This is a genomic window from Mycobacterium sp. SM3041 (genome assembly GCF_039668335.1).
Lineage (GTDB): Bacteria > Actinomycetota > Actinomycetes > Mycobacteriales > Mycobacteriaceae > Mycobacterium.
Genome location: NZ_JAYXBQ010000021.1, coordinates 56,758 through 113,918, shown reverse-complemented (window position 1 = coordinate 113,918; position 57,161 = coordinate 56,758). Strand labels below are relative to the sequence as shown.

At 66.7% G+C, this 57,161-nt stretch carries 58 protein-coding genes (2 of these 58 only partly in view); 25 read left to right on the top strand and 33 right to left on the bottom strand.

Annotated elements, in window-relative coordinates:
• Positions 1-957, bottom strand: the 5' portion of a protein-coding gene (locus VXD91_RS06390) for a bifunctional riboflavin kinase/FAD synthetase (protein ID WP_346414974.1). Its footprint begins 18 nt before the window's first position; the window shows 957 of its 975 coding nt (coding positions 1-957); the start codon lies at positions 955-957; the stop codon falls past the left edge of the window.
• Positions 958-1,037: 80 nt separating this feature from the next.
• Here VXD91_RS06390 and mntR point away from each other — a divergent pair, with 80 nt between their 5' ends.
• A complete protein-coding gene (gene mntR, locus VXD91_RS06385) occupies positions 1,038-1,748 on the top strand; it encodes a metal-dependent transcriptional regulator (protein WP_212811769.1) in 711 nt (236 codons plus the stop codon).
• Between the two features lie 34 nt (positions 1,749-1,782).
• Here mntR and VXD91_RS06380 read toward each other — a convergent pair whose 3' ends face one another.
• The 11 genes from VXD91_RS06380 to VXD91_RS06330 form a co-directional block, all read right to left on the bottom strand.
• On the bottom strand, positions 1,783-3,288 hold the full coding sequence (locus VXD91_RS06380; protein ID WP_346414973.1) for an aldehyde dehydrogenase family protein: 1,506 nt from the start codon (positions 3,286-3,288) through the stop codon (positions 1,783-1,785).
• 16 nt (positions 3,289-3,304) lie between these two features.
• Positions 3,305-4,153, bottom strand: a complete 849-nt coding sequence (locus VXD91_RS06375; RefSeq protein WP_346414972.1) for an SDR family oxidoreductase — start codon at positions 4,151-4,153, stop codon at positions 3,305-3,307.
• Complete coding sequence (locus VXD91_RS06370) at positions 4,150-5,751, bottom strand: acyl-CoA synthetase (RefSeq protein WP_346414971.1); 1,602 nt, start codon at positions 5,749-5,751, stop codon at positions 4,150-4,152. Before VXD91_RS06370 ends, VXD91_RS06375 begins: the two co-directional genes overlap by 4 nt.
• A gap of 8 nt (positions 5,752-5,759) precedes the next feature.
• Positions 5,760-6,656, bottom strand: coding sequence for an alpha/beta hydrolase (locus VXD91_RS06365; RefSeq protein ID WP_346414970.1), 897 nt, complete (start codon positions 6,654-6,656; stop codon positions 5,760-5,762).
• Between the two features lie 65 nt (positions 6,657-6,721).
• Entirely contained in the window at positions 6,722-7,984 is a 1,263-nt protein-coding gene (locus VXD91_RS06360; protein WP_346414968.1) for an acyl-CoA dehydrogenase family protein, read from the bottom strand.
• Positions 7,981-8,847: an SDR family oxidoreductase gene (locus tag VXD91_RS06355; RefSeq protein WP_346414967.1), complete on the bottom strand. Its 867-nt coding sequence runs from the start codon at positions 8,845-8,847 to the stop codon at positions 7,981-7,983. The genes VXD91_RS06360 and VXD91_RS06355 overlap by 4 nt, the downstream gene beginning before the upstream one ends.
• A 22-nt stretch (positions 8,848-8,869) precedes the next feature.
• Entirely contained in the window at positions 8,870-9,772 is a 903-nt protein-coding gene (locus tag VXD91_RS06350; protein WP_346414966.1) for a MaoC/PaaZ C-terminal domain-containing protein, read from the bottom strand.
• Positions 9,747-10,187: an SRPBCC family protein gene (locus tag VXD91_RS06345; RefSeq protein WP_346414965.1), complete on the bottom strand. Its 441-nt coding sequence runs from the start codon at positions 10,185-10,187 to the stop codon at positions 9,747-9,749. Before VXD91_RS06345 ends, VXD91_RS06350 begins: the two co-directional genes overlap by 26 nt.
• 55 nt (positions 10,188-10,242) lie before the next feature.
• A complete protein-coding gene (locus VXD91_RS06340; RefSeq protein WP_346414964.1) occupies positions 10,243-11,448 on the bottom strand; it encodes a lipid-transfer protein in 1,206 nt (401 codons plus the stop codon).
• 123 nt (positions 11,449-11,571) lie between these two features.
• Complete coding sequence (locus VXD91_RS06335; RefSeq protein WP_346414963.1) at positions 11,572-12,237, bottom strand: TetR/AcrR family transcriptional regulator; 666 nt, start codon at positions 12,235-12,237, stop codon at positions 11,572-11,574.
• Positions 12,238-12,331: 94 nt separating this feature from the next.
• Positions 12,332-12,991, bottom strand: coding sequence for a TetR/AcrR family transcriptional regulator (locus VXD91_RS06330; RefSeq protein ID WP_346414962.1), 660 nt, complete (start codon positions 12,989-12,991; stop codon positions 12,332-12,334).
• Positions 12,992-13,186: 195 nt separating this feature from the next.
• Between VXD91_RS06330 and VXD91_RS06325 the strand changes: the two genes are divergently transcribed.
• The 11 genes from VXD91_RS06325 to VXD91_RS06275 all read left to right on the top strand — a co-directional run bounded on the left by VXD91_RS06325 (position 13,187) and on the right by VXD91_RS06275 (position 24,288).
• Positions 13,187-13,726, top strand: a complete 540-nt coding sequence (locus VXD91_RS06325; RefSeq protein WP_346414961.1) for an Mce protein — start codon at positions 13,187-13,189, stop codon at positions 13,724-13,726.
• A 148-nt stretch (positions 13,727-13,874) separates the two neighbouring features.
• Entirely contained in the window at positions 13,875-14,744 is an 870-nt protein-coding gene (locus VXD91_RS06320; protein ID WP_346414960.1) for an ABC transporter permease, read from the top strand.
• A 1-nt stretch (position 14,745) separates the two neighbouring features.
• Entirely contained in the window at positions 14,746-15,603 is an 858-nt protein-coding gene (locus tag VXD91_RS06315) for an ABC transporter permease (RefSeq protein ID WP_346414959.1), read from the top strand.
• Positions 15,604-17,160, top strand: a complete 1,557-nt coding sequence (locus VXD91_RS06310; protein ID WP_346414957.1) for an MCE family protein — start codon at positions 15,604-15,606, stop codon at positions 17,158-17,160.
• Positions 17,157-18,236, top strand: coding sequence for an MlaD family protein (locus tag VXD91_RS06305; RefSeq protein WP_346414956.1), 1,080 nt, complete (start codon positions 17,157-17,159; stop codon positions 18,234-18,236). Before VXD91_RS06310 ends, VXD91_RS06305 begins: the two co-directional genes overlap by 4 nt.
• A complete protein-coding gene (locus VXD91_RS06300; RefSeq protein WP_346414955.1) occupies positions 18,229-19,287 on the top strand; it encodes an MCE family protein in 1,059 nt (352 codons plus the stop codon). Before VXD91_RS06305 ends, VXD91_RS06300 begins: the two co-directional genes overlap by 8 nt.
• Entirely contained in the window at positions 19,284-20,402 is a 1,119-nt protein-coding gene (locus VXD91_RS06295; protein WP_346414954.1) for an MCE family protein, read from the top strand. Before VXD91_RS06300 ends, VXD91_RS06295 begins: the two co-directional genes overlap by 4 nt.
• A gap of 47 nt (positions 20,403-20,449) precedes the next feature.
• Positions 20,450-21,628, top strand: a complete 1,179-nt coding sequence (locus VXD91_RS06290) for an MlaD family protein (RefSeq protein ID WP_346414984.1) — start codon at positions 20,450-20,452, stop codon at positions 21,626-21,628.
• Entirely contained in the window at positions 21,625-22,875 is a 1,251-nt protein-coding gene (locus VXD91_RS06285) for an MlaD family protein (protein WP_346414953.1), read from the top strand. The genes VXD91_RS06290 and VXD91_RS06285 overlap by 4 nt, the downstream gene beginning before the upstream one ends.
• A 16-nt stretch (positions 22,876-22,891) precedes the next feature.
• A complete protein-coding gene (locus VXD91_RS06280) occupies positions 22,892-23,494 on the top strand; it encodes an Mce protein (protein WP_346414952.1) in 603 nt (200 codons plus the stop codon).
• An 11-nt stretch (positions 23,495-23,505) separates the two neighbouring features.
• Entirely contained in the window at positions 23,506-24,288 is a 783-nt protein-coding gene (locus VXD91_RS06275) for a mannan-binding family protein (protein WP_346414951.1), read from the top strand.
• A 9-nt stretch (positions 24,289-24,297) separates the two neighbouring features.
• On the opposite strand, the gene VXD91_RS06270 is transcribed toward VXD91_RS06275, so the two are convergent.
• The 4 genes from VXD91_RS06270 to VXD91_RS06255 all read right to left on the bottom strand — a co-directional run bounded on the left by VXD91_RS06270 (position 24,298) and on the right by VXD91_RS06255 (position 29,188).
• Positions 24,298-25,782 (bottom strand): aldehyde dehydrogenase family protein, encoded by a 1,485-nt coding sequence (locus VXD91_RS06270; protein ID WP_346414950.1) that lies wholly within the window; start codon positions 25,780-25,782, stop codon positions 24,298-24,300.
• Positions 25,769-26,890 carry a CaiB/BaiF CoA-transferase family protein gene (locus tag VXD91_RS06265; RefSeq protein WP_346414949.1) on the bottom strand — a complete coding sequence of 374 codons (1,122 nt, stop codon included), beginning with the start codon at positions 26,888-26,890 and terminating at the stop codon, positions 25,769-25,771. Before VXD91_RS06265 ends, VXD91_RS06270 begins: the two co-directional genes overlap by 14 nt.
• Positions 26,887-28,038, bottom strand: coding sequence for an acyl-CoA dehydrogenase family protein (locus tag VXD91_RS06260; protein WP_346414948.1), 1,152 nt, complete (start codon positions 28,036-28,038; stop codon positions 26,887-26,889). Before VXD91_RS06260 ends, VXD91_RS06265 begins: the two co-directional genes overlap by 4 nt.
• A 73-nt stretch (positions 28,039-28,111) precedes the next feature.
• A complete protein-coding gene (locus tag VXD91_RS06255) occupies positions 28,112-29,188 on the bottom strand; it encodes an AraC family transcriptional regulator (protein WP_346414947.1) in 1,077 nt (358 codons plus the stop codon).
• A gap of 35 nt (positions 29,189-29,223) precedes the next feature.
• Here VXD91_RS06255 and VXD91_RS06250 point away from each other — a divergent pair, with 35 nt between their 5' ends.
• The 7 genes from VXD91_RS06250 to VXD91_RS06220 all read left to right on the top strand — a co-directional run bounded on the left by VXD91_RS06250 (position 29,224) and on the right by VXD91_RS06220 (position 35,962).
• Positions 29,224-30,075 (top strand): MaoC/PaaZ C-terminal domain-containing protein, encoded by an 852-nt coding sequence (locus VXD91_RS06250; protein ID WP_346414946.1) that lies wholly within the window; start codon positions 29,224-29,226, stop codon positions 30,073-30,075.
• On the top strand, positions 30,072-31,274 hold the full coding sequence (locus tag VXD91_RS06245; RefSeq protein ID WP_346414945.1) for a lipid-transfer protein: 1,203 nt from the start codon (positions 30,072-30,074) through the stop codon (positions 31,272-31,274). The genes VXD91_RS06250 and VXD91_RS06245 overlap by 4 nt, the downstream gene beginning before the upstream one ends.
• Before the next feature lie 26 nt (positions 31,275-31,300).
• The gene (locus VXD91_RS06240; RefSeq protein WP_346414944.1) at positions 31,301-31,732 is read left to right on the top strand and encodes an SRPBCC family protein; all 432 of its coding nucleotides are present in this window, start codon (positions 31,301-31,303) and stop codon (positions 31,730-31,732) included.
• A gap of 1 nt (position 31,733) precedes the next feature.
• Positions 31,734-32,621, top strand: a complete 888-nt coding sequence (locus VXD91_RS06235) for an SDR family oxidoreductase (protein ID WP_346414943.1) — start codon at positions 31,734-31,736, stop codon at positions 32,619-32,621.
• 79 nt (positions 32,622-32,700) lie between these two features.
• Entirely contained in the window at positions 32,701-33,486 is a 786-nt protein-coding gene (locus tag VXD91_RS06230; RefSeq protein ID WP_346414942.1) for an alpha/beta hydrolase, read from the top strand.
• Between the two features lie 12 nt (positions 33,487-33,498).
• The gene (locus tag VXD91_RS06225; RefSeq protein WP_346414941.1) at positions 33,499-34,347 is read left to right on the top strand and encodes an SDR family NAD(P)-dependent oxidoreductase; all 849 of its coding nucleotides are present in this window, start codon (positions 33,499-33,501) and stop codon (positions 34,345-34,347) included.
• Positions 34,337-35,962 (top strand): acyl-CoA synthetase, encoded by a 1,626-nt coding sequence (locus VXD91_RS06220; protein WP_346414940.1) that lies wholly within the window; start codon positions 34,337-34,339, stop codon positions 35,960-35,962. The genes VXD91_RS06225 and VXD91_RS06220 overlap by 11 nt, the downstream gene beginning before the upstream one ends.
• Before the next feature lie 54 nt (positions 35,963-36,016).
• Here VXD91_RS06220 and VXD91_RS06215 read toward each other — a convergent pair whose 3' ends face one another.
• Positions 36,017-36,865 (bottom strand): SDR family oxidoreductase, encoded by an 849-nt coding sequence (locus tag VXD91_RS06215; RefSeq protein WP_346414939.1) that lies wholly within the window; start codon positions 36,863-36,865, stop codon positions 36,017-36,019.
• Here VXD91_RS06215 and VXD91_RS06210 point away from each other — a divergent pair.
• On the top strand, positions 36,824-37,864 hold the full coding sequence (locus VXD91_RS06210) for a helix-turn-helix transcriptional regulator (protein ID WP_346414938.1): 1,041 nt from the start codon (positions 36,824-36,826) through the stop codon (positions 37,862-37,864). The two genes, VXD91_RS06215 and VXD91_RS06210, sit on opposite strands and share 42 nt — an antisense overlap.
• 73 nt (positions 37,865-37,937) lie before the next feature.
• On the opposite strand, the gene truB is transcribed toward VXD91_RS06210, so the two are convergent.
• From truB to VXD91_RS06195, 3 genes are read right to left on the bottom strand one after another with little or no spacing between them, the layout of a single operon-like run.
• Positions 37,938-38,840, bottom strand: coding sequence for a tRNA pseudouridine(55) synthase TruB (gene truB / locus VXD91_RS06205; protein WP_346414937.1), 903 nt, complete (start codon positions 38,838-38,840; stop codon positions 37,938-37,940).
• Positions 38,837-39,502, bottom strand: coding sequence for a 4'-phosphopantetheinyl transferase (locus VXD91_RS06200; RefSeq protein ID WP_346414936.1), 666 nt, complete (start codon positions 39,500-39,502; stop codon positions 38,837-38,839). The genes truB and VXD91_RS06200 overlap by 4 nt, the downstream gene beginning before the upstream one ends.
• Positions 39,502-40,449, bottom strand: a complete 948-nt coding sequence (locus tag VXD91_RS06195; protein WP_346414983.1) for a metallophosphoesterase — start codon at positions 40,447-40,449, stop codon at positions 39,502-39,504. The genes VXD91_RS06200 and VXD91_RS06195 overlap by 1 nt, the downstream gene beginning before the upstream one ends.
• A 156-nt stretch (positions 40,450-40,605) precedes the next feature.
• Here VXD91_RS06195 and VXD91_RS06190 point away from each other — a divergent pair, with 156 nt between their 5' ends.
• Complete coding sequence (locus VXD91_RS06190; RefSeq protein ID WP_346414982.1) at positions 40,606-41,181, top strand: DUF3558 domain-containing protein; 576 nt, start codon at positions 40,606-40,608, stop codon at positions 41,179-41,181.
• 63 nt (positions 41,182-41,244) lie between these two features.
• Entirely contained in the window at positions 41,245-42,888 is a 1,644-nt protein-coding gene (locus tag VXD91_RS06185) for a CocE/NonD family hydrolase (RefSeq protein WP_346414935.1), read from the top strand.
• Here VXD91_RS06185 and VXD91_RS06180 read toward each other — a convergent pair.
• Together VXD91_RS06180 and VXD91_RS06175 are read right to left on the bottom strand one after the other, a co-directional pair.
• Entirely contained in the window at positions 42,877-43,425 is a 549-nt protein-coding gene (locus VXD91_RS06180) for a DUF1802 family protein (protein ID WP_346414934.1), read from the bottom strand. The genes VXD91_RS06185 and VXD91_RS06180 overlap by 12 nt on opposite strands.
• On the bottom strand, positions 43,422-43,688 hold the full coding sequence (locus VXD91_RS06175) for a DUF2277 family protein (RefSeq protein WP_346414933.1): 267 nt from the start codon (positions 43,686-43,688) through the stop codon (positions 43,422-43,424). Before VXD91_RS06175 ends, VXD91_RS06180 begins: the two co-directional genes overlap by 4 nt.
• A gap of 71 nt (positions 43,689-43,759) precedes the next feature.
• Here VXD91_RS06175 and VXD91_RS06170 point away from each other — a divergent pair, with 71 nt between their 5' ends.
• A complete protein-coding gene (locus VXD91_RS06170; RefSeq protein ID WP_346414932.1) occupies positions 43,760-44,506 on the top strand; it encodes an enoyl-CoA hydratase in 747 nt (248 codons plus the stop codon).
• A gap of 171 nt (positions 44,507-44,677) precedes the next feature.
• Here VXD91_RS06170 and VXD91_RS06165 read toward each other — a convergent pair whose 3' ends face one another.
• The 7 genes from VXD91_RS06165 to rimP form a co-directional block, all read right to left on the bottom strand.
• The gene (locus VXD91_RS06165; protein WP_346414931.1) at positions 44,678-45,976 is read right to left on the bottom strand and encodes an MATE family efflux transporter; all 1,299 of its coding nucleotides are present in this window, start codon (positions 45,974-45,976) and stop codon (positions 44,678-44,680) included.
• Positions 45,977-46,103: 127 nt separating this feature from the next.
• The gene (locus VXD91_RS06160; RefSeq protein ID WP_346414930.1) at positions 46,104-47,111 is read right to left on the bottom strand and encodes a bifunctional oligoribonuclease/PAP phosphatase NrnA; all 1,008 of its coding nucleotides are present in this window, start codon (positions 47,109-47,111) and stop codon (positions 46,104-46,106) included.
• On the bottom strand, positions 47,080-47,556 hold the full coding sequence (gene rbfA, locus VXD91_RS06155) for a 30S ribosome-binding factor RbfA (RefSeq protein ID WP_212811791.1): 477 nt from the start codon (positions 47,554-47,556) through the stop codon (positions 47,080-47,082). The genes VXD91_RS06160 and rbfA overlap by 32 nt, the downstream gene beginning before the upstream one ends.
• On the bottom strand, positions 47,557-50,397 hold the full coding sequence (gene infB / locus VXD91_RS06150; protein ID WP_213020313.1) for a translation initiation factor IF-2: 2,841 nt from the start codon (positions 50,395-50,397) through the stop codon (positions 47,557-47,559).
• Between the two features lie 133 nt (positions 50,398-50,530).
• Entirely contained in the window at positions 50,531-50,737 is a 207-nt protein-coding gene (locus VXD91_RS06145; RefSeq protein ID WP_346414929.1) for a DUF448 domain-containing protein, read from the bottom strand.
• A 167-nt stretch (positions 50,738-50,904) separates the two neighbouring features.
• Positions 50,905-51,948, bottom strand: a complete 1,044-nt coding sequence (nusA, locus tag VXD91_RS06140) for a transcription termination factor NusA (RefSeq protein WP_346414928.1) — start codon at positions 51,946-51,948, stop codon at positions 50,905-50,907.
• Complete coding sequence (rimP, locus tag VXD91_RS06135; RefSeq protein ID WP_212811794.1) at positions 51,945-52,499, bottom strand: ribosome maturation factor RimP; 555 nt, start codon at positions 52,497-52,499, stop codon at positions 51,945-51,947. Before rimP ends, nusA begins: the two co-directional genes overlap by 4 nt.
• Before the next feature lie 168 nt (positions 52,500-52,667).
• On the opposite strand from rimP, the gene VXD91_RS06130 reads away from it, so the two are divergent.
• Positions 52,668-53,198, top strand: coding sequence for a hypothetical protein (locus VXD91_RS06130; protein WP_346414927.1), 531 nt, complete (start codon positions 52,668-52,670; stop codon positions 53,196-53,198).
• Entirely contained in the window at positions 53,195-53,668 is a 474-nt protein-coding gene (locus VXD91_RS06125; protein ID WP_212811796.1) for a ferritin-like domain-containing protein, read from the top strand. Before VXD91_RS06130 ends, VXD91_RS06125 begins: the two co-directional genes overlap by 4 nt.
• Positions 53,669-53,725: 57 nt before the next feature.
• Here the strand turns inward: VXD91_RS06125 and VXD91_RS06120 are convergent, their stop codons facing one another.
• From VXD91_RS06120 to VXD91_RS06105, 4 genes are all read right to left on the bottom strand, one after another.
• Positions 53,726-55,471, bottom strand: coding sequence for a proline--tRNA ligase (locus VXD91_RS06120; protein WP_212811797.1), 1,746 nt, complete (start codon positions 55,469-55,471; stop codon positions 53,726-53,728).
• An 11-nt stretch (positions 55,472-55,482) separates the two neighbouring features.
• The gene (locus VXD91_RS06115; protein ID WP_212814845.1) at positions 55,483-56,139 is read right to left on the bottom strand and encodes a VOC family protein; all 657 of its coding nucleotides are present in this window, start codon (positions 56,137-56,139) and stop codon (positions 55,483-55,485) included.
• 80 nt (positions 56,140-56,219) lie between these two features.
• Entirely contained in the window at positions 56,220-56,636 is a 417-nt protein-coding gene (locus VXD91_RS06110; RefSeq protein ID WP_213020312.1) for a hypothetical protein, read from the bottom strand.
• 60 nt (positions 56,637-56,696) lie between these two features.
• Positions 56,697-57,161, bottom strand: partial view of an alpha/beta hydrolase-fold protein gene (locus VXD91_RS06105; protein ID WP_212811799.1) — the 3' end only. The gene runs 903 nt beyond the window's last position; 465 of the gene's 1,368 nt are visible here — the last part of the coding sequence; its start codon lies off the right edge, out of view; the stop codon is at positions 56,697-56,699.

Genomic DNA, 57,161 nt, shown 5'->3' with positions numbered 1-57,161 from the left:
CGCGCGAGCCCGCTGCGTATCGCGGTCCATGGCCACGACCAGGTCGTCCACCGACTCGAACTTCTCCTGGCCGCGGATCCGCGAGACGAAGTCGACCGCCACGTGCTGTCCGTACAGGTCCGCCTCGGTGTCGAGCACGAAGGCCTCGACGGTGCGGGTACGCCCGGAGAACGTCGGATTGGTACCCACCGACACCGCGGCCTGGTAGCGCTCCCCCGGCGCCACGGTGCCGACCGACGGGCCGTGCCCCAGGACGGTGAACCACGCGGCGTAGACGCCGTCCGCCGGGATCGCCGAGTGCATGGGCGGGGCGACGTTGGCGGTCGGGAAGCCCAGCCCACGACCGCGGCCGTCACCCCGGACGACGACGCCCTCGACGCGGTGCGGGCGGCCCAGGGCCTCGGTCGCGGCGGCCATGTCACCGGCGTCCACGCACGACCGGATGTAGGTCGACGAGAAGGTGACGGTCTCGGCCTGGTGGTGCTCGGCCACCAGCGAGATGCCCTCGACCGCGAAGCCGAAGCGCTCGCCGGCCTTGCGCAGCAGCGGCACGTTGCCACCGGCCTTCTTGCCGAAGGTGAAGTTTTCGCCGACCACGACCTCGAGGACGTGCAGGCGCTCGACGAGCAGCTCGTGCACGTACCGCTCGGGGGTCAGCTTCATGAAGTCGGTGGTGAACGGCATCACCAGGAACACGTCGACACCTAGTTCCTCGACCAGTTCGGCCCGTCGGGTCAGCGTCGTCAGCTGCGCGGGATGACTGCCCGGGAGGACCACTTCCATCGGATGCGGATCGAACGTCATCAGCACCGTGGGTACGCCGCGAGACCGGCCGGCCTTCACCGCATGGCTGATCAGTTCTGCATGTCCACGATGTACGCCATCGAACACTCCGATGGTGAGCACACATCGGCCCCAATCCGTGGGGATCTCGTCCTGCCCACGCCAGCGTTGCACGACCGCAAGCCTACGGCGCGCCGCCGCGGCAGGCACCGTGAGATCCCCGGATGAGGTGACGATTGCCTAAACTTTGTGCTGTGAGTCCTGCAGAAGACGGTGGCAACCCGCCGGATCTATCCCCGGTTGCCCAGGACTACCTCAAGGTCATCTGGACCGCGCAGGAGTGGTCGCGCGAGAAAGTCAGCACGAAGATGCTGGCAGAACGCATCGGGGTGTCGGCGTCGACGGCCTCCGAGTCGATTCGCAAGCTTGCCGATCAGGGCCTGGTGCACCACGAGAAGTACGGCGCGGTGACGCTGACCGACACCGGCCGCAGCGCGGCGCTGGCCATGGTGCGCCGGCACCGCTTGATGGAGACGTTCCTGGTGCGCGAGCTCGGCTACGGCTGGGACGAGGTGCACGACGAAGCCGAGGTGCTCGAGCACGCGGTGTCGGACCGGATGCTGGACCGCATCGACGCCAAGCTCGGCTTCCCGACCCGCGACCCGCACGGCGACCCGATCCCCGCGGCCGACGGCCAGGTGCCGACTCCCCCGGCCCGGCAGCTGTCCGCGTGCGCGGACGGCGACGCCGGCACGGTCGCCCGGATTTCCGATCACGACCCCGAGATGCTGCGGTACTTCGACAGCGTCGGGATCACGCTCGACTCGCATCTGCGCGTGGTGGCCCGGCGCGACTTCGCCGGGATGATCTCGGTGGCGGTCACGGCCGCCGACGCTGTGAACGACGACACGACGACCGTCGATCTGGGGAGCCCGGCGGCGGAAGCGATCTGGGTCGTCGCCTGATCCAGGTGGCCCTGTCGGCCTGCCGTTGTGGCGGTCAGCCGAGTCTGCGAAGCAGGTCGCGGGCACCGAGAAGGCGCCCCACGCGGTGCACGATCGCGCCACGAAGGGCGGTGTACGGGTACCAGATGAACTCGCTGTCCGGTTGCACACGAGCGGACACGATCGCCTGCGGCCGTGCGTATTTGAGCACGGCATCGGCGCCGTTACGGCGGCCCAGCCCGGACTGCTTCCAGCCGCCCTGCGGCAACGACAGCGTGAACAGATTGCCGAACACGTCGTTGATGTTCACCGCGCCGACATCGAGCCGGCGCGCGACTCGTTCCGCCCGAGTTCTGTTGCCGCAGAACACCGTCGCCGACAACCCGTAATCCGAGTGGTTGGCCAGCCGGACCGCTTCGTCTTCGTCCCGCACCTTCATGATCGGCAGCGTCGGACCGAACGTCTCCTGCTGCATACACAGCATGGTGTGGTCGACCTCGACCAGGACCGTGGGCTCGAAGAAGCCGGTGCTCTCGACCCGTGCGCCGCCGGTCAGCACCGTGGCGCCGCGGGCCACCGCATCGTCCACGTGCTGTTGCACGATCGCCAGCTGCGCCTCGGTGGCCAACGGCCCCACGTCATACCGGAATTGCTGATCGTCCTCCCCCACGCGCAAGGCTTTCAGCTTCTCGACAACGAGACCGACGAACTCGTCGTACACATCCGCCTGCACGTAGACCCGTTCGACCGAGGTACACATCTGCCCCGAATTGGCCATGCCGCCCCACACCGCCGCATTCGCGGCCCGCGCCACGTCCGCGTCGTCGAGCACGATCATCGCGTCCTTGCCGCCGAGTTCCAGACCGCATGGAATCAACCGCTCGGCAGCCGCATGCGCGATGGCCTTACCGGTTCGCGTCGACCCCGTGAACTGCACGTGGTCGACGTTGTCGACGACAGCCGCCCCGGTCTCCGCGGCACCGGTCACGCACTCCAGAACCCGCGGCGCACCAACGGCTTTCCAGCCGTCAACCGCCGCTGCCACCGTCAACGGGGTGAACTCCGAGGGCTTGACCACCACGGCGGCCCCGGCGAGCAACGCGGGCACGGCATCCAGCAGCGACAGCCCCAGCGGGAAGTTCCACGGGGTGATCACGCCCACGACCGGGTACGGCCGCTGCACCAGAAGTTGGCGTTTGGTCGCCGCGATCATGCCGTGGCGCGGCGGCGTGCGGTCTGCGAGCAATCCGGGTGCGGTCCGCGCGTAGTAGTTGATCGCATCCACGATGTACGGGATCTCGAGATTGGCCTCGGCCCATGGCTTGCCGGTCTCGCGCTGCAGCATCACCGCCAGCCGACATTCGTTGTCCAGCAACCAGTCCCGGTATTTCAGCAGATGCGCTGCCCGCACTCGCGGCGACAGGCCGGCCCACCCGGCCTGTTCGACACGGAGGTCCGCGATCACCGCGGCCACCGCCTCGACGCTCATCGCCGGTATCGAATCGATGACCCGGCCATCAGCCGGAGAACAGACCGTGATGGTGGCCGTGGCTGAAGTCAACGTTGGCGCCTTTCGGTCAATGCTGGAGTCTGCTGTGGTACGCCGCGCGCACCGCGGCGTCGGTGTGGGTGAACGCGGTGTCGAAGTGCGCGACGTGGGAAATCCAGTGCCGGGCACCGTCCGGCAGCGCGCCCAGGATCTTGATCATCGCGCCGAGTGCTTGCGGCACAGCCACTTTCGACCTACTTCGCGTGACGGCCTCGACGATGGCCGCCGCCACGTCGTCGGGTTCCACTTCGCTGATGGGCTGAATCCACCGCGGGGCGCTGTGGCCCGCCGAGAGCTCGGTGTGCACGACACCCGGGAGCACCGCGGTGACGGCGATGCCGGCGGCGGCGAGTTCGAGGTGCAGGGTCTCGGTGAATCCGACGACGGCATGCTTGGTGGCGCAGTAGGTGGCGAGACCGGGGAACGCGCTGACGCCGGCCAGTGAGGCGACGTTCACGATGTGGCCGCCGCGCCCACGCATCCGGATGGCGGCCTGTTTCGATCCGTTCAGCACGCCTCCGAGGTTGATGGCGACCATGCGGTCGGTCATCTCGTCGGTCTCGTCTGCGAACAGCCCCGTGGGCATGATGCCGGCGTTGTTGATCAGGACATCGACGCGGCCCAGCCGGCTCTCGACGTCGTCGAGGAAGTCCGCGAACGATGTCCGGCTCGTGACGTCGAGCTGTAGTCCGCAGACCTGCTCTCCGGTGGCGGCGAATTCGGCGGCGGCCTTCTCGACCAGCTCGACGTCGACGTCACCGAGGGCGACCCGCGCACCGGCGCGCAGGAACGCCAGGCCGGTCGCGCGTCCGATACCCCTGGCACCGCCGGTGATCGCCACCACGCGGCCGCGAATGTCGTTGTGCTTCTTGGTCATCGCTCCATCGCCTTCTGCAATTGCGCCTTGAGCACCTTGCCGGTCTCGTTGCGGGGCAGGACGTCGACGAACACGACATCGCGCGGCACTTTGTGCCGCGCGAGGCCGGCCCGGACGTAGCTCTTGACCTCGTCGGCGTCGAGTTCGGCGCCGGGGCGGCGTACCACGAACGCGCACAACCGCTTTCCGAACTCGGCGTCGTCCACGCCGACGACCGAGGTTTCCACCACCGCGGGATGGCCGGCGAGCAGATTCTCGACCTCCAACGGGAAGACGTTCTCACCGCCGGACACGATCATGTCGTCGTCCCTGCCGTCGACGAACCACAATCCGTTCTCGTCGAAGTGGCCGGTGTCACCCGATGACAGCAAGCCGTCGACGGACTCCTTGTTACCGCCGTCGGTGTAACCGGCGAAGCTGAGGCCGCTGGAGACGAAAAGTGTTCCGCTGCGGCCGGGTTCGGTGATCCGGCGGCGCTGCTCGTCGTACGCGGCGAGGGTGCAGCCGACGGGCGGCCGCCCCACAGTGCCCGGAGCGCTGCGCAATTCGCTCGGGGTGGCGACCGCCGCGACGGCGACCTCCGTCGACCCGTAGAGGTTGTAGAGCACGTCACCGAAAGCGTCCATGGTGCGGCGGCACAGATCCGGGGACAGCGCCGAACCCGCGGCGAACACGACCCGCAGCGACGACGTGTCATGACGCGCCAGGACCTCGGGGCCAAGGTCGAGAATCCGGGTCAGCATCGTGGGCACGACGATGAGCGCTCCCACCCGGTGGCGTTCGATCGCCGCGAGCGTCGCCTCAGGATCGAATCGGCGCGCGAGCACGACGCGGTTCCCGAGCGCCAAACCCAAAGAGCAGGTGGCCAATCCAGTGGCATGGAACATCGGGGCGGCGACGTAGTAGGCACCACCGGATGGCCACGGGATCCGGTCCAGTAGCTGCGCGGACTGCAGCGGGCTGACCTTGTTCCGCGGCGCACCTTTCGGGGTGCCGGTGGTGCCACTGGTGAGCAGCACCATGCCGCCGACCGAGGCCGGCGCGGGCACCGGTGCCGTCGACCGGCCCGCAGCGAGTGCCGCCAGGCCGCTCACGCCGGGCCAGCCGATGCGGTCGACCTCGAACGGCAGGACGTCGATCAGGTCGGTGAACTCGTCGTCGGCGATGACCGCGGTGACGTTCTCGCGCTTGCAGACGTCGGCGAGTTGCGGCCCCGCGAACCCGGTGTTGAGCAGAACGACTCTGGCGCCGATCTTTCCGGCCGCGAAGAGCGACAGGAGCAGCGCGCGATGGTTCCGCGCGATCAGGCCGATCACGGCGCCTGCCCCGATCCCGCGGCCGGCGAGGCCCCGCGCCAATCCGTTGGACGTCGCTTCCAGGTCGGCGAAGCTCAGCGTGCCGTCCTCATCGGTGAGAGCCGGGGCATCGCCGTAACGCGATGCGACGTGTCCCACCAACCCACCGAACGACCCGTAGCGCCGCAGGCCCCGGGACGCGGCTATCGCGTCCAGCGGTCGACAGATGTCCACCAATCCCCTGCGCTGCAACACGATGGCGGCCTCGACCACATCGCGCACCTGATCCAGTAGCTGTGTCATCACGTCCTTCAGTCCTGTGCCACGGGCCGGCCGGGCTGCGTCACGGCCGCCCGGAGAAACTCACCGCCTGCCGTCATGCTGTCCAGACTTCCGTCGCGGGTGCGCGGAAACATCCAATAGGCGTGCGCCAGTCCCGGCCAGACGCGTTGCTCGCAGTGGCCCCCGGCGGCCACGACCCGGGCAGCGAACGCCTCGGCATCGGCACGCATCACTTCCCTTGTGCCATAGTGCAATTGAATGGGCGGCAGGGTCGCGAGGTCAGCGTTCAGCAGGCACAGCCGTGGGTCCTCGATATCGGCGCCACCCACGTACAACGCCACGGCACGGGCGGCTCCCCGTGGGTCGAACGGCTGCCGGCGCACCCTCGGGTCAGCCATCGGCGCTCGGTAGGCCGGGTCGATCAACGGGCCCCACAACGCCAGGGCCGCGGGTGCCGGTAGCCCTTCCCGCTTGGCCCGCAGGGCCGTCGCCACCGCGAGGTGACCACCCGCCGAATCGCCGGCGATCACCACTTTGCGTGGGTCGTAACCCTGGACCAGTAGCCACCGATACGCGGCCATCGCCGCGTCCTCGGCCGCGGGAAAGGTGTTCTCCGGAGCCAGCGGATAACCGATGACCAAGGCCGGCAGCCCCGAATGCTGCGAGACGTACGACGCGAACCCGCGATGTGTGCGCGGTGAGCAGATCAGGTAGCCGCTGCCGTGGAGCACCAGCACGACGCCTGCGTCGTCGCGGGCGCCCGGAGCGCGGACCCACTCACCACGCAGTGGCGCGTCGACCGGCTCGACCCGGGTTCCGGCGACCACGGGGCTGAGGCCGACGATCGCGGTGTTCGCGGCCGGCCGCAGCCGGGTGATCAACCACGGGTTGGCGGTCAGCAGCCGCAGGGCGACACCGAAAGTCATGCGTGCAGCCGAGTTCGCTGCCAGCCGATCGACAATCGCCATCATGGTGAGTGGGGCCGCGGTTCTCATCCGGCGAGCAGCCCCTTCGCAATGTGGGTCACCTGGACCTCATTGCTGCCCGCATAGATCATCAGCGACTTGGCATCCCGGGCGAGTTGTTCCACGCGGTACTCGGCCATGTAACCGTTGCCACCGAACAGCTGCACGGCGTCCATGGCCACCTCGGTCGCGACCTCCGACGAGTACAGCTTGACCGCGGACGCCTCCGACAGCGATGGAATCTTGCCGGCCTGCACCTTCTCCAGTGTCTGGAACACCATGTTCTGCACGTTGATTCGGGCGATCTCCATCTTGGCCAGCTTGAGCTGGATCAGCTGGAACTGCCCGATGTTCTGGCCCCAGAGCGTGCGGGTCCTGGCGTAGTCGAGGCAACGCCGGTGGCATTCGTTGATGATGCCCAACGCCATCAGCGCGACGCCGAGCCGTTCGGCGACGAAATTCGCCCGGGCGCTTTCCCGCCCGTCGCCGCCGCCGTGGTCTTCGGTCTCGCCGAGCAGACGGTCCGGCGTGATGCGCACGTTGTCGAAGAACAGCTCGCCCGTCGGCGAGGACATCATGCCCATCTTCTTGAAAGCCTTGCCCTGCGTCAGCCCCGGCATCCCCGCCTCGAGGACGAATGTCAGCACCTTGCGGTTGCGGCGATCGGCATCGGGATGGCCTTCATCCAACTTGGCGTACACGATCAGCACGTCGGCATCGGGGCCGTTGGTGATGAACGTCTTCTGGCCGTTGAGGATGTAGTCGGCCCCATCACGCTTGACGTAGGTCTTCATGCCGCCGAACGCATCTGAGCCGGCATCCGGTTCGGTGATCGCCCAGCACGCGATCTTCTCCAGCGTCACCAGCTCGGGCAGCCAGCGTTCCTTCTGCGCCAAGGTGCCGCGGCTGGCGATGGTGGCCGCGCCCAATCCCAGACTGACGCCGACGGTGCTCAGCAGACCGATACTGACCCCGGCGATCTCGGACACCAGCACCGCGGCCATCGAAATCTGACCACCGAGATCGCCCATGGCGCCGGCCGAGCGCTTCTCCGGTGTGGTATCCCCCGCGGCAATCGCTTCCGCTTTGGTCCGTTCCTTGTCCAGCATGGTCTTGATCGCTTCCGCGGCCACCGCGTCAAGTCCGAACTCGCTGAACAGTTTCCGCACGACCGGATATGGCGATATCTCGCCGCGCTCCAATCCGTCCCGGTGCGGCTCGATCTCCTTGTCGATGAACTCGCGGACACTCTCGCGAATGAGTTCATCGGATTCAGACCACTCGATCATGACAACCTCGCCGCGATGTCGTCGATCTCCCACAGGCCGTCGGTCTCGATGGTCGACACGTCGTGCCAGCCGCCGAGTTCGGAAATCGCACCGCCCTGCACCGCGAAAACCTTTCCGGTGACGGGACATTTCTCGGTCGCCAGGTAGGCCACCAGCGGCGAGATGTTCGCCGGGCTGAACAGGTCGACCTCGCCCTCATCGGGTTCGGCCATCAGGGCACCCATGCCCGGGGTGGCGAGCGTGAGCCGGGTGCGCGCGATGGGGGCGATGGCGTTGGCCCGCACGCCATAGCGCTCGAGTTCTTCGGCCGCCACCAACGTCAACGCCGCGATACCCGCCTTGGCCGCGCCGTAGTTCGCCTGGCCCGCGTTGGGGATGGTCAGGCCCGACCCCGATGCCGTGTTGATGACCGAGGCGTTCGGCTGGTTACCGGCCTTGCTCTGCGCCTTCCAGTAGGCGGCGGCGTGCCGGAGCACCGAGAAGTGGCCCTTGAGGTGCACCGAAACCACAGCGTCCCACTGCGATTCCTCGAGCGTCGGGATGAAACCGTCACGCAGGATCCCGGCGTTGTTGACCACGATGTCGAGACCACCGAACTCGTTGACCGCCTGATCGATCAGGCCGGCCGCGCCATCCCAGGTGGCGATGTTGTCGGTGTTGGCGACGGCTTTTCCGCCGGCGGCGACGATCTCGTCGACGACGGCCTGTGCCGGTCCGGCATCGGCACCCTCACCGGAGTTGCTCCCACCGAGGTCGTTGACGACGACGCTGGCCCCCTCCCGCGCGAACAGCAGCGCGTGTTCGCGGCCGATGCCGCGCCCGGCGCCGGTGATGACGGCGATCCGTCCTGCCAAAGCTCCCATGTCTGAGGTCCTTTCAAGTCAATTAGTCGGCGAAGACGGCCAGGCCGTCGGTGATGGCGAATTCCTCGCCGGCTGCTCCATTGCGCGCGGTCTCGAACGCGTAGGTCGTCTCACCGGCGCTGCTTCCGGTCTGCCAGATCCGGGTCTCGAGATCGTCACCGGGCAGCACCATCTTCGAGAACCGCACCGCAAACCGCTTGAGCCGGTTCACATCCGATCCCCCGACCTCGGTGAGCAACGCCCATGAGGTGAACGCCATGGTGCACAGACCGTGCGCGATGATGCCCGGCAGACCGGCGTCCCTGGCCACCTCTTCCTCCAGGTGGATCGGCATCGGATCACCGGAAGCCGGCGCGTACCGGAAGGTCTGGTCGGCGTCGACGTGCTGCACGACCTTGGCCAACGGTGCTCCGTCGCGCAGCGCAGTGTCGAACTTGTGGTCGGGCACTTGTTCTCCGACCGCCGCGCCTGCGTTGACACCGCGGAAGAAACCGATCAGGTATTGCTCATTGACCAGCTCGCCGTCCTGTGCCCGGGACTCCAGGTGAATCGACACCCGCGCGCCCGAATCCACGGTGTCGTACCCGATCACCCGGGCCCGCGACGTCAGCTTGTCTCCCGGACGGATCGGACGATGGAAGTGAAAATCCTGTTCGCCGTGGACGATTCGACCGAAGATCTCGATCGGGACGACGTCGATCACGGGTCCCATCAGCGCGTCGAACGCAGGCACGATGGCGAACACCGGCGGCGCGATATCACCGCTGCGGTGCGCCTCGATGGGGTCGTTGGTCGCCGCGGCGTACTCGGCGATTCGTTCCCGGGTGACCTCGAAGGTCTCCGGGTCAGCCCAGACATTCAGTCCCGAGTTGTCGAACTCGGTTACCGGCTCCACCACGTCAGACCGCCGCCGTGGCGAGGGCATCGAGCTGCTCAAGTGTCTTGTCGAGCTGCTTGGCGCCGTCCTTCTCGACGGCCTTGGCCAGCGCGCCCTTCACCAGCGCACCCTCGAAATCGCCGGCCACCTTGAACTCCGAACCGTCACCAGACGGCGTCACCGTGAACTCGAAGAGCGCCTTCACACCCGCCATGCCGGTCCCGGACAACGCGAACGAAGTCGGGGCGTCCATCTTCTGGACCGTCCATTCGATCTTGTTGGCCATACCGAGCATGACGATCTTCGCGGTCAGCGTGGTGCCCGGGGCGACGGTCGCGGGCACGTCGCTCAGCCACTTCTCGTGGACGGTGAACCACTTGTCCCAGGTGGAGAGATCCGAAACGATCGACCACAGCGCCTCCGGGCTGGCCGACAGCTGCTTGGTGGCTTCGATGTGTCCCATGGTTGTACTCCTAGTTCTTGTTGATCGGTTGTGTTGTGTTCGTTGATGTTTCGGTTCAGCGCTCGGCGCGCTGGTAAGCGGTGACGACGGCGGCCCCACCCAGGCCGATGTTGTGCTGCAGCGCGGCCGTGACGTTCTCGACCTGACGCTTGTCGGCGGTGCCGCGCAGCTGCCAGGTGAGCTCGGCACATTGCGCCAGGCCCGTGGCGCCCAGCGGATGCCCCTTCGAGATGAGACCGCCGGAAGGGTTGACCACCCAACGTCCGCCGTAGGTGGTGTCACCGTTGTCGATCAGCTTCGCGGCTTCACCTTCGCCGCACAGCCCCAGCGCTTCGTACAGCAACAATTCGTTGGCACTGAAGCAGTCGTGCAGCTCGATCACCTGGAAGTCCTCGGCGCCCAGGCCGGCCTGTTCGTAAACCTGCTGTGCGGCAGCGACATTCATGTGGTAGCCGATCAGCGCCTTACAGGTGCCGTCGAAGCTGTTCTCGAAGTCGGTGGTCATCGCCTGTCCGACGATCTCCACCGCGCGGTCGGCCAACCCGTGCTTGTCGACGAATGCCTCACTCGCGAGGATCGCCGCACCGGAGCCGTCCGACGTCGGCGAGCACTGCAGCTTGGTCAGCGGGTCGTAGATCATCCGCGCGCCCAGGATGTCGTCCAGGGAGTACTCCTCCTGGAACTGCGCGTACGGGTTGTTGACCGAATGCTTGTGGTTCTTGTACCCGATCTTGGCGAAATGTTCAGCGGTGGAACCATATTGCTTCATGTGCTCGCGACCGGCCGCGCCGAACATCCACGGCGCCGGCGGGAACAGCACCTCGGAGATCTCCGCCAGTGCCAGGAAGTGCTTCGCCATGGGCTGCTCGCGGTCGTCGTAGGTCGAGCCGAGCGAGCCGGGCTGCATCTTCTCGAAGCCGAGAGCCAGCGCGCAGTCGGCCAGGCCGCTGCGCACCGCCCGTGCCGCGAGATACAGCGCGGTGGACCCGGTCGAGCAATTGTTGTTGACGTTGACGACCGGAATGCCGGTCATGCCGAGCTCGTAAACCGCCCGCTGACCTGACGTCGACTCCCCGTAGACATATCCCACGTACGCCTCTTGAACCTCACGGTAGTCAATTCCCGCGTCTGCCAATGCCTTTGAGCCGGACTCGCGAGCCATGTCCGGGTAGTCCCAGGGTGACCCGTCCGGATTGAGCCGAGCGCCGGGCTTCTCGAACTTCGTCATGCCGACGCCGATCACATACACCTTGTTGGGCATGAACCCTCTCTTTCTGTGCGGTGACAGAAACATACCAACCTGTTTGTATCTTTACAAGAGGGCAGCCGGAACCCATTGCGGCCAAGGTCGGTCAGATGCCCGAAACGCCCCGAAAAGGACTGGTCAGGAAGAGATTTCGCCGTTCAGCGTTTCAGCGACGAGAGCCTCGTCGAGCAGTCCGCGCAGCTGCGCACACACGCGGTCCCAGCGCTTCTTGGCCCGCTTCATATCGCGATCCACAAAGCTCGAGAGCAGAATCCCCCGCAGCGCATCCATGGCAGTGAAAGAGAGATCACGCAGTTCCTTCTGCGCGGCCCGGTCCGGAACCAATTGGGCCAGTGCACCGATCAGCGCCCCGATGACGATGGGCTCGACGCGCTCGATGTGTTCGGCCAGCACCCGGTCGGTGCGCGCCGCCACCCAAAGTTCAAGCGTGGCGACAAAGATGGGTCCTTGATGCGACTCCCACAGGTAGTCCAACATCATCGACACTGCATCTGGAGTGTTCGCGACCCGCCCGAGATCACGGATCGCAGCCTGGACGCGCTGCTCGGCCAGATGCTCGACAGCGGCCGCCACCAGGTCTTCCTTCGACCGGAAGTGGTGGACCTGCGCACCGCGCGTGACGCCCGCGATCTCGGCGACCCGCTGTGTCGTGGTGCCGGAGTAACCGTAGGTGACCAGGCATTCCACCGTGGCATCCAGCAGGCGAGTGCGCATGGCGGCGCTGCGCTCGGCCTGCGTACGTCGCCTGGCCGGCCCCTCCACACCTGCAGTCACGCGTTGCATCTTACGTGGACGCAGATCAAAGCCGGACCATAAACGATGCCGATCGGTATGTAAATGTGCCGATCGGCAATATGCGGAGCCTCCTGGGCGGCGGTTACCCGACCTCGAACACCGCCTCGACAGGCGGCGCGTCAGTCATGAGCGCCGGCAGCACGAACACCCGGACGTATCGCCGAATCTGCTCCGGGTCGTCACCGCCGGGCACCAGCCCCGACAGCAGCGCCAGCGTCGAGGTGATGACAAAGTGTGCGGCATCGATAGGGCGTAGACCCTTGCGCAGGAACGGCTTTCCGCCGCCGTGCTGAATGCCCATGAGGAGCGCCTCCACTGCGGCGACCAGAGATTCGCGAGCGGGAAGACTCGCGATGTTCTCGCGATCGCTTCGATCGGTGAGGATCATGTACACCGGGTCCTGCGCCATCCCGGTGACGAACTCGACGATGGCCTCGACGATCTTGGCGCCGGCACCCGCCGTCCTGGCTTGGCGCTTCACCAATCTCGCCACCAATTGCGCCGTCCGGCGCATCAGCACCGCATCCATCAACTCGTCGCGGGTGGCGAAGTGGCGATAGACCATCGTCCGGGTGTAGCCGGCCTCCGCTGCGATGACCTCCATCGTCGACGCGCGATACCCACGCTCCAGCAACGACCGCTCCGCCGCGTCCAAGAGCGCCTCGCACGACTGATCAGCAGAATTGCCACCGCCGGGCGGCCGACCACGAGTGCGCTTTGCCGGTGCCTCGGTCGTCTTCATTCACCTACTCCTGCATGCCTGAAAGCTCGAATCCATTGGATCACACCGCCGCAGCGGAGCGACTCGACTCGCCTCAGATCATTAAAGCAGCTAATTGACATTGGATCGCTGTTGTGTACTAATTCGTGGCACTGCGGCCCGACGCCGTTCGGTCCGGCCCCGTTGTTTCGCAGCAAGACGAAGGGCGAATTGCTCATGACGAAATCTCCAGACGACGCTTCTGAGAGCACAGACGCCGAGTCCGCGCGAGCGCAGATCCGCGGCTCCACCACACGGCGACGGCTTGCCGCCCTCGCGCTCGCGACCGCGCTGGGCGCCGCGGGTTACGAGGGCTGGCTACTGTTCCAGCAACATCAGGTCAACGCCGCCGCAGCCGCCGCACTGGACGCCGCCAAGGCGTTCACACTGAATCTGACCACGGTCGATCCGAACCGGATCGACCAGAGCTTCACCGCCGTCAACAACGGTGCCACCGGCGACTTCAAGCGGCTGTACACCGCAGCCGGCGGGCAACTGCGGCGCGCGCTGGTCGAGAACAAGGCGGCTGCGCAAGGCACCGTCATCGACGCCGCGGTCAAGACCGCGACCAAAGACACAGTTCAGGTCATCCTGTTCGTCGACCAGTCGGTACGCAACGCCACCACCCCCACACCGCAATTGGACCGCAGCCGCGTCACCGTGACCATGCAAGACGTGAACGGGCACTGGCTCGCCAGCAAGGTCGACCTGTCGTGACACGACGACCGACCAGGGCGACTCCCCCGCCGCTGACCACCGCCGTTCCCACCACAGCAGCAGAGGATGTGTCGATCATTATTGACATCAATCAATATTTGATGACTAAAAGACTGCTGATTGTCGCGCTCGACCAGCCGCCGCGTCGATGACGACGTACCACGCAGGGCTTCCCACCGACGCCAACAGGACCGAGGGCGCCGCCGCCATCGGTGAGTGGACCACCGGGTACGTGAAGCGGCACCCCCGAGCCTCACTCACCACGGTCGGCGACCAGTACGTCCTCGGTGTGCGCACCGTCCAGTACTTCTTCGCCGACTTGTTCACCGGCCGATTCCAATGGGGAGAGTTCCTTCGGCAGGGCGCCTTCATGGCCGGAACCGCCGTTCTGCCAACCATTTTGGTGGCGCTTCCGATCGGAGTGACACTCTCCATCCAATTCGCCCTGCTGGCCAATCAAGTCGGCGCCACCTCACTCGCCGGGGCCGCCAGCGGCCTGGCCATCATTCGGCAGGCTGCATCCCTGGTGGCCGCGGTGATGATGGCGTCGGCGGTCGGCTCGGCCATCACGGCCGATCTGGGATCCCGCACGATGCGTGAGGAGACCGACGCCATGGAGGTCATGGGCGTCTCGGTGATCCGGCGTCTCGTGGTCCCGCGTTTCGCCGCCGCGGTCACCATCGGTGTCGCGCTCACCGGAATCACCTGCTTTGTAGGGTTTTTGGCGAGCTACCTGTTCAATGTGTATTTCCAGCACGGCGCGCCCGGAAGCTTCGTCGCGACGTTCTCGTCGTTCGCCACCCCGGAAGACATGGTGCTGGCCCTGGTCAAGGCCATCGCGTACGGCGCCATCGTCGCTATCGTCGCCTGCCAGAAGGGACTGTCCACCAGGGGTGGGCCGACCGGCGTGGCCGATTCGGTGAATGCCGCTGTGGTGGAGGCGATCCTGGTGCTGATGATCGTCAACGTCGGCATCAGTCAGCTGTACAACATGCTCTTCCCACGAGCGGGGCTGTGACATGACCGTCGCCACCTACATGCCGGCCATCGCCCGGCCCGTCGTGCGTGCCTACCAGAGAACCAGCAAGCCGGTTATCCGCTTGGGGCACATGCTCGTCTTCTTCATCCGGGCCGTGGTGTCGGTTCCCGCGGTACTGCGCCAATACCGCAAGGAATTCCTGCGGCTGCTCTCGGACATCGCCTGGGGCAACGGCTCCATCGTCGTCGGCGGCGGTACCGCCGGTGTGGCAGTCGTGCTCGGTGTCACCGCGGGTGCACTCGTGGCGATCGAGGGCTACAACTTCCTCAACCTCTTGGGCCTCGGCCCGGCCACCGGCATCATCTCTTCGCTGGTCAACACCCGAGAGCTCGCGCCGATCATGGCCGCACTCGCGTTCGCCATGCAGGCCGGTTGCCGGTTCACCGCGCAACTGGGTGCGATGCGAATCGCCGAAGAGATCGACGCGCTGGATTCGATAGCGATCCGGCCCATCCCCTTCCTGGTCACCACCCGGCTGATGGCCGCGATCATCGCCGTCATCCCGCTGTACGTGGCATGCCTGGCGTTCACCTATGTGTCCTGTCAGGTCGTCGCGGGAATCGTCAGCGGCGGCTCCCTCGGCCCCTACACGCACTACTTCGCAATGATGTTGAGCGGCAAGGACATCGTCTACTCGGTGATCAAATGCGTGGTCTTCGTCTGGATCGCCTCCACCGTGCAGTGCTACTACGGCTTCTACGCCAGCGGTGGTCCCGAGGGGGTCGGCGTCGCCGCCGGGCACGCCATGCGAGCCAGCATCACCGTGGTGATCGTCCTCAACATGCTGCTCACCATGGCGATGTGGAGCATCGATGCCGGCGCGAGATTCGGTGGCTAGATGGCGAATTCACTGGATACCGATGGCCGCGGCCCCTCCGAAGCACAACTACTCACCTGCGGGGCCGGGGTATTGCTGGTGATGGCCGTGATCACCACGACCATGCTGCTGAAGTCCACCGGCCGGCTCGACGACTACGTCCGGGTGGTCGCCGACCTCGTGAACGTCGGCGACGGCCTGCCGGCGCAGTCCGACGTCAAATATCACGGGCTGCTGGTCGGCACCGTCGACGACGTCGACCCCGCGGCGTTCGGGAAACCCAACTACGTACACATCAACCTGAAACCCGAGTACGCCAAAGACATTCCGGCCACCGTGACCGCGCGCGTGGTGCCGAGCAACGTCTTCGCGGTGTCCTCGGTGCAACTCGTCGACCGGCCGGGCGAACAGCCTGCCGGCACCACCATCCGCGACGGCGCGCATGTCCCCGAGGACACCGAGCTGCCGACGGTCATCTTCCAGACCACGATCAGTAAGCTGCGCGATATTCTCGCGGCCACGGCCCGCGGACGCGACGACCACAGCACCGGCATCCTGGCCGCCGTCGGCGCCGCCACCGAGAACCGCGGTGGCAAGTTGCTCGCCGCCGGTGGCCAACTCAGCCGGATACTGGACCAGCTCAACGCCATTGTTGCCACCGACGCCGGCCCGTCGACGGTGCAGGCATTGGTCGACGCGACGCGCGGCCTGCAGTCGACGGCTCCCGAACTCGTCGACGCCCTCCATCAGGCGGTCAAACCCATGCAGACCTTCGCCGAAAAGCGCGCAGAACTCAGCACATTGCTCGCCGGATCACTGCACACACTGGGCACCACGCGACAGGCACTCGACAACCACACCGACCAGCTGATCCAGATCACGCACAACCTCACGCCCGTCCTCGGCGTGTTCGCCAACAACGCCGACAAGTTCGAACCCATCTTCGCCAGGGTTAAGACGCTGTCCGACAAGTTCTTCGAAGAAGTCTGGCTGCCGGACTTCGATACCGGAAACATACGGATCAACCTGTCGCTGACGCCGACCTACACCTATACCCGGGCCGACTGTCCCCAATACGGCCAGCTGAAGGGTCCGAGCTGCTTCACGGCGCCGGAGATTTCGGTCCGGCCCGACCTACCCCAGGTGTTGCTGCCCCAGAATTACCAGCCGCCAAAGGATCTCGCGCCGCCACCGGGCACGGTCGTCGGCCCAGATGGGAATCTCGTCGCCGTCGGCCCACCGCTGATCAACCCCAATCCCAATCTGGCAGACCCGAACCCACCGCTCCCGTGGTGGACGGGACCGGCGCCCCGGGTGCCCGGGACCGCCGATCCCGACGACGCACCGCCGATGCCTCCGGCGACGGCACCGCTGGTCCCCCAGCCGCCCGTGCTGCCCGCCGAGGCCGCACCCGCGGCGTACGGCGGCAACGTGGGTCCTGTTGGTAGCCAACAAGAACGGAGCCAACTCGGCGTGCTCACCGGGCAGGTGCGTCCGGCATCCGTGGCAACCCAACTGCTGCTCGGTCCGGTGGTGCGCGGCATGACCGTCTCGATGAATGCAGAGGGGCAGAAATGAAGTTCCGTGGGCCACTGATCGGGCTGTCCATCTTCATGACGGTCGCGACCGTGCTGACGTGGCTCGTGTACGCCACGCTGCGCCGCGACGTGGCGGGTTCGACGACGCGTTACGCGGCCGTGTTCACCGACGTCTTCGGCTTGCGGGAAGGTGACGACGTGCGCATGGCCGGCGTTCGCGTGGGCCGTGTCGAGAAGATCGACCTCGACGGGAAACAGGCACGGGTCGCGTTCATCGTGCAGAGCGACCAACATGTGTACCGCAACACCATCGCCTCGGTCACCTACCAGAACATCATCGGGCAGCGTTACCTCGGACTCTCCCTGGACAAGTCCGGCGCCACCGACCTCCTGCCGGCAGGAGGCGTTATCCCCTTGGCGCGAACCGAATCATCGTTCGATGTCGGCACCCTGCTCAACGGATTCGAACCGCTTTTCAGCCTGCTGAATCCCAAGCAGGCCGACGACCTCACCAAAGGTGTCATCCAATCGCTTCAGGGCGATCAGGGATCGCTCGTCAAGCTCGTCGACCAGACCTCGACGCTCACCCGAACGCTGTCCGGACGCGACCAGGCCCTCGGCGATCTGATCACGAGCCTCAGCAAGGTCACCGCGAACGTCGCCCGCCAGAACGACGAGCTGGACCACACACTCCGCCAGGCCCACAATGTCGTCGCCGATTTCGATGCGCGCCGTCCGGAGTTGCAGAGTTCGATCGGGTCGTTCGCGCAGGTCTCGCGCCGGTTGTCGACGGTGATGAATGAGGTCTACCCCGCCCTGGATCAGCTCATCACCCGCGAACCCGGGTTCACCAGCCACTTGATCGACATCGAACCGCAGTTGGCGTTCATGGGCGACAACCTGCCGCTGCTGCTGAAGGGGCTGGCCCGGCTCGTCGAGCAAGGCTCATATGGCAACGCGTACGCCTGCGACCTGAACGCGACCGGTTTCTTCCCGGGGCTCAACGACATCACCACCTTCATCGTCAACGCCGCGACTCCGGGCAATGACCACCCGATCACCACCCAGAACCTGGGACAGCACACCCCGAGGTGCAGGAACATGGCCAATGGCTGACTCATCGACCATCACACCGCATCGGCGCGGCCGCCGGCGCCGTCCACTGGAGTCGTACAACCGAACTTGGCTGGGCATCATGGCGCTGGCCGTGGTCGGTGTGCTCGTCGCGGCATCGCTGTTCGTCAAGCTGCTCGGCGTCGGATACACCAGGTACACAGCCGAATTCGCGCAGGCCGCGGCCCTGCGCCCCGGAAACCCCGTCACCATCGCCGGAATCGAGGTCGGGACCGTCTCCGACATCGCGCTCGCCGGCGACCACGTCACGGCCGGGTTCAAGATTCGTGACAACATCCCGCTCGGCCGGGACACCAGAGCGGCCATCAAAGTGATGACGATCCTCGGGTCCCGCTATCTGGAGCTGGCACCCGACGGCCAAGGTGCACTGCCGAACAAGACGATCAGCCTTGCCCGCACCCAGGTTCCGTACGACCTGCAGTCCGCACTACAAGATGCGACCACGACGTTCGATCAGGTCGACTCCGATCAGTTCGCGCAGTCGCTCGCCGTCCTGGGCACGCAGCTCGACGGTCTGCCGGCGGTCATCCCCGCCGCCATGGCGAACCTGCGCACCCTGTCGACGATCACCGCGGGCCGGCGCGACCAACTCGGCACCCTGCTCAAGAGCACCCAGCGGGTGGCCAACACACTCCGAGCTCAGCAGAGCAACCTGGGTAGTCTCATCGACCAGGGCCAGGACCTGATCGGCCAATTCGTCCAGCGCCGAGCCACATTCCACGCCATGCTCGCGGCGCTGGCCAGTCTGGCCGACACACTGGAGAAGATCGTGGTGAACGACCGGCCAATGCTGAGCAAGATGCTGGCCGACCTGCATGTGCTCACCAACATGATCGGCCAGCACGACGACCTGTTCCGCAACCTGCTTCAGATTGCCCCGGTGCCACTGCGTGGCCTGACCAACGCCACCGGATACGGCCCGGTTGTGGAGATGAATCTGCCCAACGGAATCGCCATCGACTCGTGGATGTGCGCGATCAGTGGGCGCGCCAAGCAATTCGGCATGATCGAGTACTTCAAGGACTGCAAATGAGCACCGGTAGGCGCAAAGCCATCACACTGGTCGCCGCGATCGCCGTAATAATCCTCGCCGCGGCCGGATTCGGGGTGTACCACATCAAGTCCCGGCTCGACACGATGACCGTGACCGCCCAATTCGACAGTGCGGCAGGGCTTTATCGCGACAACGTCGTCGCGGTACTCGGCATGCCGGTCGGCACGGTCACCAAGATCACGCCGCGGGGCGGCTACGTCGAAGTCGAGTTCACCGTGGACCGCAACGTCAAGATTCCCGCCGACGTCCACGCCGTCACGATCAGCACATCGATCCTCACCGACCGGCAGATCGAACTGACACCTGCCTATCACGGCGGGCCGCTGCTGCAGAACCACGACACGATCGGCCTCGAGCGAACCAAGACTCCAGTCGCATTCGACCGGGTACTCGACATGCTCGACAAGATTTCCAAATCGCTCAAGGGCGATGGCCACGGTGGCGGACCGGTGGCCGACATCATCAACGCCGGCGCCCGCACCGCAGATGGCAACGGCGAGAAGATCAAGGCTGCTCTCGACGAACTCTCGAACGCACTGCGACTCAGCTCCGACGGCGGCGCGCAGACCGGAGACCAACTGACCACGATCATCCGCGACCTCAGCTCGTTGGTCGATGCCGCTGCCCGCAATGACGCCAAAGTGCGCCAGTTCGGATCCACCACCCGTCAGCTGACCCAGGTGCTCGCCGACGAGGATCTGGGATCGGGTTCCACCGGCCGCATGATCAACCAGATCGTCGCACAGGCAACAACTCTCATCGACCAGAACCGCGACCATCTGAAGCAGAGCGTGATCAATGGCGACACCGCGGTGAAGACACTGGTCGACCGTCAGCGCGAGGTGTCCGAGCTGCTCGATGTCCTGCCGCTGGCACTGGACAACATCTACAACACCGTCGACCAGACCAACGGCTCCATTCGCGTGCACGCACTCGCCGACAAGCTGCTGACCGAGAGCCAGCTGCCCAAAGAGATGTGCAACCTCATGCACCTACGCCAATTGGGCTGCAGTACCGGCACATTGCAGGATTACGGCCCGGACTTCGGCCTGACCTACGTGTTGGACGGCCTCGCAGCGATGGGACAGAAGTGACGACGCGGCGCACGACACGGGCGCTGGCCATCGCGGTGACCACCGCGATGATCACCACTGCGTGTGCCACGAGTGGGCTGGGCAGCCTCCCGCTGCCGGCACCGGGCATCGGCACGGGCGGCTATCTGATCACCGCCGTCTTCTCCAACGCGCTGAATCTCCCGGCGCACGCCAAGGTGAAGCTCGCCGGCGCCGATGTGGGGCAACTCGAATCGATGACCGCGCGCAACTACACCGCGGTGACGACCCTGCGCATCATGGACGGCGTCCGGATACCGATGACCAGCACCGCCGAACTACGCTCGGCAACGCCGCTCGGCGACGTCTTCGTCGCGATCAAGCCGCCCACCCCGCTGGACCCGTCCGCGCCGCTGCTCAAGGGTGGCGACACCATCGGCCTGCAATCCACCACAGCGGCCGCCACGGTCGAATCAGTGCTCAGCACAGCAGCGTTGGTCGTCAACGGTGGCGCCGTGCGCAACTTCACCAACTTCGTCAACGGTGCCGGAAAGGCGACGGGCGACCAGGGCCGGGCACTGGGCAACCTCATCGCCCAGTCCAATGAACTGCTGGCCAAGCTCAATGCCCGATCAGACCAGGTCGACGCGGCAGTGACCGAGACCGCCCGGCTCGCCGACCGCATGAGCGAAAAGAACCAGGCCATCACCGACATCCTGGCCGCCGCCGGCCCGGCCACGGAAGTGTTGTCCACCAACACCGATCAACTGGCCGACGTCATCGAACAGGTCGGTGCCACCAGTCGCCAGCTGGCCAAGTTCCCGTCGATCGCGGGCACCGACACCAGCGGTCACAGCCTCATCGGCGACGCCAATACCATCGCGGGTGCGTGGAATGACGTTGCGCAGAGCCCGAATACGAGCCTCGCCGCCCTCAACAGACTGATGCCGCCGTTCGTCAAACTCACGTCGAGCGACTCGATCTCGGTACGGGCGTCGATCGATCGACTGGTCCTGGGGTCGATGCCGGACGCTGGGTTCAAGGGCGATCCGGCGTTCCACGGACCCAAGCGTTACGACTGGGCCAAGCTGGTCGGATCGATCAAATACGCGCTGTGGCGACTGCAGGAACGCGTCGTGGGCCAAGGCCCGGACACCCCGATGGGCCAGAACCAGTGGACACCCGTGGGCCCACCCCTGCCACCTGCCGTCGACGACCATCCGCGGCCACCACCAACTGGACCGGCGGACCAGGAGGCACCGCGGTGATCGACACGATCTGCACCGTGATCGTCGACATGGTTCGCGCCGGTCACCGCCGGCGGACCTGGATCTCCGGCCTGGCGTTGGCCCTGACGTTCGTGCTCGCGACTGCCTACCTGTTGATCGGCGCGCTGCGGTTCAACCCGGCGATCTCCACGTACCGGATCACCATCGCGCTGCCCAATTCCGGCGGCCTGCTGCCCAACCAGGACATCGCCATGCGCGGCGTACCGGTTGGGCGCATCGAGTCACTGCGGATCACCCCGTCGGGTGTCAGCGCCGTCGCCACGATCAACTCGGACATCAAGATCCCGGCATCGAGTCATGTGCGGGTGTCGGGGCTGTCTGCGGCAGGTGAGCAGTACATCGACTTCCAGGCCGCCTCGAACAACGGGCCCTACCTGGCCGACGGTAGCGTCGTCAGCCAGCGGCAGGCCAGCACGCCGATCCCGTTGTCGGAGCTGCTCGCCGACGCCAATGGGATTCTCGCCCAGACTGATCCGGCCAAACTGACTCTCATCAAACGTGAGCTCAGCATGAGCGGAGCAGGCCCGGACAAACTCCGCGACATCGTCGATGGCGGCACCTTCCTGCTGTCCACGCTCGACTCGGTACTCCCCGAGACGGTGAGTCTGCTCAAGTCGAGCCGGGTCGTGTTCACGATGCTCGCCGACGTCGATGCGGGCCTGTCCGCGACATCGCGGAACGCCGGCCAGGTACTGGCAGGCGTCAACAAGATGGACCCCGGTTACCGGAAGCTCCTCGACCAGACACCGGGACTGCTGTCGTCGGTTGACAACCTCTTCAACGACAACTCCGACACCATGGTGGGCCTGCTCGCCAATCTGGTCACGACATCACAACTGCTGTATGTACGGGTTCCGGCACTGAATGCACTCTTTCCGAACTATCGCGGCTCGACAGTCGGAGCCATCACGAGCGTCTTCCACGACAACGGATTGTGGGCGACGGGCGACATCTACCCGCGCTACGTGTGCGATTACGGCACCCCGCGACGCGTGTCGTCGGCGGCCGACTTTCCCGAGCCGTTCCTTCACACCTACTGCCGGGACGACGATCCCGAAGTGCTGATCCGGGGAGCCAAGAATGCTCCGCGACCGGCCGGCGACGACACCGCCGGTCCCCCACCAGGCGCCAACCTGGGCCAGACCGCGGACCCGACGCCCAAGGGCCGCTTCACCATTCCCACCCCCTACGGCGGGCCGACGCTGCCGATCGAACCACCGCACTGACGCCCGAGGAGCAATCATGACAGTGACGACCCATGACGACCGCGATGTCGACAATGCTGGCGATATCGAAGACACCGTGGCAGAGCAGGATTCGACTGACGTCCTGCAGGACACTTCGCCCGAACCGGCCGCGCCGCAGCGGTGGCGCCGCCGCACCGTCAGGACCCTGATACTGACGACATTCATCGGCGCATACGGGTTGGCCGGGTTCCTCGGTTGGCAGCTCTGGCAGGCGCACGCAGTGGCCGAGGCCGGGAAAGCAGCACAGCACAAGGCGATCGAGTACGCGCAGGTGTTGACGAGCATCGACTCGAACAGCGTCGACCAGAACTTCGCCACGGTGCTGAACGGCGCAACCGGCGAGTTCAAGGACATGTACACCAAATCCAGTCTGCAACTTCGGCAATTGCTGATCGACAACAAAGCGACGGCGCACGGCGTTGTCACCGATTCGGCGATCCAGTCCGTATCGCGAGACAAGGTGGTCGTGTTGTTGATGGTCAACCAAACGGTCAGCAACACTGCCCGCCCCGACCCGCGCGTCGACCGCAGCCGCATGAAGATCACGATGGAACTGGTGGACGGGCGTTGGTTGGCAAGCAAGGTCGAACTGCCCTAGGAGCTGCTGACATGTTCGGAAACCGTTTGGCAGCAGCCGTGATCGGTATCGGCGTCACCATCGCCACCGCGCCGACGTCGGCGGCCTCCGCGCCGTCGTTCTGCGGAGAACTCGGTGGTGACTGGGATGGCCAGTACTGCCACACGTCGGTGCTCTCGCAACGCAAGGCGACCCGCGACATCAAGGTGGCAGTACCGGGTGATCTCGTGGACAACCCCATTACCGGCCCGATACTTCGCCCGTACCTATGCGACCTGTACACCAACTGGCGGGCCAAAGGCGCCTCGATGGTTCAGGACAGCTGGGGCGAATCGAATTTTCAGGTATTCCGGCACGGCAACGCCCTCAGCGTGGTGTTCCACGAGGACTATCACGCGGACGGACCGTGGATCAACAACGCCTACCGCACCTTCACGTTCGACATGGCGACCGGAAAACAGTTGGCGCTGAGCGACATCGTCAGGGCGGGAGTGGAGCCCGGCGCCGCCATTCCCCCGCTGGCCGGGCAATTCATCTCCGAAGCCCTCGACCGAGCAGCAGCCTGGCAGCACGCACCGGGTGCCTACCCGTTCTCGCCCGACCGCTGGACAGCGGACAAGCCGTACTCCGGCGGCTACCGGGCCTGGGCACTGACGCCCGATGAGTTGATCCTGTACATGCCGGACTATCCGGTCGGCCACGACTCACCGATCCAGTACGACCAGCTTCAGCAGTGGTCGATGGACGGTGGCACTGTCGAGCCGCACATCCCGCTCACGGCCCTCGCGTCGATCCTGCGCCCTGAGTACAGCTGAAGTCTCGAGTCAGCCGAGTTTGCGGAGCAGGCCCCGCCCGGCGCTGATTCGTAGCACGGCCTTGACCATCGCGGTCCGTGCGGGCGTATACGGGAACCAATGCGGATCATGCTGGAGATCAACCCGATTCCACATCGTCGTCTGAACGCGGCAGTACTTGCGAATGCCCGCGGCGCCACCGTTCCGCCCACCGATCCCCGATTCCTTACGACCGGTCATGGCTGCGGGAAACGCCGCGACGTTGGTCAACACGTCGTTGATGTTCACCGCTCCGACCTCGAGCCGGTCCGCCACCCGTCTTCCGCGGGCGCGGTCGCGCGTCCAGACGCTGGCCGACAAACCGTAACGCGAATCATTGGCCAGCCGGATGGCTTCCATCTCGCCACTGACCCGCATGATGGGCAGCAACGGACCGAACGTCTCCTCGGTCATGCACAGCATCGAGTGGTCGACATCCGTCAGCACCGTGGGCGCGAAGAACAGGGTTTCCTCTGTGCGGCTTCCCCCGGTCAACACTGTGGCGCCACGGGCACAGGCATCGGTGACGTGCCGCTCGACGATCGCCAGCTGTGCTTCATTGATCATCGGACCGATGTCGATGGCGCGGGCATTTTCCCCCTCGACGCCGTGACGCAGCCGTGCCGTTTCGTCGAGTACGCGCCGGACGAATTCGTCGTACACCGCGTCGACGACGTATACGCGTTCGACCGATACGCAGGCCTGTCCGGTGTTGTAGAACGCGCCGAACACGGCGCCCCGAGCAGCACGGCCAAGGTCGGCGTCGGCCAACACCAGCATCGCATCCTTTCCGCCGAGTTCCAGGCTGCACGGGATCAGACGCTGCGCTGCAGCAGCGGCAACGAGCTTCCCCGTCGCACACGAGCCGGTGAATTGGACGTAGTCCACGTGGTCGACCACCGCTGCGCCCGCGCCTGCGTCTCCGGGGGCGCAGGCCAGTACGGCAGGTGCACCGATCTCATTCCATCCATCGATCACGAATCGGGTGGCGACGGTGGTGAATTCGGATGGCTTGACGATGACCGCGGCACCGGCGGCCAGCGCGGGCACCGCGTCCATCATCGCCAGGGCAATCGGGAAGTTCCAAGGCGTGATCACCCCGACGAGCGGATAGGGACGGTAGCGGTGCTGAATTCGCTTGTTGACGGTGATGAGCGACCGCGGCCGGGGATGCTCGTCGGCGAGAATCCGATGGGCCTGGCCGCGGTAGTAGTTGATCGCCTCAGCGGCATAGGCGATTTCGAGAGCTGCCTCCGACCGAACCTTGTGTGTTTCGTCCTGGATCGCCGTCACGATCTCAAACTGGTTGTCGAACAACCAGTCCCGGTATCGCAGCAACCACGAGGCCCGGCCCCGGGTACCCATCGCTTCCCACTCGCCCTGAGCGTCTCGGAGTCGACGTGCCAGCTCCGGTACGACGCCGCCGGCGTGCGGCCCCGACCGGATTGTGCGAGCAGTCGTTTCAGCTGCCGACATGAGCACTCGACGCGGCGACGCTCCACCTGCTGAGGAGCTGTTCGACATCTGACGTTTCGGTCGACATCGGCGCCGGAACTCCGGCGGCGGTGCGGCTGAATCGCGGCGCCGGGGCGGGCTGGCGAAGACCGTCGATCTCCAGGTAGGCGCCACGTGCCTGGTTGTGCGGATGTTCGTGGGCTTCCCACGGCGACAGGACCGGCGTGACGCAGGCATCGCTGTCTGCGAAGTGCTCGGCCCACTCATCGCGGCTGCGCTGCTTGAACTTTGCGGCGATGCGAGCCCTGAGCTCAGCCCAGCCGGTGGTGTCGAGCTGAAACGGCAGATCCGGGTCATCGACACCAAGGCGTTCGAGCATCTGCAGATAGAACGGATACTCCACACAACCGACCGCGACATGACGCCCGTCGGCACATTCGTAGGTGTCGTAGAACGGTGCGCCGCCATCGAGCATGTTGTGGCCCCGTGGTTGGTTCCAAAGGCCGTTGGCATGCAGGCCGTGCATGAACGCGGTGTAGAGGGCCGCACCATCGACCATCGCCGCGTCGATGATCTGGCCGATGCCCGACTGTGAGCGTTCGTACAGCGCCGCGATGACGCCGAGGGCCAAGAGCATTCCACCACCGGCGAAGTCACCGACAATGTTGCCCGGCGGCACGGGTCGTTCGTCGGCACGGCCAACCAGTTCGAGTACCCCGGACAAGGCAATGTAGTTGATGTCGTGACCGGCAGTGTGTGCGAGTGGACCTTGCTGCCCCCATCCGGTCATGCGTGCGTACACGATGCGAGGGTTCCGGCTACTCATGTCGGCCGGGCCGAGTCCCAGGCGTTCGGCGACACCGGGCCGGAATCCCTCGACGAAGACGTCCGCGTTGTCGGTGATCGCATACAGGCGGTCCCGGTCGTCCGGATTCTTCAGATCAAGGGCGAGGCTGTATTTGCCGCGGTCCAGCGGCCCCGCTGGCGGTGTCAGTCCGTCCGAGGCGGTGGCGCGCTCGACCCGCAAGACCTCGGCCCCGAGATCGGCGAGAATCATGCAGCCGAACGGGGCCGGCGCGAGGCCGGCGATCTCGACGACCCGCAGCCCGGTGAGTGGTCCCGCCATCACAGTGCCTTCGCGATGATCGTCTTCATGATCTCGTTGGTACCGCCGTACACCTTCTGGATCCGGGCGTCGGTGTACATCCGCGCGATGGGGTACTCGGACATGTACCCGTAGCCGCCGAAAAGCTGCATACACCGGTCGATGACCTGGCACTGCTGCTCGGTGAGCCACCACTTCGCCTTGGCTGCCATGGGGATATCGAGTTCTCCCCCAAGGTGTTTGACGATGCAGTCATCGAGGAAGGTCCACGCCACCGTCTTGAGCGTGTCGCATTCGGCAAGCTCGAATTGGCTGTTCTGAAAGCCGAACACCGGACGCCCGAACGCCTCACGATCTTTGGTGTACGCCACCGTCAGGTTGACCGCTACCTCGATCGACGCGGCCGCGGCGACGGCCAGGAAGAGCCGTTCTTGCGCCAGTTGCTGCATCAGTTGGATGAACCCGAGGCCTTCGGTGTCCCCGATCAGGTTGGTCTGCGGCACCTCGACGTCGTCGAAGAACAGCTCGCAGGTGTCCTGGCCGTGCTGGCCGATCTTGTGCAGGTTGCGGCCACGGCGGAACCCGGCGCGATCGGTTTCGACAGCGATCAGCGAAACGCTGTCCACGCCTCTGCTGTCCGGGTCGGTCTTGGCCGCGACGATCACCAGATCGGCCAACAAGCCGTTGGAGATGAAAGTCTTTGCGCCACTGATGCGGTAGTTGTCGCCGTCCTTGACGGCTTTCGTCTTGATGGCCTGCAGGTCGGAACCCGTACCGGGTTCTGTCATGGCGATAGCGGTGATGATTTCACCGGTAGCCATCTTGGGCAGCCACTGCTGCTTCTGGCTTTCCGTGCCGTAGGAGTTGATGTAGTGGGCGATGATGCCGCTGTGCAGCATGCCGCCGAAGCTCGGTGCCAGGGCCCGAACTTGTTCGATCGAGACCACCGCGTCATGGGCAAACGTACCGCCACCGCCGCCGTAGACCTCGGGAATGCTCATGCAGAGCAGTCCCAGCTCGCCGGCCCGCGTCCAGACATCGCGATCGACGTGATGTTGTTCTGCCCAGCGCGCCTCGTGCGGTGCACATTCGGATTCGAAGAAGCGCCGCGCCAGGTCGGCGAGCGCATCCAGATCCTTGTCCATCCATCCCGAGCGATGTTGTTGAGTCATGTCAGGGACGCTATGGCGTACCGGGGCTGCGCAGCCATGACCGCGGCGATCACATGGCTTGACCGAAACGCGCCTACCGGGGCTGGTATGACCGGGGCGCGCTACCGGTCCATCGGCGAAACGCCCTGGTGAACGCGCTCGGCTCCGAGAAGCCCAGTCGCGCAGAAATTTCGGCAATCGACTCGTCGCCACGGGCCAAACCCGCTATCGCAGCATCGCGCAGGACCGTCTCGCGCAGTTCACGGATCGACGTTCCCTCCTCACGCAGCTTGCGCCGCACGCTCTGCGGGCTGAGCGCCAGCGCCCGGGCGATGTCGTCGGTATTGGGTCCCGGACCGTTGAGTCCGCGCTGAAGCATGTGCCGTACCCGGTCCGACAGCGACGTGGCGTAATCGCGCCGGGCGAGAAAGTCGGCCGGGGCATTGCGGACGAACGACTCGACTTCTTCCTGCGTGCGCACCAATGGTGAGCCGAGGATCTTGCTGTTGATCACCAGCGCGGGCATCGGTGCAGAGAAAACGACTGGCGCGCCGAAAATCAGGTCATAGTCGTCGATGTCGCCAGGCTTCGGATACGGCACCTCGATGCGGTGCAGAGGCAGCGGCGCATTGATCGACCATTCGAGAAACCGCTGCGTGATCGCCAGGAGCGCGTCGACGAGAACATCGATGGGACCGTCGACGGCACTCAGATCGATCGACAACGTCGTCTCTTCGGGACCGAACTCGACGTGTATCGGCGGGGTACCCGGCAATGCGCCATTGAACTCCACGAACCGCTGCAAGCCCTCACGCAGGTCCGCGGCAGTGCCGATCAGCGCATGACAAACCAGGCGGAAAGTGCCGCGCGGCACCGGGGTGGTGCCGAAGCCGAGGAGCTCGTCATCAGTTACCCGCCACAATTCACGCACGAAGATCGTCGCCTGGTCTGTCGTGACCCGGGATCGGCCTTCGGCCAACAACATCGGAGACACACCGGCCCGGTGCATGAATGCGGATACATCCCAGCCGTTGGCCAGCGCAAACCTGACGAACGCCTGGATACGCCCGATCGGCACGGTATGAGGCACATCGCTCGCGGGTGTTCCGGTCACAATCGCAAACCATAGTCCGTGCGCGTTTGGGTCAACTGATCTGAGTTGTTCGGTCATCGGCATGGCCGCCGGCGGTGAATAGCGTCATCGGCATGTCAACTCCAGATGGATTCAACCTGGACCGCCTCGACCGATGGGGCGAGGAACAGGAATTCAAAGTCGAAGCCGAGCAGACCATCGCCTACGCCAAGGCGACGAACGATCCGATTGCCGCTCACCTGGACGGCACCTACGCGCCGCCGGTCTTCGCCGTCGTTCCGGTCACCGCGATGATGGCCGATGCCACCCTCGCGGTGGTGCCGGACGACCTGATGATGCGATTGCTGCACGGGGAACATGACTTCCGCATCCACCGGCCGATCGAGCCGGGTGAGCTGCTCACCGTCCGCGCCAAGCCGATCGGCATCACCGGCAAGCAATCTGGCGCGGTGGTGACGACCCTGGTCGAGACTCGCAGTGACCGCGGCGACCTGGTCAATGAGCAGTACTTCGTCGGATTCTTCCGGGGCGGCCAATTCGACGGAACCGTAGGCGATTTCAGTCCGGAGCACGGATTCCCCGAACTGTTGCGGACCCGCCGGCCGGATTTCACCGCAGTGCAGCAGTTCGATGAGGACCAGACGTTCCGGTATGCCGAGCCCGCAGGCGATCCGATGCCGATTCATCTCGACGACGACTTCGCCAAGGCCATGGGCCTTCCCGGGATCATCATCCACGGTCTGTGCACCATCGCGTTCACCTCACATGCGTTGCTGACCAACATCAGCCCTGATGATCCGACCCGGCTGAAGAGACTGGCGGTACGCCTGTCCAAGCCTGCGCTGCCGAAGGAAACCATCACCACCTCGGTGTGGCGCCACGACGAGCACTACGCATTCGAAACTGCCGGCGACGAAAAGCCGGGCAAGTACGTGATCACCGACGGAAGGGCAGAATTCGCATGAGCAACAAGGTCTTCGTCATCGGCGTGGGTATGACGAAGTTTGAGAAGCCCGGTCGCAAGGCCGGTTGGGATTACCCGGCGATGGCCAATGAATCGGGGACGAAAGCTCTTGCCGATGCCGGGATTTCCTACGACCTGATCGAACAGGCCTATGCCGGTTACTGCTACGGCGAATCGACAGCCGGCCATCGCGCCGTGTACGAACTCGGTCTCACCGCGATCCCGATTTTCAACGTCAACAGCAACTGCTCGACCGGCTCCAGCGCGTTGTTCCTTGCCGCGCAGGCTATTCGCGGCGGCATCGCCGACTGCACGTTGGCGCTCGGCTTCGAGAAGATGAGCCCCGGCTCGTTGGGTACGAACGGCTACGAGGACCGCGAGCAGCCGATGCAGCGCCATCTCATGGCGATGGCCGAGCTCCGCGAGATCTACTTCCCGCCCGCCCCATGGATGTTCGGCGCAGCCGGCCTTGAGCACAACGAGATGTACGGCTCAACCCCGGACCATTTCGTCAAGATCGCGGCGAAGAACCATCGGCACTCGGTCAACAACCCGTATGCGCAGTTCCAGGAACTGTATTCAGAAGATCAGATAAAGGCCGACAAGGTGGTCTACCCGGCGGCGGGCATGACGAGGTCGATGTGCTCTCCGACCTCCGACGGATCGGCCTCGGTGGTCCTGGCCAGTGAACGGTTCGTCAACGATCACGACCTTGCCGGCCGTGCCGTCGAAATCGTGGGCCAGGCGCTGGTGACGGACGTCGCCGGAACCTTCGAGTCCGGCAGCTTCGCCACGCTGGTCGGCGCGGACATGAGCCGCACTGCCGCGCAACGTGTTTACGAGCAGGCACAGCTCGGTCCCGACGACATCGACGTCATCGAGCTGCACGACTGCTTCGCACCCAACGAACTGTTGACGTACGAAGCTCTCGGTTTGTGCGACATCGGCGGTGGACACAAGCTCGTCGACGCCGGCGACACCACCTACGGCGGGCGTTGGGTCGTCAACCCGTCGGGCGGTCTCATCTCCAAGGGACATCCGCTGGGCGCCACCGGACTGGCGCAGTGCAGTGAACTCACCTGGCAATTGCGCGGCGAGGCCGACCAACGCCAGGTCGCGGGCGCGAAGGTCGCGCTGCAACACAACATCGGACTCGGCGGTTCGGCGGTGGTCACCGCATACCGGCCCGCCGACCGCTGAAACCCACAAGATAAGGAGAACGAAACATGGCACGTACAACGGCATCCAAGGACATCGCCGCACCGCCGGAGAAGATCTGGGCAGTGCTCGCCGACCCGCGGCGTAACGAGGAGTGGAACACCCTGCACACCCGCTGGAAAGACGAGCCCCCCGCCGAGATGTCGCAGGGCGCTCAGATGACCGCGGTGCTCACCATCATGGGAATGGCGAACACCATCACGCAGACCGTCGACAAGTACGACCCACCAACATCATTCACGGTGTCGGGCAACGGCATGGCCGGCGCCAAGGTCAGCCTCACCGCGACGGTCGAGCCGAAGGGCGACGGCTCGGCGGTGACCATCGACGCCGAGTTCATCAGCCAGATGATGGTCGGCGCCATCGGTGGCGCGATCGAACGTGCCTCCAAGAAGGAGCTCGAGGCTTCGCTGAACAACCTTGCCGGATTGGTGAGTTGATATGGGACGCTTCGATGATCGGGTTGCCATCGTCACCGGTGCGGGACGGGGTATCGGCCGTGAGCACGCACTGTTGCTGGCAGCCGAAGGGGCGAAGGTCGTGGTCAACGACGCCGGCGGCGGCAACGACGGCAGCGGGTCCGACAGCGGGCCGGCGCAAACCGTTGTGGACGAAATCCTGGCGCGCGGCGGCCAGGCCGTTGCCAACACCAGCAGCGTCGCGGACTGGAACGAGGCCAAAGCACTTGTCGATCAGGCGATCGCGGAATTCGGCGGCCTGGACATCCTCGTGAACAATGCGGGGATCCTGCGGGACGGCTTCATCGCCGGGCTGGACGAAAGTCAGTTCGACGCCGTCATCGCCGTACACCTCAAGGGGCATTTCAACACGCTGCACCATGCCGCTGTTCACTGGAAGGACCGGTCCAAGGCAGGCGACCAGCCCAACGCGGCGGTGATCAACACGGCCTCGGCATCCGGTACGTTCTCGGTGCTCGCCGGCCAGGCGAATTACGGTGCGGCCAAGGCCGGTATCGCCGCGCTGACACTCGTCGCAGCCGAGGAACTCGAGCGCTACGGAGTGCGGGTCAATGCCATTGCGCCGGTTGCCCGGACGCGCCTGACCCTGGCCACCCCCGGCATGGGCGCGATCTTCGCCGAAGAGGTGCCCGAAGGCGAGTTCGATGCCTTCAGCCCGGCCAACATCGCCCCGATCATGGCCTACCTGGCGAGCGAAAAGTGCCCGCTGACCGGTCATGTGCTCGCGGTTCAGGGTGGCGCCGTCTCACGGCTGCAGGGCTGGACGATCGAGGAAACCGTCGAGGTCGACGGCCCTTGGCACCTCGACGAACTGCCCGGACATTTCGACAACTGGGCCACCGGAGCCTAGCCGGATGGTGACGGTAGGCACAGCGGCCTATGCGGGATACCGGACGCGTGAACTGTCTGTCGCGGGGACAGGGCCGAAAGTGGTTCTGTTGCATGGCTTTGCGCACCCGGCCGGTTCGTGGCAGGGCATGCTGCAACGCTGCGCGGCAGCCGGAATCCCCGCGGTGGCAGCTGATCTACCGGGATTCGGTGCCGCGGACCCGTTTCAAACGGGTCCGCGGCTACCGCAGCTCGACAGCTTCGTGAACGAACTGATCGAGGTGCACAGCAGCCAGGCGCCGGTCGTGGTCGTCGGCAACTCGCTCGGCGGACTGCTGGCGGTGCGCGCAGCCGCCGCGCGTGCCGATGACTGCGTCGGAGCAGTGATGCCGGTGAACGCGGCCGGTTTCGGTTGGACTCCCCTGGGCCACGTGGCCGCCTTTGCCGCGGGCCGGCGCTTGGATTGGCTGGGTATGGTCCCGGCACCGGCGGCCATCCGACGCTGGGTATCAGCCACTATCGCCAGATTCGCCCTGTACGGCGACAGGCGGTCACCGGTCGACCCCGCGATGATCCGGCTGTTGACCGACCAGCTCGAGCGGCGTGGTGATCGCCTGCAGCTGTTGGCACTGGCCCGGGAAGTCGTCACAGAAGTGAATGCCCTCCGCGGCGTGCCGGCGGTGCGGTGCGCCGCGACTGTCGTGCATGGCCGCGCTGACCCGATCGTGGCGCTCGCGGCGTCGCGTCGAATCGCAGCCGCAATCCCCGGGGCACAACTGAAGATGCTCGACCGCGCCGGTCATTGCCCCCAGATCGATGCCCCGGACCTGCTTTTCGCAACCTTGCGGAACTTGGTCGGAACTGTCCGCGATGCCCAGACCGCATGAGATGAATGGACGATGTACATGAACGCACGAAAAGTCGCCATCACCGGCGGGGCTCGCGGTATCGGCCGGGCCACCGCTGCGGCGTTCCTCGCCGCGGGGGCACGCGTCGCTATAGGAGATCTTGACGCAGAGCAATGCCGTGATGTCGCCGCAGAGCTCGATCCCTTGGCCGTTGGACTGCCCTTGGACGTCACCAGCGGCGCATCGTTCGGCGATTTCCTCGACCGAGCCAGTACCGCGATGGGCGGGCTCGACGTCGTCGTCAACAACGCCGGCATCATGCCGACCGGCGCGTTTCTCGACGAAGACGACATCATGACCGACCGCATGGTCGCCATCAATCTGCGCGGCGTGATCACGGGAACGCGGCTCGCGGCCAACCATTTCCGGCAGAACGGCCGGCATGGCAGCATCGTCAACGTCGCTTCGCTCGCGGGTCTGTTCGGAGCGCCCGCCATCGCCACGTACTGCGCCACCAAGGCCGCCGTGGTGATGCTCACCGAATCCCTGGCAAAAGAGTTTTCCAGCAATGGGATTCATGTGGCCGTCGTCCTTCCCGGTGTCGTGCGCACAGAGCTGTCGGGGGGCGCGCACTACCCGCGGTGGATGGAGCGGTTCGCCGCCGTTGCTCCCGAAGACATCGCACAGGCGATCACATCCGTGGTGGCGACGAAGCGGACGCGAGTGTCGGTGCCACCCTCCCTCAATACCGTTGTCGCGGTGCGAAACCTGCTGCCGTATCAGGTACGTCAGCGCCTGGACCGCATCGTGGGCCTGGATTCTGCCTTCACTCAGGCTGATCCGGCCGCCCGGGCACGGTATCACCGACGACTGGCAGGTGATCTCAATAGTGTTGACTGACAAGACCAACCGGACCGCCGAGGAAGTACGGGCCCTCTTCGCCTGTCTGCATGCCGGCGTACTCGGGCCGGTGGCGCCCCGTGCCGCAGCATCGGCCGTCCGTGCGATCCACAGTTACGGCGCCACTGGAGCCGTCACCACCATCGCCGCCCTACGGCACGGTGACCGTACCGGACTGATCGACGAACGCGGTCCCTTGACCTACAACGAAATCGACGCGCGTTCCAATGCCGTCGCCAACGCCTGGAGAGCACAAGGCCTCCGCGCCGAACACTCCGTCGGCATCATGTGCCGTAACCATCGCGGACTGCTGGACGCGCTGTTCGCCGCAGCCAAATGTGGCGTCCGGATCGTATTGCTCAACTACGACTTCGCAGGCCCTCAAGTCGCGGCCGTCGTCGAACGGGAAAAGATAGATCTGCTCGTCCACGACGACGAATACACCGACCACGTTGACGGTCTCGACCGACTCACCTTCGGCAAGTGGCGGACCTGGGTCGACGAGGCCCGACCGGACACCCTCGAATATCTCGTCGAATCGGGTGACCCCCGGGTCGTACCGGCACCACGCAAGCACGCCGGTGTCGTCATTCTGACCAGTGGCACCACGGGTACGCCGAAAGGGGCACAACGGCCCGACCCACGGTCACTGAGTCCGATCGGCGGCCTGCTGGACAAAGTGCCGTTCCGCGGGCGGCAGGTCACCGAATGCTGCGTGCCGATCTTCCACGCCCTCGGCTTCAGCCATGCCATCCTGGCGCTGATGATGGGCTCCACCCTGATCATCCGTCGGCGATTCGATGCTCGCGCCACGCTGGACAGCCTGGAAGGTCATCGTGTTACCGCGATGATCGTCGCGCCAGTCATGCTGCAACGCCTGCTGGACACCGAGCCCAATCCTCTTGAATCTCATAATCTTTCGCATCTGCGCATCATCTTCGTGGCGGGCTCGCAGCTGGGATCATCGTTGTGCCTGCGCGCGACGGCAGCATTCGGCCCGGTGCTCTACAACCTCTACGGCTCTACTGAGGTGGCCTACGCGACGATCGCCACACCCGACGAGCTGAAGCGAGAGCCTGGCAGTGTCGGTTCGGTTGTTCGCGGAGCGCGGGTGGAGATTCGCGGTGACAACGGTGAACTGCTGGGGCCCGGCGTAACTGGCCGCATCTTCGTCGGAAACTCGTTCCAGTTCACGGGATACACCGATGGCCGGACCAAAAACACCATCAACGGCCTGATGTCCAGCGGTGACGTCGGCCATCTGGATGAGACCGGCCTACTGTTCATCGACGGCCGTGACGACGACATGATCGTCTCCGGCGGAGAGAACATCTATCCGGCCGAAGTGGAGGAAACCCTCACCGCACATCCCGGCGTCGTGGAGGCAGCGGTCATCGGAGTGGCTGACGAGGAATACGGAGCGCGACTGCGGGCCTATGTGGTGCCCGCACCCGGCGTGCACCTGACGCCCCAGGAGGTCCGCGACCACGTCAAAGCCAATCTCGCCCGCTTCAAAGTCCCCAGAGACGTTGTCTTCCTGGATGAATTGCCGCGGAATCCGACAGGCAAGGTCGTCAAGCGAGCGCTTCCCCCGCCGGCTCCGGTGCAGCCCTGACTGACGTCCGACGAGCTGCAGCTCGAGTGCATTTGTCAGAGAACGACTTTCGCCTCAAGTGGAGGTTTGCAGATACTGGCGCAGACTCTCGGGAGCATGTCCGGTCACCGCGCGGACGTCGTTGGTGACGTCGGCGAGATCGCCGGCGGCGATTGCAGTGTAGGTCGATACCCAGGCGTCGTACTGCCACTGTGGAACGTTCCAGAGTCGTCGGCGTGACGCATAGGCTTCTTCTATCGTCTCATTGTGGTAGGTCACCGAGCGTCCCGAGACCTCAGAGATGATCCGGGTGACCTCAGTCAACGTCAGTGCTTCCGGACCTGTGAGGGTATAGGTCGCGTCGGCGTGTGCGGCCGGCTCTTTGACCACAGTTGCGGCAACACGAGCTACGTCAGCACGCGTGACAGGAGCCAGCCGCCCGTCTCCGGCGGGACCTCGCAGGACGTCGTCCTCACCCACGAACTCCGGGAGCACGTCTGCGTAAAAGTTGTTCCGAAGAAACGTATACGACATACCGCTGGCGCGGATGTACTGCTCGGTGCCCCAGTGGTCACGCGCCAAGGTGAAGACGGCATCACTCGCTGCGCCGGCGAACGAGGTGTAGACGATGTGACGGACGCCGGCGGAGACCGCCGCATCGATGAACGCCCGATGCTGATCGAGGCGGTCGGCCTTCTCGGCGCCCGACACCATGAACAGAACATCGACGCCGACCAAACTGGCACGCGTGACGTCGTCGTCGGCATATGAGCTCTGGACCGCTACTGCACCCCCGAGTGCGGGAGCCTTCTGCGGATTGCGGGAGAGCAGCCGCAGCGCAGCCCCTTCGTTCGCGAGCCGACGAGCGACGATCCCGCCGAGATGACCGGTCGATCCGGTGACGGCGAGCGACGGATAGTTCATGGATCCTCAATCTGTGACAACGATATTGAACCTATCCTTGGGCCCACCGAAGGCATTGTCATGGTGATTCGAGGTCATACGATGAACAAAATTGGACATTCGAGCATCTTGAACGTCCGTTACTCGACGAGTCGGCTTTCGATCGAAGTGATGTCTCTCAGCGAATTGCGGTTACGTGCCCGGCCGATGACGGATCAGTTCTTGCGGCCTCAGCGAGTGGACTTCGATCTGCTGGTGGTGTGCGACGCGGGAACATTTCGCCACACCGTGGATTTCGTCGAGTACGTGCTGAGTCCGGGAGACGTGCTCTGGGTGCGTGCCGGCCAGGTTCAGGAATGGCAGTCGTCCGCCGTTATCGCGTCACACACGCTGAAGGCCATCGACTACGCGGATGTCGCCGCGACCATCGTGCTATTTCAACCCACCCGGCTTGACGAGCGAGCGCGCGCGCTGAGTGGATCAGTTCAACCGCGGTCTTTGTGGTCCCGGGCGGCTGTGCACGCGTCTCCTGCCCGCCGCCGCCTCGACGACCTCATCGAAACCGCAGCACGTTCACTGCCACCGAGCATGCAGGAAGAACTCCTGGCCCGGATGCTGGGCATGCTGGTAGTCGAACTTGCCCTCGCCGATCCGGTGGAGAACGCTGCACATGGAACGTCAGAAGACCTTTTCAGCGCTCTGACCGCGGCGATCGACGCCAACTTTGCCTCCACGAGGAACACCGGCGACTACGCCCGGCAACTGGGCTACTCGGCGCGCACGATCAATCGCAGCGCATTACGCAACACCGGCCTGACGGTCAAACAGCTCGTCGATCAGCGAGCGTTACTCGAGGCCAAACGCCTGCTCGTCCACGACACCGCATCGGTGCAAGCCGTCGGCCGCGCCGTGGGCTTCCCTGAACCGACCACATTCACTCGGTTCTTCCGGCATCGCGCGGGTGTCACACCACTCGAGTTCCGGACAGCTCAGATGACTCCAAGATCTGTCGCGCAATGACCTGGAGCACGTCCGATGACCGGTCGGGCTCGACCGGTCAAAGGCGGCTTTCGTGGATCGGAATGCGCCAGCGCTAGAGTGTCGCCGGGCGCAGCACGACGACGCTGCTGGTGCGCTTGGGCCCGTCTTCCAACAGCGCGATCACCTGCCCGTCGGGTGCGGTGGCGGCGTAGGTCCCGTCGATGCCGGCCGGCTTCAGGGCCCGGCCATGCCGGGTGTCCTCGGTCTCGTCATCGGTGAGGTCGCGCCGAGGGAAGCCCAGCAGGCACGCGGCGTCCAGCGAGTAGCTCAGTTCGGCCGCATCGGTCAGCTGCTCCAGCGTGCGCGCCTCGTCCAGGCCATAACGACCAACCCTGGTGCGCCGCAACGCCGTCAGGTGTCCACCGACGCCGAGCGCGGCGCCGACGTCGCGGGCCAGCGCCCGGATGTAGGTGCCCGACGAGCAGTCGACGGTGACGTCCACATCGACGAAATCCTCGACGCGACGCACCGCGTCCACCGAGAAGCGTTCGATGCGCACCTGGCGGGCTGCCAGTTCCGGCGCCTTACCTTCACGCACCAGCTTGTACGCGCGCTCGCCGTCGACCTTGATGGCACTGACGGCCGAGGGCACCTGGTCGATCTCGCCCCGCAAGGCCGCGACCGCCGACTCGATCTTGTCGTCGGTCACGTGCGCCGCCGAAACCGTCTCCAGCACTTCGCCTTCGGCGTCTTCGGTCGACGTGGTCTGGCCGAGCCGGATGGTCGCGATGTACTGCTTGTCGGTGGCGGTCAGCAGACCGAGGATCTTGGTGGCCCGTTCGATGCCGACCACCAGCACGCCGGTGGCCATCGGGTCCAACGTGCCGGCATGCCCGACCTTGCGGGTCCCGAACAGTCGCCGGCACCGGCCGACGACATCGTGGCTCGTCATCCCGGCGGGCTTGTCGACGATCACCAGACCCGGCGGCGGGGCCGGCTTCGATGCAGCTTTCACAGCGAGATCGCCGTCAGGACAAGGCCGTTGGACACGATGAAGCGCCCGGGCAGATCGGTCAGCGGCGGCCCGGACTCGGCGGCCGGGTCGATCAGGATGCGCGACAGGAATGTGCCCGAGGTCCCCGACGAATCCAGCTCGAAGGTGATGTGCGCGTCCTCGAAACCCAGCCAGCGATGGGTCAGCGGGAACCAGGCCTTGTACGTCGCCTCCTTGGCGCAGAACAGGATCCGGTCCCAGTGCAGGTCGCCCTCCAGCGTCGTCACGGCGTCCTGCTCGGCAGGCAACGCGACCGCGCCCAGCACGCCCTTGGGCAGCACGCCGTGCGGTTCGGCATCGATACCGACCGACCGCACGTCGGCGGCGCGAGCCACCACGGCGCCACGGAAGCCCTCGCAGTGCGTCAGACTGCCGACGATGCCGTCGGGCCAGCACGGTTCACCCTTGCCCCCCTTGAGGATCGGGACCGGGCCGACATCGAGCTTGCTCAACGCCTCACGGGCGCAGTGCCGCACGGTGATGAACTCGTTGCGCCGTTTGGCCACCGAACGCGCGATCAGGGGCTCTTCCTCCGGCAGTGGAACGAGATCGGCCGGGTCCGAATACGTCTCGGCGGTGGCCACCACGTCGGGCAGCACCTGCGATAACAGGGCGTCGCTCATCACAACCGCCTCGAATTGATCCGGTCCTGCATCTTCTGCGCGTGCTCCCGCATTTCCTGGGTGATCTCGAAGTGGCCACCGAAGTCATTGAGGTAGCCGGGTGGGTACTGGGGGTCCGGCAGGATTTGGCGCATCCACCGATAAGGCTTGCGCCGCCGCCACTCTCGCGGATAGCCGACCGATACTTCCTCGAACCGCACCCCGTCGTAGTAGGTGGTGCGCGGGATGTGCAGGTGGCCGTACACCGAGCAGATGGCGTTGTAGCGGGTGTGCCAGTCCTTGGTCGCGGTGGTGCCACACCACAGCGAGAACTCCGGATAGAACATGGCATCGCAGGGCTCGCGCACCAGCGGGAAGTGGTTGACCAGGACCGTGGACTCCATCCAGTCCAGGTCGTCGAGCCTCTTGCGGGTGACGTTCAGCCGGTCCCGACACCACGCGTCCCGGGTGGCGTAGGGCTCGCTCGACAGCAGGAACTCGTCGGTGCCGACGACGTTGCGCTCCTTGGCCAGCGCGAGCCCCTCGGCCTTCGTCGCCGTGCCCGCGGGCAGGAAGCTGTAGTCGTACAGCAGGAACATCGGCACGATCGTCGCCGCGCCTCCGGGGCCGGTCCAGACCGGGAACGGGTGCTCGGGTGTCACGATGCCCATCTGGTCGCACATGTCGACCAGGTAGTCGTAGCGGGCCTTCCCGAAGATCTGCATCGGGTCCTTGTTCGTGGTCCACAGTTCGTGGTTGCCGGGCACCCAGATGACCTTGGCGAAACGCTTGCGTAGCAGGTCCAGGGACCATCGGATGTCGTCGGTGCGCTCGGCGACATCGCCGGCGACGATCAGCCAGTCGTCGGGCGAGGCCGGGTGCAGCGACTCGGTGACCGGCTTGTTTCCGGTGTGCCCGATGTGCAGGTCACTGATTGCCCAAAGGGTCGGCTGGGTCGACACAAAAATCCAGCCTACTTGGGCGACAGCAACGCCCGCTGGAGTGCCAACCGTCCCGCGCAGCGGGAGAAACTAGAACAGGTTCTCCCATCCTGTCCGGTGTGACGCAGGCGACTTGTAGACTCCCCGCAGTATTGCTCGGATCTAAGGGGTGTCATGGCAGCGATGGCCGGGAAACTGCGGCTCGTGTCGGCGCTGTGTGCGCTCGTGACGGCAGGCGTGGTGGTCACACAGACCAACCCGGTGTCACCGACCGGCGGCGACGACGTCGAGCTGCGCTCCACCTCCGCCCCGCTCAGCAGCACCATCAAGTCGCCGATCATCTCCACGACGAACCCGAGCCCATTCGACCCGTGCGACCAGATTCCGCTCGACGCCATCAACGCCATGGGCCTGGGCTTCACCCCGCCCGACCACGAAGACGGCCTGCGCTGCCACTACGACGCCGGTAACTACCAGATGGCCGTCGAGCCGATCGTGTGGCGCACCTACGAGCAGACGCTGCCGGCCGACGCCGTCGAGCTGAACATCGCCGGACACCGCGCCGCGCAGTACTGGATCATGAAGCCGACCGACTGGAATGACCGGTGGTGGGTGACGTGCATGATCACCTTCAAGACCAGCTACGGCCTGATCAACCAGTCGCTGTTCTACTCACCGATCGAGTCGCCGGACCGCCCGGACTGCCTGCAGACCAACCTGCAGCGCGCCAACCAGCTGGTGCCGTTCTACAAGTTCTGATTTCGGGTCGCCCGCCGAGCTTGCGGACGACAACGGACGGTACGGATCGGTACCATCCGAAGGGTGAGCTCCCGAATCGCCCATCTCGGCTCCCGGTTGCTGAGCCGCGCCCTCGACGTCCCACTCCCGACGACGGACTACACCGTCAGCCGCGTCACCACCCCGATGCGCGACGGCGTCGAACTCGTCGGCAGCCACTACGCGCCCACCGGCACCGCGAAGGGCACCCTGCTGGTGCGGTGCCCCTACGGCCGCGGCTTCCCGTTCGGCCCGGTGTTCGGCGCGGCGTACGCCCGCCGCGGCTACCACGTGCTGCTGCAGAGTGTGCGCGGCACATTCGGCTCCGGTGGCGACTTCGAACCGATGGTCAACGAGATCGCGGACGCCGTGGACACCGCCGCCTGGCTGCGCGACCAGCCGTGGTTCACCGGGTCGTTCGCGACGATCGGGTTGTCGTACCTGGGCTTCACGCAGTGGGCGCTACTCACCGATCCCCCGCCCGAGCTCAAGGCCGCGATCATCATGGTCGGCCCCCACGACTTCGCCGAATCAACTTGGGGTACCGGCGCTTTCACGCTCGACAACTTCCTCGGCTGGAGCGACATGATGGCGCACCAGGAAGAGCGACCGCTCGCCGTGCTGCTGCGGCGGTTCCGGGCGCCCCGCCTGGTCGCCCGCACCCACACGCAGGTACCCGCCGGGGCGGCCGGCCGCCGGCTGCTGCGTTCCGGAGCGACCTGGTACGAATCGTGGCTGAGCCATCCCGACGGCACCGACCCGTTCTGGGAGAACATGGCCCTCGCTGACACGCTCGACAAGGTCGATGTGCCGGTGCTGCTCATCGGTGGCTGGCAGGACCTGTTCCTGGAGCAGACCCTGACGCAGTTCCAGCGCCTGAAGTCGCGCGGCGTACCGACCGCGGTCACCATCGGATCGTGGACCCACACCCAGGTCATGACCCGCGGCGGTGCCACGGTGCTGCGCGAATCGCTGGCCTGGCTCGACACCCACCTCGCCGAGCGCACCCCGGCGTCCGAACGGGCCGCCGTCCGCGTCGAGGTCAACGGGCAGGGCTGGCTGACCATGCCGGACTGGCCACCGGCCGCCACCGAACTCGAGCTCTACCTGCAGCCGGCGCACCGGCTCGGCACGACCGCGCCCGCCGCTACCGCACGTCCGTCGCGGTTCACCTTCGATCCCGCGGCGCCGACACCCACGCTGGGCGGCCGGCTGCTGTCGGCGGCCGCGGGCTATCAGGAGGATTCCGCGCTCAGCCGGCGGCCCGACGTCGTCGACTTCACCGGTGAGCCGCTGACCGAAGACCTGTACCTGGTCGGCAATCCGGTGATCGAGCTGACCCAGTCGTGCGACAACCCCAACCGGGACATCTTCGTCCGGCTCAGCGTGGTCGACGCAAAGGGCAAGTCCACCAACGTCAGCGATGGATTCCGCAGGCTCACAACGCTTTCCGACGAACCCGAGACCATTCGGCTCGAGCTCGATGCCGTCGCACACCGGATCCCGGCCGGGTCCCGGCTGCGGGTGATCGTCGCGGGCGGTTGCCACCCGCGCTACGACCGGAATCTCGGTACCGGCGAGCCCGTCGTCTCCGGCGAGCGCATGGTGCCGGCCACGCACACGGTCCACCACGGCGCGGGCGGAGTGTCCCGGTTGCTGTTGCCGAAGGTCGCGCTGTCAGCCGACTGAGTCGCGCACCCGCTCGGCAATGGCAGCCAGCGCCGCGTCGTCGTACACCGGCGGGCCCCACTCGGGCGTGACGGGCAGGTCCACCCAGCTGCGGCACCCGGCGTAGTCCGGGGTGCGCGGCAGCCGTACCGGCGCCACAAGCGGTTTGGCCTGCACCACCAGGACCGTCAGCCGGTGGCGGGGCCGGAAATCGAGCCGGTCACTCTGTACGGATTCCGCGGTCCAGATGTGCAGATCGGCGATGGCATCCAGCTGCTCCGGGCGCTCCACCGCCACGGCGGCAACGACTTTCGCGCCGCCGCGCAGTACCACCTCAGTGTCGGTGCTGTCCCCCGCCGCCCGTTCGAGCAGATCGGTGAACTCGGGGCGGACCCGCGCCGCGTGGCTGTGCTCGACCGTCGGGAAGAACACGAACTCCGGTGCCGATACCTCGAAACGCTTCTCCCCGATACCGCCCTTGCGCAACAGCACCGTCTGGCGGCCGTCGAGCAGCGCCTGTACCGCCGCGCCCCACTCCTTGAGCGCGGGCGAATTCACTTGGCGGCCAGCCTCGCCCGCACCTCGGGCCGCCGCAGCGGCGGCACCGTCTTGGGCGGCTGCCGCCGGGCCGGCAGCTGGTTCAGCAATCGCTCGGTGACAGCCGTGACCTCGGCGACCGCGGCTTCGAAGGCGTCGACGTTGGCGGCGGTGGGACGGGTGATCCCGCTGACCTTGCGGATGTACTGACGCGCGGCGGCCTCGATCTCCTCGGCCGTAGCGGCCGGCTCCAGGCCACGCAGTTCGGTGATGTTGCGGCACATGGCCTCCACGATAGGCGCGTTCAGGCCGCAAGTTACGGTGTCGGTGGGTGACCGCAACGCAAGGAGCCAACGTGACCGACGTCCTACTGATCGACACCACCGACCGGGTTCGCACCCTGACGCTGAACCGGCCGAAATCCCGGAACGCACTGTCCTACGAGCTGCGCGATGCCTTCTACGGCGCACTGCGCCAGGCCGAGGCCGACCCGGACGTCGACGTGGTGATCCTGACGGGCGCCGACCCGGTGTTCTGCGCCGGTCTGGACCTCAAGGAACTCGGCGAGGGCGCGGACCTGCCGGACATCTCGCCGAAGTGGCCCAACATGACCAAGCCCGTCATCGGCGCCATCAACGGCGCGGCCGTCACCGGTGGCCTGGAACTGGCGCTGTACTGCGACATCCTGATCGCCTCGGAGAACGCCAAGTTCGCCGACACCCACGCCCGCGTCGGACTGCTGCCGACCTGGGGCCTGAGTGTGCGGCTGCCGCAGAAGGCCGGTGTCGGCCTGGCCCGCCGGATGAGCCTGACCGGCGATTACCTGTCGGCGACCGAGGCGCTGCGCGCCGGGCTGGTCACCGAGGTGGTACCGCACGACGAGCTACTCCCGACCGCGCGGCGCGTCGCCGCCTCGATCGTCGGCAACAACCAGAACGCCGTGCGCGCGCTGCTGGACTCGTACCACAAGATCGACGGCTCGCAGACCGACGCCGGGCTGTGGATCGAAGCCGCGTCGGCCCGGGCCTGGAACAGCGCAGTAGGCAACGACATCGCCGCCAACCGCGACGCCGTCATGCAGCGCGGCCGCACCCAGGTGTAGTCAATCTCCCGCGAGCGGCCGTGTTTGTTCGCCGACACGCCGCTCCAGCTGTACAAGAACGTCCCGCTCACCGGCGATGAGCGGGACGTTCTTGTACGGGAACCACGGCGTGTCGGGGGCAGACACGGCCGCTCGCGAGAGGTGGGGGAAGACGCCTTTCGGGCGACCTGCTCACGCCCAGCGGCCGGACCACGCGCGCCAGCCGACGAAGACGAGTCGCAACACCAGGAACGTGCTCAACCCGGACCAGATGCCGGCCAGCCCCCAGCCGAACGCCAGCGACAGCCAGATCAGCGGCAGGAAGCCGACGAGTCCGCTGATCAGCGTGGCGTTGCGCATGAACTTCGCGTCACCGGCGCCGAGCAGCACCCCGTCGAGCGCGAAAACAATTCCCGCGATGGGCAATTGAGCCACCATGAACCACCACGGAATGCCGATCTGGTCCCGCACCGCCTGGTCGGCGGTGAACACTGCCGGCAGGACGCCGGAGCCCACTGCGAACACCGCCGCCAGCACCGTCGCCGCGGCGGCCGAATAGACCGTCACGCGCCGCGCCACCGTCTTGGCATGCGCCGGCTCCCCCGCCCCGAGGGCCGCACCGACGAGTGACTGCGCCGCGATGGCCAGCGAATCCAGCACCAGCGCAAGGAAATTCCACAACTGCAGCACCACCTGGTGGGCGGCGACGGCGGCCGCACCGAACCGGGCCGCGACCGCGCCGGCAGACAGGAAACACACCTGGAAGGCCAGGGACCGCAGCACCAGGTCGCGACCCATGGTCAGTTGCGCGCGCAGCACGTCAGGCCGTAGGCGCAGCGAAACCCGTTCGGACAGCAGGGCATACCCGAACAGCGCCGCGGCGATCCACTGCCCCAGCAGATTGGCGACCGCCGAGCCCGTCAGGCCCAGCCGCGGCAGTCCCAGCCACCCGAAGACCAGCACCGGACACAGCACCGCTGAAATACCCACGCCGACAAGCACATACCGCAGCGGGCGGACGGTGTCCTGCACACCCCGCAACCAGCCGTTGCCGGCCATGGACATCAGGATCGCGGGTACGGCCAGGATCGCGACACGCAGCCACGGCAGCGCGGTCTCGGCGATGCCGCCCCGAGACCCGGCGATGACCGTCAGCAGAAATGGCGCCAGCGCCTGCACGACCACGACGATGAGCACGCCGAGGGCCAGCGCCAGCCACGTGGCCTGCACGCCCTCCCCGACCGCACCGGCGCGGTCACCGGCACCGAAGCTCCGGGCCGACCGTGACGTCGTGCCGTACGACAGAAACGTCAGCTGCGACCCGACGAGGCTGAGGATCAGGCCGCCGACCGCCAGACCTGCCAAGGGCAGTGCGCCGAGCCTGCCAACGACCGCGGTGTCCAGCAGAAGGTAGATCGGTTCGGCGGCGAGCACCCCGAGGGCGGGAAAAGCGAGTCCCGCGATGCGACGACCGGTGACCTCGGTGGTCATGACGCGCACACTCGTCGGCCGCGAGCGGCACGAATGTGCACACCAAACACGGCGTGTCGGCGTACAGACACGGCCGCTCGCGGGGAGGGGGCGGACACGGGCAAGGGCAAGAGCACGGGGAGGGGGATCAAGAGAGGGCGGCGACGAGGGCCGCGACGACGTCGCCGGCGGTTCCGGTCGGCGAGTAGCCCGCCGCGAACCGGTGGCCACCGCCGCCGAAAGAGCTCGCCAGCACCGACACGTCGACCTCGGTCTTGGCCCGCAGGGACACCGACCACTGCCCCGGTTCGATCTCCTTGAGCACCGCGGCCACCTCGGCCTCGGACGTGGTCCGCACGATGTCGACGATGCTCTCGACCTCTTCCGATCGCGCCGCCGCGTACTCCTGGTGCGACACCACGGCGTACACCAGACCTTTGCCGCCGGCGGCCTCGGGCACCAGGCACGCCGTCGACAGCACCCGGGACAGCATGGGCAGCCACGAGTACGGGTGCGTGTCGAGCAGGGCGCGGCTGACGGCGGCGTTGTCGACGCCGATGTCGAGCAGCCGCGCCGCGAGCCGGTACGCGCGGGCACTGGCCCACCGGAACGAGCCGGTGTCGGTGGTCAGGCCGGCGTACAGGCAGTGCGCCACCGGCAGCTCGATCGTCTTGCCCCAGGCGTCCAGCAGCTCGGCCACCAGCATGGTGGTCGAATCTGCCGACGGGTCAACGTAATTCGCGGTGCCGAACAACCGGTTCGAGGCGTGGTGATCGATCACCAGCACCTGCCGTCCGGGATCGGCCAGCTTGGCCAGCGACCCCAGCCGGTTCACACTCGGGATGTCGACGGTGACCACCAGGTCGGCGTCCGGACGCATCTGGTCCGGCGGCACCAGCAGGTGTCCACCGGGCAGGGTCTGCAGTGATTCCGGCACGGTCGCCGGGGCGGCAAAGCCGACCTGCACGTCCTTACCGGCCTCGCTGAGCACCAATGCGAGCGCGAGGCCCGCCCCGATGGTGTCGGCGTCGGGGTAGACGTGGGCAACCACGCTCACGCTCTCGACCGCACCGAGCAGATCAGCCGCACCGCGCGCGTCAACCCGCGCGCCGTGCGGCCGAATCTCAGTCGTCGGTTCGATCGCGGTCACCTGCATCCTCGGAATCGCTGTCCCCCACCACACGGTACGGATCGGCGTCACCGGCGTGCGTGGCACCTTCCCGGATCCGGGCCACGTCCGCGTCCGCGGCGCGGGCCCGGGCCAGCAGCTCTTCCATCTTCAGAGCCGCATCCGGCACGGTGTCGCGCTCGAAAGTCAGTGTGGGCGTGAACCGAACCCCGGTTCCCGCACCGACTTTCGAGCGCAACGCGCCCTTGGCCTTCTCCAGGGCAGCCGCGACGCCGGCGTAGTCCGGCTCCTCGTCGAGGCTGGTCCCGATCACGGTGTAGTACAGCGTCGCGTCGTGCAGATCACCGGTCATCTTGGCATCGGTGATCGTCACGCCGTCGAGCCGCGGATCCTTGATCTCGTACTCGATCGCCGAGGCGACGATCGTCGAAATGCGCTTGGCCAATCGCTTGGCGCGTGCTGGATCCGCCACCTAGGTACGAGCCTTCTCGACGAGTTCGTACGTCTCGATGACGTCGCCTTCCTTGATGTCGTTGTAGGTCAGCGTCAGACCGCATTCGTAACCTTCGCGCACCTCGGTGGCGTCGTCCTTCTCGCGCTTGAGCGAAGACACCGTGAGGTTCTCGGCGATGACGATGTTGTCGCGCAGCAGGCGGGCCTTGGCGTTACGCCGCATGATGCCCGACTGCACGAGGCAACCAGCGATGTTGCCGACCTTCGACGACCGGAAGATGGCGCGGATCTCGGCGCGGCCGAGCTCCTTCTCCTCGTAGACCGGCTTGAGCATGCCCTTGAGCGCGCTCTCGATCTCGTCGATGGCCTGGTAGATGACCGAGTAGTACCGGATCTCCACACCCTCGCGGTTCGCCAGCTCCGTCGCCTTGCCCTCGGCACGGACGTTGAAGCCGATGATGATCGCATCCGACGCCGACGCCAGGTTGACGTTGGTCTCGGTGACGCCACCGACACCGCGGTCGATGACGCGCAGCTCCACCTCGTCGTCGATCTGGATCCCCATCAAGGCCTCCTCGAGCGCCTCGACGGTGCCCGAGTTGTCGCCCTTCAGGATCAGGTTCAGCTGGCTGGTTTCCTTCAGCGCCGAATCCAGGTCTTCCAGGCTGATGCGCTTGCGCGAACGTGCGGCCAGCGCATTGCGCTTGCGCGCGCTGCGCCGGTCGGCGATCTGCCGGGCGATGCGGTCTTCGTCGACGACCAGGAAGTTGTCGCCGGCGCCGGGCACCGAGGTGAAACCGATGACCTGGACCGGACGCGACGGGAACGCCTCTTCGACGTCCTCGCCGTGCTCGTCGACCATGCGGCGGACGCGGCCGTAGGCGTCACCGGCGACCACCGAGTCACCGACGCGCAGCGTGCCGCGCTGCACCAGCACCGTGGCGACCGGGCCGCGACCGCGGTCCAGGTGCGCCTCGATGGCCACACCCTGGGCCTCCATGTCGGGGTTGGCCCGCAGGTCCAGCGAAGCGTCCGCCGTCAGCAGCACGGCTTCGAGCAGACCGTCGATGTTGGTGCCCTGCTTGGCCGAGATGTCCACGAACATGGTGTCGCCGCCGTAATCCTCGGCCACCAGGTTGTACTCGGTCAGCTGCGCCCGGATCTTCTGCGGATCCGCGCCTTCCTTGTCGATCTTGTTGACCGCCACCACGATCGGCACATCAGCGGCCTGAGCGTGGTTGATGGCCTCCACCGTCTGCGGCATGACGCCGTCGTCGGCGGCGACCACGAGGATCGCGATGTCGGTGGCCTTGGCACCACGGGCACGCATGGCGGTGAACGCCTCGTGACCCGGGGTGTCGATGAACGTCACCAGACGCTCGTTGCCGTCCAGCTCGGTCAGCACCTGGTAGGCGCCGATGTGCTGGGTGATGCCACCGGCTTCGCCCTCACGGACGTTCGCCTTACGGATCGTGTCGAGCAGTCGCGTCTTACCGTGGTCGACGTGGCCCATGACGGTGACCACCGGGGGCCGGCTGGCCAGGTCGTCCTCGTCGCCGGCGTCCTCGCCGTAGGTCAGGTCGAACGACTCGAGCAGCTCGCGGTCCTCGTCCTCCGGGGACACGACCTGCACGACGTAGTTCATCTCGCTGCCCAGCAGCTCGAGGGTGTCGTCACCCACCGACTGGGTGGCGGTCACCATCTCGCCCAGGTTGAACAGCGCCTGCACCAGCGAAGCCGGGTTGGCGTTGATCTTCTCGGCGAAGTCGCTCAGCGACGCACCACGAGCGAGGCGGATGACCTCGCCGTTGCCGTGCGGCAACCGCACGCCACCGACGATCGGGGCCTGCATGTTCTCGTACTCGGCGCGTTTTGCGCGCTTCGACTTACGGCCACGACGGGGTGCGCCACCGGGACGCCCGAAGGCACCTGCGGCACCGCCGCGCTGACCCGGACGACCGCCGCCACCGGGGCCACCGCCACCGGGAGCACCGCCGCCACCGGGGCGACCGCGGAAGCCACCACCGGCACCGGCACCTGCGCCACCACCGGCGCCACCGCCGCGGTAGTTACCGCCGCCACCGGCACCGCCGGGACGAGGGCCACCACCGGGACGCGGACCGCCACCGGGGCCGGGACGCGGACCACCCGGACGACCGACGGCACCCGGACGGGCACCCGGCGGACGCGGGGGCATGTTGCCCGGCGTGACACCCGGACGCGGGCCACCGCCCGGACGGGGACCACCGGCGCCGGGACCCGGACGCGGACCACCCGGACCGGGAGCCGGACGCGGGGCCGGGCGTTCGACCGGCTGCTGGGATGAGAACGGGTTGTTGCCGACGCGCGGAGCCCGCGGGGCCGGCTTGGGTGCGCCGGGCCGCGGACCCGGGGTTGCACCCGGGGTGGCCGGACGCGGCTGGGCCGGAGCCGCCGGGGCGGCCGACGCTGCCGGCGCGGCAGGAGCCGGGGCCTGGGGCTGCGGAGCCGCGGGCCGGGGTGCGCCGGGCTTGGGCCCACCGGGGGTCGGAGCTGCCGGTGCGGGCGCTGCGGGTGCCGGAGCAGCCGCGGCCGGGGCCGGAGCTGCAGGCGCGGCAGGTGCCGCGGCGGGGGCCGGCTTCGGGGCGCCGGGCTTCGGGGCACCCGACGGCTTGGCGGCCGCGGGGGCGGCCGGTGCCTCGGACTTGGCGGGCTTGCCGCCGCCGAAGGCTTCACGCAACCGGCGTGCGACGGGCGCCTCCACTGTGGAGGACGCAGATTTCACGAATTCGCCCTGTTCGCTCAGTCGGGCGAGCACTTCCTTGCTGGTGACACCGAGTTCTTTAGCCAACTCGTGTACGCGTGCCTTACCTGCTGCCACTTCTCTCCTCGTCGTGAGGCGTCAGCGGTGGGTAGGCCGCGCCTCGGTTTAGCTATGACGCATGGTCATCGGGACTTCACGGTGTGCTCATGTTCTTCGCTACCTGTTCTCTTGCTGTGGCGTTCCGGGTCCGTCAGGCGGGTAAGGCACTGAAGAACTCTTCGACCGCAGAGGTGTCCGGCGAACCGGTGATGCGCAACGCTCGGGCGAATGCTCGCCGCCGAACTGCCGCGTCGAGGCACTGCTGAACCGGGTGCAACCACGCACCCCGACCCGGCAGGTTACCCGCTGAATCGACCGAGACGACGCATTTACCGTCCCCGTCGCGTACAGCTGCCACTCGAAGCAAGTCGACGGCCAGCTCTCGTTTCCGGCAGCCGATGCAGGTACGCACCGGAGCTGTCGGAGTCTCGCGCTGGATCACAGTGCAGTCTACCGTCTCGGGGCCCTTGGACTTCAATCGCGGTCGCGGCCCCGACACGCCGCCGGTAACTGCGGGTTTTGGCCTCAGCGGTCGCGGCCGGCACCGTGGCCGGTCGACCGGCCGCCGGCGTCCGCCCCCTGACCGTCGGCGTCGCTACGGATGTCGATGCGCCACCCGGTGAGACGCGCCGCCAGGCGGGCGTTCTGGCCCTCCTTGCCGATCGCCAGCGACAGCTGGAAATCGGGCACCACGACCCGCGCCGCGCGCTGCGCCTCGTCGATCACGGTCACCGACACGACCTTGGCCGGCGACAGGGCGTTGGCGACGAACTTCGCCGGGTCCTCGTCGTAGTCGATGATGTCGATCTTCTCGCCCGAGAGCTCGCTCATCACGTTGCGCACACGCTGACCCATCGGGCCGATGCAGGCGCCCTTGGCGTTCAGTCCCGGCACGCGCGACGCGACCGCGATCTTGGACCGGTGGCCGGCCTCACGCGCCACCGCGACGATCTCAACCGACTCGTCGGCGATCTCGGGAACCTCCAGTGAGAAGAGCTTGCGCACCAGGTTCGGGTGGGTCCGCGACAGCGTGATGACGGGTTCGCGGGCGCCGCGGGTGACCCCGACGACGTAGCAGCGCACGCGGTCGCCGTGCACGTAGCTCTCCCCGGGCACCTGCTCGGCGGCCGGGATCACGCCTTCGGAGCCCTTGGCCTCCGTACCGACCCGCACCACCACGAGGCCGCGGGCGTTGGCCCGGGCGTCGCGCTGGATGACGCCGGCGACGATGTCGCCCTCACGCGCCGAGAACTCGCCGTAGTTCTTCTCGTTCTCCGCATCGCGCAACCGCTGCAGGATCACCTGACGCGCGGTGGTCGCCGCGATCCGGCCGAATCCCTCGGGGGTGTCGTCCCACTCGTGGATGACGGTCCCGTCGGTGTCGGTCTGGCGCGCGATCACCCGCACGATGCCCGACTTGCGGTCGATGTCGATGTACGCGTCGGGCTCGTGCCCTTCGGTGTGCCGGTACGCGGTCAGCAGCGCCGTCTTGATCGTGTCGACGACGACGTCGACGCTGATTCCCTTGTCCGCCTCGATGGCATGCAGTGCCGCCATGTCGATATTCATCCGTCGGCCCCCTCTCCGGTCATACCCGCCAGCTCCAGTTCCCGGCGATTGGGTGGTGAAAATTCAACCTGTACAACAGCTTTCGTAATGTCCGCGAGCGCGACGGTCTGCACCGACAGCACCCCGCGGTTGGCGACGACCAGTTGGATCGCGCTGCCGTCGTGCTCGCCCAGCCGGCCCGTCAGCGACGTGCCGTCGGCCAGGGTCAGCTCGACCTTTCGACCACGGGCGCGGCGGTAGTGCCGCTCCGCGGTCAGCGGGCGCTCCACGCCGGGCGAGGTGACCTCCAGCACATACGGCTCGGAATCGGCGGTCACCTGGTCCAGCAGCTCGGATGCGAGGCGGGAAAGGTCGGCGACGGCGTCGAGGTCCAGACCCGAGTCGCCGTCGGCCACCACGACGATGCGCGGAGGCCGCGCGGCAGCGTCCACCCGCACATCTTCGATGTCGTATCCGGCGTCCGCAAAAGCACTGCTGAGCAGCTCAAGCACTTGGCCTGTGGTCGGTAACCGACTGGGTGGCAGCGGTCGTTCCGGCGTGTCCCGGGCCACGGCGAGCTCCTCATCTTGAGTTGTGCGGACAGGGCCCCCAGAAGGGTGAACCCGGTACCAACGATACGCCAGCAGCGCATGGCCGAATGGCAATCGCGACCGCGGCACCGGAGAACATCCGGCGCCGCGGTGCCCGGCGGCCGGTGTCCGCAATGGCAGGATGTGGCTGTGCCGCACACCGAAACCACCGTCAGCCGACGGCGTGTCCTGTTGGGCACGGCGGCTCTGGCGCTGCTCGGCGGCGCGGCGTCGGCCTGCGGGTCGGCACCGCAGCGCGATCCCGCCCTGGACATCCTGACCGCCGAACTCGACCGGGCCCGTCGCGACAGCCGGCTGGCCGCGTCCGCCGCCACCGGCGTACCGCCGCAACTGGCGCCGGCGCTGACGGCCGTCGCGGCGCTCCGGGATGCGCACGCCCGCGCGCTGTCCGACGAACTGACCCGGATGGGCAACCCGCCGTCAGCCGCGCCGTCGTCCACCACCGAGACCTCCGCCGCCGCTTCGCCGACGCCTGGCGCCACCCCGCCGCCGGCACCCCCGACACCTCAGGAAGTCGTGGCAGCGCTGGAACAGGCCGCCGACAGTGCGGGCCGCGCCGCCGCCGGCCAATCGGGTTACCGGGCCGGGCTGCTGGCCTCGATCGCCGCCGCCTGCACCGCGGCGCACACCGTCACCCTCGCCGGACAGGCCGCGCCATGACCAGCCCGCAACCCACCCCGACCCGCCCGGGCAGCGCCGCCGACGCCGCGCTGTACGACGCGATCGCCACCGAACACGGCACCATCTACGGCTACGGCCTGGTGTCGGCGCACACCACACCCGACGTCAACGATCTGGTGGCCGAGGCCATGGCCAAGCACCGCGCCAACCGCGAAGCCGGCATCACCGCGCTGGCCGGACGGTCGGTGCCGGCTCCGCTGCCGGCCGCGGGCTATCAGCTCCCCATCGACGCGAACAACCCGGCGGACGCGAGCAAGCTGGCGCTGCAGATGGAAGAGGAAACCGCCGTCGCGTGGCGCGCCGTGGCCGAGCAGGCCACCACCACCGAGGACCGGACGCTGGCCGTCAAGGCCCTGACCGATTGCGCGGTGCTGGCCGCCCGGTGGCGCGCGGCCCTCGGCATGACGCCGGCCGTCGTGGCGTTCCCCGGCGGCGCCGAGCAGTCCTAGCCGTCAACGCCGCGGATCGCAGTCACCTGGTGACCGCGATCCGCGGCACAACGAGGACTACCCCGCCAGCGCGGCCGTGATCGCCGCTGCGGCGCCGTCGACCGGCACCTCGGTCTTCTCGCCGGTGAAGCGGTTGCGCAGTTCGACGGTGCCGTCGGCCCAGCCGCGGCCGACCACGACGATCCACGGCACGCCCAGCAGCTCGGCGTCCTTGAACTTCACGCCCGGCGACGAGGTGCGGTCGTCGAGCAGCACGTCGAGGCCAAGGCGGTCGAGTTCGCCGGCCAGCTCGGTCGCACCGGTGCGGGCTTCGGCGTCCTTGTTGGCGATGACCAGGTGCAGGTCGAACGGCGACACCGAGGACGGCCAGCGCAGGCCGAGCTCGTCGTGGTGCTGCTCGGCGATCACCGCGACCATGCGCGAGACACCGATGCCGTAGGAGCCCATGGTCAGCCGCACCGGCTTGCCGTTCTCGCCGAGGACATCGGCGCTGAACGCATCGGTGTACTTGCGGCCCAGCTGGAAGACGTGCCCGATCTCGATGCCACGCGCCGACACCAGCGGCCCGGCGCCGTCGGGCGACGGGTCACCGTCGCGGACGTCGGCGGCCTCGATGGTGCCGTCGGCGACGAAGTCGCGGCCGGCCACCATGCCGACGATGTGCTTGTTGGGCGCGTCGGCGCCGGTGATCCACGACGAACCGTCGACGATGCGCGGGTCTACCAGGAATCGAATGCCGTTCTCCAGCAAGGCTTTCGGGCCCACGTAGCCCTTCACTAGGAACGGGTTGGCGGCGAAGTCGGCGTCGTCGAGCAGCGCGTACTCGGCGGGCTCGAGCGCCGCGGCCAGGCGCTTCTCGTCGATCTCGCGGTCGCCGGGCACGCCGATGCCCAGCAGTTCCCACTCCCCGCCCGGCTGGCGCACCTTCAGCAGCACGTTCTTCAGCGTGTCGGCGGCGGTGATCTCGCGGCCGAGGTCGACGGTGTTGGCCCACTCCACGAGGGTGGCGATGGTCGGGGCGTCCGGCGTGTCGTAGACGACGGCCTCGGGCTGGCCCTCGATCGGCAGCGAATCGGGCACCGCGGTGACGACGGCTTCGACGTTGGCCGCGTAGCCGGACTGCAGGCAGCGCACGAAGGTGTCCTCACCGACCTCGCTCTCGGCCAGGAACTCCTCGGATGCACTGCCGCCCATGGCGCCCGACACCGCGGACACGATGACGTACTTGACCGCCAGCCGGTCGAAGATGCGCTGATAGGCCTCGCGGTGGGCGTGGTAGGCGTCCTTGAGTCCGCTGTCGTCGATGTCGAACGAGTACGAGTCCTTCATGATGAACTCGCGGCCGCGCAGGATGCCGGCACGCGGGCGGGCCTCGTCGCGGTACTTGGTCTGGATTTGGTACAGCCGCAGCGGGAAGTCCTTGTATGACGAGTACTCACCCTTGACCGTCAGGGTGAACATCTCCTCGTGGGTGGGCCCCAGCAGGTAGTCGTTCTTGCGGCGGTCCTGCAGGCGAAACAGGTTGTCGCCGTACTCGGTCCAGCGGTCGGTGGCCTCGTAGGGGGCCCGCGGCAGCAGCGCCGGGAAGAGGATCTCCTGTGCGCCGATGGCGTTCATCTCGCTGCGGATGACGTCCTCGATCTTGCGCAGCACCTTCAGGCCCAGTGGCAGCCAGCTGTACAGGCCGGGCGCGATCGGGCGGACGTAGCCGGCCCGGATCAGCAGCTTGTGGCTCGGCACTTCGGCGTCGGCGGGGTCGTCGCGCAGCGTGCGCAGGAACAGCTCGGACATGCGGGTGATCACGGGTGGCCAGCTTAATCGCGGCCCTGCCAGGTGCAGACACACACCTCATTGCCTTCGGCGTCGGCGAGCACCCAGAACGCGGGTGCCGCCCGATCACTGAGCAGCACCCCGCCCGCCGCCAGTGCCGCCGCGATGCGTGCGGACGCCCGGTCGTGCGGGACGTCGACGTCGAGGTGAATGCGGTTGCGTTGCGGCCGTGGCACATCCATCTGCTGGAACCACAGGGCGGGGCCACGGCCGGCGGGATCGACGAGTCCCCCGCTCAGATCCGACGGCCCCGCTTCGTCGACGTAGCCGGTGACGGCCTTCCAGAACGGGCGCACCGCGGGGATGTCCATGGCGTCGATCGCGATCTCGATCGCCTGTACCGCGACGTCGCCCGGCGTGGTCGCCGCGCCGCGCTCGGCGAGTGATTCAGAGATGCGGCGTGCCAGCGCGATGTCGTGCGCGGTGACCCCGTCGGCCGAGCGCAGCCGCATGACGATCCGGTCGGCGCGAACGTCGACCGTCAAGTGGCCCTGCGCCTCTGGGCCGGTCTCCTCGACCACCGCGGCCGCGAGCGCCGCCGCCGCGCCCAAGCCAACCACCGGCACCTCCGTGTAGACGGCACCGAGCACCAGGCGCCACCCCAGCGGATTTACCGCATCCGAAATCTCCTGCCGCAGCATCATGATTCGGCCCCCGCGACCATGTCGAACCCCCCTGGCGGTCATGCCTCATGCATAGCACTGCGGCGCGTCCGACGTGCTCAGAGCAGTGCTTTGTTCACCACCTGCTCGTATGCGGTCTTGTCCGCCACGCTGACCGTCGGGCCGAACTGCAGGACGATGTTCATCGCCTGGAACGTGCCCGGCGTCGCTCCCGCATACCCTTCGGCAGCGCCGGTCGTGGAGAACACCAGCACCGTCACGGTGTCGGTCTCGATGGCCTCGATGCACTTGATGTCGGGGCATTTCTGCTTGGCCACATCCCGCGGGTGGGCCACCGGCAGTCCCGCGGCACCCATGTCCCGCACCACGGCCTGCGCGGTGACGGTGTTGAGGATCGGGGCGCCCGTCAGCGCACCGGCCTGTGGCCCGGGAGCCGGCGGGCGCTGGCACCCGGTGATCACCGTCGCGGCGAGCACAGCCGCCACGATCACAGCTCGGGCTCGCATTGCAGTCATGCACCATCAATAGCAGCGCAACCTGGAGCGCGGGCCACCGGGCGACGAAGCAGACGGCCCTTACAGCGTCGGGACGGCGTGCGAGCCGGCCGGTGCCGCGGCTCCCGGCGTGCGCAGCTTGCCTGCCACCCACGGAAGCGAATCCGCGAAGGCCTCGTTGGCGAAGCCCCAGTCGTGCAGGCCGAGCAGGGCCCGGATGTCGGCGTTGATGCCGTGCTGCTGGGCGATTTCGCACAAGGTGCCGGCCGCGATGTCCTGGCCCTCCGGATTCGCGCGCGCATCGCGCGGCACACCGGGGCCGGGTGCGTGGCAGGCCGCGACGGTGCCGGGGATCTCGAACAACCCGGAGATGCCGTGGTACCGGCCGTACTGCCGCATCACGGTGCTCGGATCGAACTCGGCCCATTTGGCCGCGTCACCCCCGTAGAGCTTGGCGATGGTCTGGTCCTTGCTGCCGATGTTCGGGCTCAGGTCCCCGGCGATGTCGACGAACGCGCTGAACAGGTTGGGATGGCGCGTCGTGAG

Excerpts from the sequence above, each read along its gene's own strand:
- VXD91_RS06375 (WP_346414972.1), bottom strand. The coding sequence starts at position 4,153 with ATGACCAAGAAGCACAACGACATTCGCGGCCGCGTGGTGGCGATCACC.
- VXD91_RS06370 (WP_346414971.1), bottom strand. The coding sequence starts at position 5,751 with ATGACACAGCTACTGGATCAGGTGCGCGATGTGGTCGAGGCCGCCATC.
- VXD91_RS06365 (WP_346414970.1), bottom strand. The coding sequence starts at position 6,656 with ATGACTTTCGGTGTCGCCCTGCGGCTGCTGACCGCCAACCCGTGGTTG.
- VXD91_RS06360 (WP_346414968.1), bottom strand. The coding sequence starts at position 7,984 with ATGATCGAGTGGTCTGAATCCGATGAACTCATTCGCGAGAGTGTCCGC.
- VXD91_RS06355 (WP_346414967.1), bottom strand. The coding sequence starts at position 8,847 with ATGGGAGCTTTGGCAGGACGGATCGCCGTCATCACCGGCGCCGGGCGC.
- VXD91_RS06350 (WP_346414966.1), bottom strand. The coding sequence starts at position 9,772 with ATGCCCTCGCCACGGCGGCGGTCTGACGTGGTGGAGCCGGTAACCGAG.
- VXD91_RS06345 (WP_346414965.1), bottom strand. The coding sequence starts at position 10,187 with ATGGGACACATCGAAGCCACCAAGCAGCTGTCGGCCAGCCCGGAGGCG.
- VXD91_RS06340 (WP_346414964.1), bottom strand. The coding sequence starts at position 11,448 with ATGCCCAACAAGGTGTATGTGATCGGCGTCGGCATGACGAAGTTCGAG.
- VXD91_RS06335 (WP_346414963.1), bottom strand. The coding sequence starts at position 12,237 with ATGCAACGCGTGACTGCAGGTGTGGAGGGGCCGGCCAGGCGACGTACG.
- VXD91_RS06330 (WP_346414962.1), bottom strand. The coding sequence starts at position 12,991 with ATGAAGACGACCGAGGCACCGGCAAAGCGCACTCGTGGTCGGCCGCCC.
- VXD91_RS06325 (WP_346414961.1), top strand. The coding sequence starts at position 13,187 with ATGACGAAATCTCCAGACGACGCTTCTGAGAGCACAGACGCCGAGTCC.
- VXD91_RS06320 (WP_346414960.1), top strand. The coding sequence starts at position 13,875 with ATGACGACGTACCACGCAGGGCTTCCCACCGACGCCAACAGGACCGAG.
- VXD91_RS06315 (WP_346414959.1), top strand. The coding sequence starts at position 14,746 with ATGACCGTCGCCACCTACATGCCGGCCATCGCCCGGCCCGTCGTGCGT.
- VXD91_RS06310 (WP_346414957.1), top strand. The coding sequence starts at position 15,604 with ATGGCGAATTCACTGGATACCGATGGCCGCGGCCCCTCCGAAGCACAA.
- VXD91_RS06305 (WP_346414956.1), top strand. The coding sequence starts at position 17,157 with ATGAAGTTCCGTGGGCCACTGATCGGGCTGTCCATCTTCATGACGGTC.
- VXD91_RS06300 (WP_346414955.1), top strand. The coding sequence starts at position 18,229 with ATGGCTGACTCATCGACCATCACACCGCATCGGCGCGGCCGCCGGCGC.
- VXD91_RS06295 (WP_346414954.1), top strand. The coding sequence starts at position 19,284 with ATGAGCACCGGTAGGCGCAAAGCCATCACACTGGTCGCCGCGATCGCC.
- VXD91_RS06290 (WP_346414984.1), top strand. The coding sequence starts at position 20,450 with ATGATCACCACTGCGTGTGCCACGAGTGGGCTGGGCAGCCTCCCGCTG.
- VXD91_RS06280 (WP_346414952.1), top strand. The coding sequence starts at position 22,892 with ATGACAGTGACGACCCATGACGACCGCGATGTCGACAATGCTGGCGAT.
- VXD91_RS06275 (WP_346414951.1), top strand. The coding sequence starts at position 23,506 with ATGTTCGGAAACCGTTTGGCAGCAGCCGTGATCGGTATCGGCGTCACC.
- VXD91_RS06270 (WP_346414950.1), bottom strand. The coding sequence starts at position 25,782 with ATGTCGGCAGCTGAAACGACTGCTCGCACAATCCGGTCGGGGCCGCAC.
- VXD91_RS06260 (WP_346414948.1), bottom strand. The coding sequence starts at position 28,038 with ATGACTCAACAACATCGCTCGGGATGGATGGACAAGGATCTGGATGCG.
- VXD91_RS06255 (WP_346414947.1), bottom strand. The coding sequence starts at position 29,188 with ATGACCGAACAACTCAGATCAGTTGACCCAAACGCGCACGGACTATGG.
- VXD91_RS06250 (WP_346414946.1), top strand. The coding sequence starts at position 29,224 with ATGTCAACTCCAGATGGATTCAACCTGGACCGCCTCGACCGATGGGGC.
- VXD91_RS06245 (WP_346414945.1), top strand. The coding sequence starts at position 30,072 with ATGAGCAACAAGGTCTTCGTCATCGGCGTGGGTATGACGAAGTTTGAG.
- VXD91_RS06240 (WP_346414944.1), top strand. The coding sequence starts at position 31,301 with ATGGCACGTACAACGGCATCCAAGGACATCGCCGCACCGCCGGAGAAG.
- VXD91_RS06235 (WP_346414943.1), top strand. The coding sequence starts at position 31,734 with ATGGGACGCTTCGATGATCGGGTTGCCATCGTCACCGGTGCGGGACGG.
- VXD91_RS06225 (WP_346414941.1), top strand. The coding sequence starts at position 33,499 with ATGTACATGAACGCACGAAAAGTCGCCATCACCGGCGGGGCTCGCGGT.
- VXD91_RS06210 (WP_346414938.1), top strand. The coding sequence starts at position 36,824 with ATGACCGGTCGATCCGGTGACGGCGAGCGACGGATAGTTCATGGATCC.
- VXD91_RS06215 (WP_346414939.1), bottom strand. The coding sequence starts at position 36,865 with ATGAACTATCCGTCGCTCGCCGTCACCGGATCGACCGGTCATCTCGGC.
- VXD91_RS06200 (WP_346414936.1), bottom strand. The coding sequence starts at position 39,502 with ATGAGCGACGCCCTGTTATCGCAGGTGCTGCCCGACGTGGTGGCCACC.
- VXD91_RS06190 (WP_346414982.1), top strand. The coding sequence starts at position 40,606 with ATGGCCGGGAAACTGCGGCTCGTGTCGGCGCTGTGTGCGCTCGTGACG.
- VXD91_RS06175 (WP_346414933.1), bottom strand. The coding sequence starts at position 43,688 with ATGTGCCGCAACATCACCGAACTGCGTGGCCTGGAGCCGGCCGCTACG.
- VXD91_RS06165 (WP_346414931.1), bottom strand. The coding sequence starts at position 45,976 with ATGACCACCGAGGTCACCGGTCGTCGCATCGCGGGACTCGCTTTTCCC.
- VXD91_RS06160 (WP_346414930.1), bottom strand. The coding sequence starts at position 47,111 with ATGCAGGTGACCGCGATCGAACCGACGACTGAGATTCGGCCGCACGGC.
- nusA (WP_346414928.1), bottom strand. The coding sequence starts at position 51,948 with ATGAATATCGACATGGCGGCACTGCATGCCATCGAGGCGGACAAGGGA.
- VXD91_RS06125 (WP_212811796.1), top strand. The coding sequence starts at position 53,195 with ATGACCAGCCCGCAACCCACCCCGACCCGCCCGGGCAGCGCCGCCGAC.
- VXD91_RS06115 (WP_212814845.1), bottom strand. The coding sequence starts at position 56,139 with ATGCTGCGGCAGGAGATTTCGGATGCGGTAAATCCGCTGGGGTGGCGC.
- VXD91_RS06110 (WP_213020312.1), bottom strand. The coding sequence starts at position 56,636 with ATGACTGCAATGCGAGCCCGAGCTGTGATCGTGGCGGCTGTGCTCGCC.